The sequence below is a fragment of the Leptospira bouyouniensis genome, from assembly GCF_004769525.1.
Lineage (GTDB): Bacteria > Spirochaetota > Leptospiria > Leptospirales > Leptospiraceae > Leptospira_A > Leptospira_A bouyouniensis.
This window is the reverse complement of record NZ_RQFT01000012.1, coordinates 115,344-173,014: the sequence shown is the minus strand read 5'-3', so window position 1 is coordinate 173,014 and position 57,671 is coordinate 115,344. Positions and strand designations below refer to the sequence as shown.

Annotated in this window: 51 protein-coding genes (2 of these 51 cut by a window edge); 20 read left to right on the top strand and 31 right to left on the bottom strand. The window is 37.4% G+C overall.

Features of this window, described 5'->3' with window-relative positions:
* The 6 genes in view from EHQ43_RS15040 to EHQ43_RS15015 are tightly spaced (at most 45 nt apart) and all read left to right on the top strand, a layout consistent with a single transcriptional unit that may run on beyond the window.
* Window positions 1-272: the final stretch of a citrate synthase gene (locus EHQ43_RS15040; protein WP_135741408.1), read on the top strand. The gene continues 1,018 nt to the left of window position 1, outside the view; 272 of the gene's 1,290 nt are visible here — the last part of the coding sequence; its start codon lies off the left edge, out of view; its stop codon occupies window positions 270-272.
* A gap of 45 nt (window positions 273-317) precedes the next feature.
* Window positions 318-2,243: a SpoIIE family protein phosphatase gene (locus tag EHQ43_RS15035; protein ID WP_135771615.1), complete on the top strand. Its 1,926-nt coding sequence runs from the start codon at window positions 318-320 to the stop codon at window positions 2,241-2,243.
* Complete coding sequence (locus EHQ43_RS15030) at window positions 2,240-3,076, top strand: class I SAM-dependent methyltransferase (protein WP_135741406.1); 837 nt, start codon at window positions 2,240-2,242, stop codon at window positions 3,074-3,076. Before EHQ43_RS15035 ends, EHQ43_RS15030 begins: the two co-directional genes overlap by 4 nt.
* Window positions 3,077-3,094: 18 nt before the next feature.
* Window positions 3,095-3,928 carry a TrmH family RNA methyltransferase gene (locus tag EHQ43_RS15025; RefSeq protein ID WP_135754719.1) on the top strand — a complete coding sequence of 278 codons (834 nt, stop codon included), beginning with the start codon at window positions 3,095-3,097 and terminating at the stop codon, window positions 3,926-3,928.
* Window positions 3,925-4,992, top strand: a complete 1,068-nt coding sequence (locus EHQ43_RS15020) for a glycosyl transferase (protein ID WP_135771614.1) — start codon at window positions 3,925-3,927, stop codon at window positions 4,990-4,992. Before EHQ43_RS15025 ends, EHQ43_RS15020 begins: the two co-directional genes overlap by 4 nt.
* The gene (locus tag EHQ43_RS15015) at window positions 4,993-6,675 is read left to right on the top strand and encodes a DUF342 domain-containing protein (protein ID WP_135741403.1); all 1,683 of its coding nucleotides are present in this window, start codon (window positions 4,993-4,995) and stop codon (window positions 6,673-6,675) included.
* On the opposite strand, the gene EHQ43_RS15010 is transcribed toward EHQ43_RS15015, so the two are convergent.
* The 12 genes from EHQ43_RS15010 to pyrB form a co-directional block, all read right to left on the bottom strand.
* On the bottom strand, window positions 6,664-7,428 hold the full coding sequence (locus tag EHQ43_RS15010; protein WP_135741402.1) for an LA_1326/LA_4305 family lipoprotein: 765 nt from the start codon (window positions 7,426-7,428) through the stop codon (window positions 6,664-6,666). The genes EHQ43_RS15015 and EHQ43_RS15010 overlap by 12 nt on opposite strands.
* 7 nt (window positions 7,429-7,435) lie before the next feature.
* Complete coding sequence (locus tag EHQ43_RS15005; RefSeq protein ID WP_135741401.1) at window positions 7,436-7,795, bottom strand: STAS domain-containing protein; 360 nt, start codon at window positions 7,793-7,795, stop codon at window positions 7,436-7,438.
* Window positions 7,796-7,849: 54 nt separating this feature from the next.
* Entirely contained in the window at window positions 7,850-8,038 is a 189-nt protein-coding gene (locus EHQ43_RS15000) for a hypothetical protein (protein ID WP_135741400.1), read from the bottom strand.
* Window positions 8,035-8,829, bottom strand: coding sequence for a pentapeptide repeat-containing protein (locus tag EHQ43_RS14995; protein ID WP_135741399.1), 795 nt, complete (start codon window positions 8,827-8,829; stop codon window positions 8,035-8,037). The genes EHQ43_RS15000 and EHQ43_RS14995 overlap by 4 nt, the downstream gene beginning before the upstream one ends.
* A gap of 49 nt (window positions 8,830-8,878) precedes the next feature.
* Entirely contained in the window at window positions 8,879-9,079 is a 201-nt protein-coding gene (gene rpmE, locus EHQ43_RS14990; RefSeq protein ID WP_012388038.1) for a 50S ribosomal protein L31, read from the bottom strand.
* A gap of 10 nt (window positions 9,080-9,089) precedes the next feature.
* Entirely contained in the window at window positions 9,090-10,493 is a 1,404-nt protein-coding gene (rho, locus tag EHQ43_RS14985; protein WP_135741398.1) for a transcription termination factor Rho, read from the bottom strand.
* Between the two features lie 142 nt (window positions 10,494-10,635).
* A complete protein-coding gene (locus tag EHQ43_RS14980; RefSeq protein ID WP_135771613.1) occupies window positions 10,636-11,841 on the bottom strand; it encodes a helix-turn-helix domain-containing protein in 1,206 nt (401 codons plus the stop codon).
* 47 nt (window positions 11,842-11,888) lie between these two features.
* Window positions 11,889-12,527 carry a hypothetical protein gene (locus tag EHQ43_RS14975; RefSeq protein ID WP_135754716.1) on the bottom strand — a complete coding sequence of 213 codons (639 nt, stop codon included), beginning with the start codon at window positions 12,525-12,527 and terminating at the stop codon, window positions 11,889-11,891.
* Window positions 12,528-12,538: 11 nt separating this feature from the next.
* On the bottom strand, window positions 12,539-13,531 hold the full coding sequence (locus tag EHQ43_RS14970; RefSeq protein ID WP_135741395.1) for an adhesin OmpL37 family surface protein: 993 nt from the start codon (window positions 13,529-13,531) through the stop codon (window positions 12,539-12,541).
* A 52-nt stretch (window positions 13,532-13,583) separates the two neighbouring features.
* Entirely contained in the window at window positions 13,584-14,810 is a 1,227-nt protein-coding gene (locus tag EHQ43_RS14965) for an LL-diaminopimelate aminotransferase (RefSeq protein WP_135771612.1), read from the bottom strand.
* Window positions 14,794-15,162 carry a DUF2203 domain-containing protein gene (locus EHQ43_RS14960; RefSeq protein ID WP_135741393.1) on the bottom strand — a complete coding sequence of 123 codons (369 nt, stop codon included), beginning with the start codon at window positions 15,160-15,162 and terminating at the stop codon, window positions 14,794-14,796. The genes EHQ43_RS14965 and EHQ43_RS14960 overlap by 17 nt, the downstream gene beginning before the upstream one ends.
* Complete coding sequence (pyrB, locus tag EHQ43_RS14955; RefSeq protein WP_135741392.1) at window positions 15,155-16,087, bottom strand: aspartate carbamoyltransferase; 933 nt, start codon at window positions 16,085-16,087, stop codon at window positions 15,155-15,157. The genes EHQ43_RS14960 and pyrB overlap by 8 nt, the downstream gene beginning before the upstream one ends.
* Before the next feature lie 66 nt (window positions 16,088-16,153).
* On the opposite strand from pyrB, the gene EHQ43_RS14950 reads away from it, so the two are divergent.
* Complete coding sequence (locus EHQ43_RS14950; protein ID WP_039927955.1) at window positions 16,154-16,567, top strand: acyl-CoA thioesterase; 414 nt, start codon at window positions 16,154-16,156, stop codon at window positions 16,565-16,567.
* On the opposite strand, the gene EHQ43_RS14945 is transcribed toward EHQ43_RS14950, so the two are convergent.
* The 5 genes from EHQ43_RS14945 to EHQ43_RS14925 all read right to left on the bottom strand — a co-directional run bounded on the left by EHQ43_RS14945 (window position 16,551) and on the right by EHQ43_RS14925 (window position 20,599).
* Window positions 16,551-17,147: a UbiX family flavin prenyltransferase gene (locus EHQ43_RS14945; RefSeq protein ID WP_135771611.1), complete on the bottom strand. Its 597-nt coding sequence runs from the start codon at window positions 17,145-17,147 to the stop codon at window positions 16,551-16,553. The genes EHQ43_RS14950 and EHQ43_RS14945 overlap by 17 nt on opposite strands.
* Window positions 17,144-18,055: a UbiA-like polyprenyltransferase gene (locus EHQ43_RS14940; protein ID WP_135771610.1), complete on the bottom strand. Its 912-nt coding sequence runs from the start codon at window positions 18,053-18,055 to the stop codon at window positions 17,144-17,146. Before EHQ43_RS14940 ends, EHQ43_RS14945 begins: the two co-directional genes overlap by 4 nt.
* Before the next feature lie 802 nt (window positions 18,056-18,857).
* Window positions 18,858-19,499, bottom strand: coding sequence for an endonuclease III domain-containing protein (locus EHQ43_RS14935; protein WP_135771609.1), 642 nt, complete (start codon window positions 19,497-19,499; stop codon window positions 18,858-18,860).
* Window positions 19,500-19,525: 26 nt separating this feature from the next.
* Window positions 19,526-19,816 carry a 50S ribosomal protein L28 gene (gene rpmB / locus EHQ43_RS14930; RefSeq protein ID WP_015676073.1) on the bottom strand — a complete coding sequence of 97 codons (291 nt, stop codon included), beginning with the start codon at window positions 19,814-19,816 and terminating at the stop codon, window positions 19,526-19,528.
* 18 nt (window positions 19,817-19,834) lie between these two features.
* A complete protein-coding gene (locus EHQ43_RS14925) occupies window positions 19,835-20,599 on the bottom strand; it encodes an LOG family protein (protein ID WP_135771608.1) in 765 nt (254 codons plus the stop codon).
* Window positions 20,600-20,633: 34 nt separating this feature from the next.
* Between EHQ43_RS14925 and EHQ43_RS14920 the strand changes: the two genes are divergently transcribed.
* Window positions 20,634-21,482, top strand: coding sequence for a hypothetical protein (locus EHQ43_RS14920; RefSeq protein ID WP_135771607.1), 849 nt, complete (start codon window positions 20,634-20,636; stop codon window positions 21,480-21,482).
* Here EHQ43_RS14920 and EHQ43_RS14915 read toward each other — a convergent pair.
* Window positions 21,433-21,642 carry a hypothetical protein gene (locus EHQ43_RS14915; RefSeq protein WP_135741386.1) on the bottom strand — a complete coding sequence of 70 codons (210 nt, stop codon included), beginning with the start codon at window positions 21,640-21,642 and terminating at the stop codon, window positions 21,433-21,435. The genes EHQ43_RS14920 and EHQ43_RS14915 overlap by 50 nt on opposite strands.
* Before the next feature lie 60 nt (window positions 21,643-21,702).
* Complete coding sequence (locus EHQ43_RS14910) at window positions 21,703-22,599, bottom strand: aldose 1-epimerase (RefSeq protein WP_135754713.1); 897 nt, start codon at window positions 22,597-22,599, stop codon at window positions 21,703-21,705.
* Window positions 22,600-22,654: 55 nt separating this feature from the next.
* Here EHQ43_RS14910 and sppA point away from each other — a divergent pair, with 55 nt between their 5' ends.
* From sppA to EHQ43_RS14895, 3 genes are read left to right on the top strand one after another with little or no spacing between them, the layout of a single operon-like run.
* Window positions 22,655-23,653: a signal peptide peptidase SppA gene (gene sppA / locus EHQ43_RS14905; protein WP_135741384.1), complete on the top strand. Its 999-nt coding sequence runs from the start codon at window positions 22,655-22,657 to the stop codon at window positions 23,651-23,653.
* Window positions 23,654-23,674: 21 nt separating this feature from the next.
* Window positions 23,675-25,102, top strand: a complete 1,428-nt coding sequence (locus EHQ43_RS14900; RefSeq protein ID WP_135771606.1) for an MBOAT family O-acyltransferase — start codon at window positions 23,675-23,677, stop codon at window positions 25,100-25,102.
* On the top strand, window positions 25,068-25,787 hold the full coding sequence (locus EHQ43_RS14895; RefSeq protein ID WP_244242834.1) for a hypothetical protein: 720 nt from the start codon (window positions 25,068-25,070) through the stop codon (window positions 25,785-25,787). Before EHQ43_RS14900 ends, EHQ43_RS14895 begins: the two co-directional genes overlap by 35 nt.
* A 71-nt stretch (window positions 25,788-25,858) precedes the next feature.
* On the opposite strand, the gene EHQ43_RS14890 is transcribed toward EHQ43_RS14895, so the two are convergent.
* The 3 genes from EHQ43_RS14890 to EHQ43_RS14880 form a co-directional block, all read right to left on the bottom strand.
* Window positions 25,859-26,299 (bottom strand): tetratricopeptide repeat protein, encoded by a 441-nt coding sequence (locus EHQ43_RS14890; protein ID WP_135741382.1) that lies wholly within the window; start codon window positions 26,297-26,299, stop codon window positions 25,859-25,861.
* 311 nt (window positions 26,300-26,610) lie between these two features.
* A complete protein-coding gene (locus tag EHQ43_RS14885; protein ID WP_135754712.1) occupies window positions 26,611-29,028 on the bottom strand; it encodes a penicillin-binding protein 1A in 2,418 nt (805 codons plus the stop codon).
* 5 nt (window positions 29,029-29,033) lie between these two features.
* Entirely contained in the window at window positions 29,034-29,987 is a 954-nt protein-coding gene (locus EHQ43_RS14880; RefSeq protein ID WP_208731123.1) for an MBL fold metallo-hydrolase, read from the bottom strand.
* Window positions 29,988-30,045: 58 nt separating this feature from the next.
* On the opposite strand from EHQ43_RS14880, the gene EHQ43_RS14875 reads away from it, so the two are divergent.
* The 3 genes from EHQ43_RS14875 to glyA are packed head-to-tail and all read left to right on the top strand — an operon-like array spanning window position 30,046 to window position 32,983.
* The gene (locus EHQ43_RS14875) at window positions 30,046-30,870 is read left to right on the top strand and encodes a rhomboid family intramembrane serine protease (protein WP_135771604.1); all 825 of its coding nucleotides are present in this window, start codon (window positions 30,046-30,048) and stop codon (window positions 30,868-30,870) included.
* A complete protein-coding gene (locus tag EHQ43_RS14870; RefSeq protein WP_135771603.1) occupies window positions 30,867-31,736 on the top strand; it encodes a lipoate--protein ligase family protein in 870 nt (289 codons plus the stop codon). The genes EHQ43_RS14875 and EHQ43_RS14870 overlap by 4 nt, the downstream gene beginning before the upstream one ends.
* A complete protein-coding gene (gene glyA, locus EHQ43_RS14865; RefSeq protein WP_135771602.1) occupies window positions 31,733-32,983 on the top strand; it encodes a serine hydroxymethyltransferase in 1,251 nt (416 codons plus the stop codon). Before EHQ43_RS14870 ends, glyA begins: the two co-directional genes overlap by 4 nt.
* A 4-nt stretch (window positions 32,984-32,987) precedes the next feature.
* Here glyA and EHQ43_RS14860 read toward each other — a convergent pair whose 3' ends face one another.
* Window positions 32,988-33,782 carry an NRDE family protein gene (locus EHQ43_RS14860; RefSeq protein ID WP_135771601.1) on the bottom strand — a complete coding sequence of 265 codons (795 nt, stop codon included), beginning with the start codon at window positions 33,780-33,782 and terminating at the stop codon, window positions 32,988-32,990.
* 104 nt (window positions 33,783-33,886) lie between these two features.
* Between EHQ43_RS14860 and EHQ43_RS14855 the strand changes: the two genes are divergently transcribed.
* The 3 genes from EHQ43_RS14855 to EHQ43_RS14845 are packed head-to-tail and all read left to right on the top strand — an operon-like array spanning window position 33,887 to window position 36,652.
* Window positions 33,887-34,498 carry a DUF4254 domain-containing protein gene (locus EHQ43_RS14855; RefSeq protein ID WP_135741375.1) on the top strand — a complete coding sequence of 204 codons (612 nt, stop codon included), beginning with the start codon at window positions 33,887-33,889 and terminating at the stop codon, window positions 34,496-34,498.
* Complete coding sequence (locus tag EHQ43_RS14850; RefSeq protein WP_135754707.1) at window positions 34,495-35,553, top strand: glycosyltransferase family 9 protein; 1,059 nt, start codon at window positions 34,495-34,497, stop codon at window positions 35,551-35,553. Before EHQ43_RS14855 ends, EHQ43_RS14850 begins: the two co-directional genes overlap by 4 nt.
* 43 nt (window positions 35,554-35,596) lie before the next feature.
* Window positions 35,597-36,652, top strand: a complete 1,056-nt coding sequence (locus EHQ43_RS14845; protein ID WP_135771600.1) for a hypothetical protein — start codon at window positions 35,597-35,599, stop codon at window positions 36,650-36,652.
* Between the two features lie 21 nt (window positions 36,653-36,673).
* On the opposite strand, the gene EHQ43_RS14840 is transcribed toward EHQ43_RS14845, so the two are convergent.
* Both EHQ43_RS14840 and EHQ43_RS14835 read right to left on the bottom strand, forming a co-directional pair.
* Window positions 36,674-37,267 (bottom strand): hypothetical protein, encoded by a 594-nt coding sequence (locus EHQ43_RS14840; RefSeq protein ID WP_135741372.1) that lies wholly within the window; start codon window positions 37,265-37,267, stop codon window positions 36,674-36,676.
* On the bottom strand, window positions 37,264-38,553 hold the full coding sequence (locus EHQ43_RS14835; RefSeq protein WP_135771599.1) for a glycosyltransferase: 1,290 nt from the start codon (window positions 38,551-38,553) through the stop codon (window positions 37,264-37,266). Before EHQ43_RS14835 ends, EHQ43_RS14840 begins: the two co-directional genes overlap by 4 nt.
* A gap of 49 nt (window positions 38,554-38,602) precedes the next feature.
* Between EHQ43_RS14835 and EHQ43_RS14830 the strand changes: the two genes are divergently transcribed.
* The 3 genes from EHQ43_RS14830 to EHQ43_RS14820 are packed head-to-tail and all read left to right on the top strand — an operon-like array spanning window position 38,603 to window position 43,765.
* Window positions 38,603-39,913 (top strand): O-antigen ligase family protein, encoded by a 1,311-nt coding sequence (locus tag EHQ43_RS14830; RefSeq protein WP_135771598.1) that lies wholly within the window; start codon window positions 38,603-38,605, stop codon window positions 39,911-39,913.
* 22 nt (window positions 39,914-39,935) lie between these two features.
* The gene (locus EHQ43_RS14825; RefSeq protein WP_135741369.1) at window positions 39,936-41,912 is read left to right on the top strand and encodes a glycoside hydrolase family 5 protein; all 1,977 of its coding nucleotides are present in this window, start codon (window positions 39,936-39,938) and stop codon (window positions 41,910-41,912) included.
* Entirely contained in the window at window positions 41,909-43,765 is a 1,857-nt protein-coding gene (locus tag EHQ43_RS14820; RefSeq protein ID WP_135771597.1) for an adenylate/guanylate cyclase domain-containing protein, read from the top strand. Before EHQ43_RS14825 ends, EHQ43_RS14820 begins: the two co-directional genes overlap by 4 nt.
* Before the next feature lie 23 nt (window positions 43,766-43,788).
* Here EHQ43_RS14820 and EHQ43_RS14815 read toward each other — a convergent pair whose 3' ends face one another.
* The 6 genes in view from EHQ43_RS14815 to EHQ43_RS14790 are tightly spaced (at most 33 nt apart) and all read right to left on the bottom strand, a layout consistent with a single transcriptional unit that may run on beyond the window.
* Window positions 43,789-44,430 carry a hypothetical protein gene (locus EHQ43_RS14815; RefSeq protein WP_135771596.1) on the bottom strand — a complete coding sequence of 214 codons (642 nt, stop codon included), beginning with the start codon at window positions 44,428-44,430 and terminating at the stop codon, window positions 43,789-43,791.
* A complete protein-coding gene (locus tag EHQ43_RS14810) occupies window positions 44,420-50,308 on the bottom strand; it encodes a TIGR04388 family protein (protein ID WP_135771595.1) in 5,889 nt (1,962 codons plus the stop codon). The genes EHQ43_RS14815 and EHQ43_RS14810 overlap by 11 nt, the downstream gene beginning before the upstream one ends.
* Before the next feature lie 33 nt (window positions 50,309-50,341).
* On the bottom strand, window positions 50,342-53,011 hold the full coding sequence (locus EHQ43_RS14805) for an efflux RND transporter permease subunit (protein ID WP_135771594.1): 2,670 nt from the start codon (window positions 53,009-53,011) through the stop codon (window positions 50,342-50,344).
* Complete coding sequence (locus EHQ43_RS14800) at window positions 53,008-55,980, bottom strand: efflux RND transporter permease subunit (RefSeq protein ID WP_135771593.1); 2,973 nt, start codon at window positions 55,978-55,980, stop codon at window positions 53,008-53,010. Before EHQ43_RS14800 ends, EHQ43_RS14805 begins: the two co-directional genes overlap by 4 nt.
* Complete coding sequence (locus EHQ43_RS14795; RefSeq protein ID WP_135771592.1) at window positions 55,977-57,374, bottom strand: efflux RND transporter periplasmic adaptor subunit; 1,398 nt, start codon at window positions 57,372-57,374, stop codon at window positions 55,977-55,979. Before EHQ43_RS14795 ends, EHQ43_RS14800 begins: the two co-directional genes overlap by 4 nt.
* A protein-coding gene (locus tag EHQ43_RS14790; protein ID WP_135771591.1) for a hypothetical protein crosses the window boundary here: on the bottom strand, window positions 57,371-57,671 show its 3' end. It continues 314 nt past the right edge of the window; only the last 301 of its 615 coding nucleotides appear in the window; its start codon lies beyond the right edge, outside the window; it ends in the stop codon at window positions 57,371-57,373. Before EHQ43_RS14790 ends, EHQ43_RS14795 begins: the two co-directional genes overlap by 4 nt.

The window sequence follows — 57,671 nt, the reverse complement described above, 5'->3', positions numbered from 1 at the left end:
CAAAAGAATTGGAAGAAGCGGCTCTCAATGATCCATACTTTGTTGAAAGAAAACTATATCCAAACGTAGACTTCTATTCTGGAATCATCTACCGAGCTCTTGGTATCCCTACAAACATGTTCACCGTAATGTTTGCTATGGGAAGATTACCAGGTTGGATTGCACAATGGAAAGAAATGATTGAAGACCCGAACCTTAAAATTGGTCGCCCGCGACAAATTTACACTGGTCCAAAAGAAATTTCTTACGAAGCAGCAAAAAAACAAGCGTAAGACGATAACAAAGGACAAGGGAGTCTCCCTTGTCCCAGCCAACCTTTGAAACCAAACCTTTACAAATTCACCCTCTTCTTCATTCTCATAAGTTTCTTAGCATTACCTATTTCTGCAGAACCCAATGAAGATATGGGAGAACGACTTGTTGCGACTAAAAAATTTACCTATTGGATCGACCGAAAATCAAATACAACTGTAGATTCTGTTATTTCCGTTGGAAAATTCCAGCCGATCGATGATGAGTTTGTCAATTTTGGTTTTTTAAAAGGTACCTTATGGTTACGACTTGATCCAACCGATTTTCCAAACCCAACCAAATTCCCCCTGCTTTTAGTCCAAGCACATAATATAGATTTGGTGGACTTATACCACAAAGATGGCAATGATAGTTTTATTGTATCGAAATCAGGCCACATCCAACCGATGTTCCAAAGAGAATTTCCTCATAGGAATTTTGTTTTTCGAATGGGCCACCAAAAAGAAACCATACTGATCGCTATCAAGTCTGATATCTCCTTACAATTTTCGATTGTTTTCACAAACCAAAGGAATCTTCAAAGAGAAGATTATGTAACCCAATGGGTGTATGGTTTATTTTTTGGAAGTTTAGGAATTATCATTCTTTATAACCTTGCGATTGCTTTTTTTGTTCGAGATAAAAGTTATTTTTACTATATCGGATATGTTTTATTTTTTGGACTAGGTCAGTTATCCCTACTTGGTTTCTTTGGATATTTTTTTGTTCCTAATTCGTATTATTGGAAACGTGTAGGGATTCCTGTTTTTTTTAGTCTTTGTCTTTTTTTCTTCGTATTATTCACTGCTAATTTTTTAAAGATCAAAGTCAGACTTCCAAGAACAACGAGATTCTACCATCTACTTGGCGCTTTTTCTTTATTCAATGTATGTATTGCCTTGTTTGGTGGGATCGCAGAGTCGTCCATTGGAGTGAGTTGGCTTTCTGTGATTATATGTTTAACATTATTTGGAATTTTGATTTGGGGATTAAAAAAGAGAATCAGATCTTTTTATTATATCTCCATCGCTTTCTTCCTTCTGCTGTTTACCTGTATGATTTATGGACTTCTCAAATTTGGAATTTTACCTAGTAATCCCTTTTTTGAAGAGATGTTATTCCCTATTGCATCGTTAGCAGATATCACCTTATTTGCGTTTGCTTTAGCAGATCGAATCCAACTTCTCAGGCAAGAAAAAGATCTTGCCCTTGCCCAAGTCACTAGCCTAAGAAGAGAGCGAAAAATTTCTCGTGACATTCTTATGCAATCACTTCCAAAAACAAATCCAGATGTAAAAAACCTACAGATCCAAATTTATATCCAACCAATGAAAGATGTTGGTGGGGATTTTTACGAATACCATTCTCCGAATCCTTATGAGTTAGGTATTGTATTATGTGATGTCTCTGGTCATGGAATTCCAGCTTCACTGATATCAGCTATGGGAAAAGTCGCTTTCACCACCCAAAAGGATTCCATCTCTTCCCCCAAACAAGTGTTAGAAGGTATGAACCGAGTTTTGTATGGAAACTGTTCCCCTCAATATGTGACTGCATCTTATTTATATTTAAATAGTTCTACCAATGTCTGGAGGTTTGGACGAGCAGGCCACCCAAGTGCTTTTTTACAAAGGGCAAGTGGTGAAATCATAAAAGTCCATCCCAAAGGAAAAATTATCGGTGTGTTCCCTGAAATCCAAATTGATGAGACCACCTACCCTGTTTTGCCCAAAGATCGAATTTTACTTTTGAGTGATGGAGTATTGGAATGTTTTGATCCAAAAGGGAATATGTTCGGTGATACAGGTCTTATCGAATTTTTAAAGACCAACCGGGAGTTACCCAATCATTTGTTTAAGGGTAAACTCATCCAAACATTAGAGTCCTTTTCAAATCGAGAAATAAAAGACTGGGAGGACGACCTAACCTTTATTTTTCTGGAATTGGTATGACAAAAAGTTACGAATTATTGGATTCTGGAGACCTATCGAAATTGGAAATTGTAGGTGGTTACAAACTACAACGTTCTTCCCCAACTTCCGCTTATGGCAAAGAAACTCCTGGGATCTGGAATGACTTACATGCTATGTACATCAAAAATGATTCAGGCTCTGGCCATTGGAATTTCCAAAAAAAAGTTCCAGAAAGTTTTACCATCGAATTTTCAAACCTTACTTTTAAAATCAAACTCACACCCTTTGGCCACATTGGTCTTTTTCCTGAACAAGAAACAAACTGGAACCGAATCCGAGAGATCGGAAAGAAAAAAGCAGGTTTAGAAGTTCTGAATTTATTCGCATACTCAGGTGGGTCTACACTTGCATGCCTCGATGCTGGGATGAGTGTTTGCCATGTGGATGCGTCCAAAGGAATGGTAGACTGGGCAAGAGAAAATGCCAAACTTTCCGGACTCGATACAAAACCTGTTCGATGGATTGTGGATGATGTGATGAAATTCATCCGCCGAGAAATCAAACGTGGGAAAAAATACCAAGGACTCATCCTTGACCCACCGAGTTTCGGGCGTGGATCAAAAGGTGAAGTTTGGAAAATTGAAGAAAACTTATCTGAACTGATGGATGCCTTGATGGAGTTATCTGATAACAAACCTGAGTTTGTCATCCTCAGTTGTCACAGCCAAGGGTTTAGTCCTCTCACCTTAGAAAGGATCCTTTCCTCTCGCATCAAAACGAAAGGGATTTATGAAACGACAGAACTCTTCATTCCCGAAACATCTGGAAAAAAATACCCTGCTGGTTTCTGCACTTTTTTTAAAAGATCATAACAGAGGCCGTTTTCTCACATGAAACCACAAAGGAATTACATCACAAGTTTCTCCAATCCTAAAGTGAAATGGGTGGCAGGTCTCAAAGAAAAACGAAACAGAGATGAAGAAAAAAAATTTTTCATCGAAGGATACCGTGAAATCAAAAAAGCACTCACGGGGAACCAAAGCTCGCCAATTCCTTGTTTGCCGATTAGTATCACCAGTTTGTTTATATCTCCTGAATGTTTTTTAGGTGAGAATGAAGAATCCTTGATCGAATCCATTCGGTGTCCTGTTTTTGAACTTCCTCGTAAGATATTTGAAAAAATTTCATACCGAGATCGACCAGATGGCCTCATCGCAGTAGCAGATACACCGAGTGCGGAGGTTCCCTGGAAAAAAATCCAATCGATTGATACAAATCCTATTCTCATCATTGAAGGCGTAGAAAAACCAGGTAATCTTGGAACCATCCTTCGAACTGCAGAGGGAGCTGGGGTGGGGCTTGTGATTGTCACTGATCCAAGGATCGATTTATTCAATCCAAACGTTGTTAGAGCAAGTACTGGGACGATATTTACACTTCCCGTTTACATAGGAGACCTCACTGAAGTTTTAATAGAACTTCAGAAACAAGGATACAAAGGATATGCAGTCACACCGGAAGGTAAAACATTATATACATCAGTGAATTTAAAGGAGAAATCTGTATTTTTGTTTGGAAGTGAACAGTATGGACTAAGCCCACTTGCTAAGGAACTTGCAGATACAACATTATACTTACCGATGCTAGGTGAAGCTGATTCACTCAATTTAGCAATGTCTTGTGGCATTGTACTTTATGAATCCATCCGCCAAAGATCTAAATGAAAATTTATTATTACATTTCAGGTCATGGATTTGGTCATATCAGTCGATCAGGAAATATTATCAAACGATTGCTAAGTGAAGATTTTATTGAAGAAATTCATTTGGTAAGCACACGGATCAGTTTTATCGACTTCCAACATCCTAAGTTGAAATTAAAACCTCTCAAACTTGATGTTGGAATCTCACAAAAAGATTCTTTGTCCATTGACCTTGATTCGACAAAAAACGAACTATTTCAATTCGAAAAAACAAAATCATCTCTCTTAAAAGAAGAAACAAAATACTGCAAGGAACATCAGATTTCACTCATCCTCACTGATAGCTCATCATTCCCCATCACACTTGCATTGGAAGTTGGAATTCCCAGTATCTTTCTTGGAAATTTCACTTGGGATTTTATTTATCGCAATTATGCCAAAGTCGATCCTTATTTTGGAAATTTAAGTGATCAACTTGAGGTGGAATATGGTTTTGCAACGGAAGCCCTTCTGTTACCTTTTTCCTGTCCAATGCCACCATTTATTGAACAAACAAACATTGGTCTTGTGGGTAGAAAACCAAACCAATCAAAAGAAATGGCAAGAAAAAACTTTGAATTTAAGGATGATATCATATATATCCTTCTTTCGTTTGGAGCTTATGGATTAGAAGGTCACAAATTAGAAACCGAGAATTTACCAAAAAATATCCAACTTGTCGCCTACGGAGTGCCTGGGATCCAAAACGATGGGATTCTTGTCCCTGAGGTTTCACATTATCCGGATTTGGTGGCGGCATCAGATTTTGTTTGTACAAAACCTGGTTATGGAATTTTAGCAGAGTGTTATTATGCTAAGACACCTATTTTATACACAGACCGAGGTGACTTTATCGAATACTTGTATTTAGTGAACGCACTTGATTTGTATTTTCGCTCAGCATATCTCAATTTAGAAAAAATTATTTCTTGTGAATTTGATGCAGTGCTGGCAACCATGAGAACAGTTGATGGAATGACTCCAAAATTGGAACTAAAACCAGATGGCGAGGAAGATGTTGTCCGTCATCTGTTAGAATATACATAAATGCCAGGACCTGACTCATATACCGATCGAATTTTACAAGATTTGGAAGCATCTGAAAACGGATATTTCCAAATTGAAAATTCCCATGGAAAAGCTATTTTAAAAATCACAAAACCAGGATCCAAAGGAAAAAAAGTAGAATACAAGGATGTCCTTGCACGCGTTCAACTTTTTGGTGTGGAAGGATACCAAACCGAACAATTAAAAAAAATCGTTTTACTCGCAGACGGAAAACCAGTTGAAATCGGAACATGGTCCAAAGGAGATCCCGTACCTTCCTATGCAGACATCAGTGTTTCGGAAGATGGAATGGAAGCCAAAATGGTACTCCACCCTCCAAAACATGGCGGACCACTTCTCACCGAGCACCAGTTACGTGAGCAGATAGCCGCCGTTGGTGTTTCTGTGGGAATCATCGATACTGTTATCCAAAACCAAATCAAAAATCCTGAATTTTTTGTTCCATATGTAATCGCAAAAGGAATGCCACCGATACCTGGGAAAGATGGCGAGATCAAAATCTACTTCCGATCCGACAACAAACCACAGTTAGAGGAAGATGAACATGGTCGAATCAACTATAAAAATATTGGTGTCATCCAATCTGTCAAACCAGGTGATCTCATTGCGGAAAAAATCCCTCCTAAAAAAGGTGAGTATGGAAAAACTGTTACTGGTAACATCCTTCCCTACCAAGAAGAAAAAACTGTCGAATGGATTCTTGGCCCGAACGTAGAATTAAAAGAGGACAAACTGTTCGCAAAAATTGCCGGTAGACCAGTTCTCTCTGCAGCATGGGAAATCAAAGTGGATGAAGTAATCCAATTAGAAGCCGTTGATTATTCTACAGGGAATATTGATTTTCCAGGAACCATCATTGTAGAAGAAAAAATAGGAGATGGTTTTTCCCTAACAACAAATGGCAGTATCATCATTCGAAACTCTGTCGGAAAAGCTTTCCTTAAAGCCAAAGGTGACATTGTTCTATCGGGTGGCTTTATGGGTCGCGGAGAAGGTTATATCGAATCCGAAGGGAATATCTATGCAAAATTTGTCGAACAAGGAAAACTCACAGCCCAAGGTTCCATCTTTGTTGAAGAAGCCGTGATGCATTCCGAAATCTCAGCAAAAGATTTTATCCGAGTGATTGGTGGCAGGGGAGAAGTGATTGGTGGCACCATCATCGCTGGAAACTCACTTACCTGTGCAAAATTGGGAGCAGTTGTCGAAACCAAAACCAAAGTAGCTATCGGTACCCCACCTGAACTTCTGGATGAACTCAACCGCATGAAAAAAGAAATTTCTGAAAAAGAAATCACTCTTCACAAAGTCCAACTTACACTCACCAAACTTGTCGAAAAAAGCCAAAAAAAAGAACTGAACCAAGAAGAAAAAGACACAATCACCAAACTAAAAGATGCGAACGACAAATTCACAAAGGTACTTGAAACTCAAATTAAACAATTTGAAACAGCACTTGGTTCGTATGAGCCAAACCCAGAAGCCTTTGTGGATGTGGAAAGAGAGGTGTTTCCTGGTGTGGATTTAAGTTTTGGAGCAGGGAAAAACTACCGGATGGGGATTAGTTCCCTAGTTGGAAAAACTCATTTTTATTTAGGGACAGATGGTTCTATCCAAACGGATCGTAATGTGATTCGAAAAGAGGACGACTTACTCCTCTAACAAAACTCCATCTTCTTCATCTCTTGAGATTTTTTTTTCAGGTTTGAGATCGGCATCGACTGAATTCGTTACTTCCTTCGAACTTTTTTTGCGTTTCTCAAATTTCAATTTTGCCAAATCTGTTTTATCAAATACGAGCCAGTGGCGGTTACGAAACCCACCAACCTTTTTAAAGCTAAAACCTTGACCTTGTAAAACGTAAGTTGACTGCGGGAAATGATCAAATGGAATATCAGGAATATTCGACCAATCAAAATAATTTCCTTGTTCATCATAAGAGATTTCTTTTTGTAATTCACCAAAAAGAATTTCAATGGATGTGTCTGTAGACCAAATATAAAAGGCTGTCCGTGAATAATGTGACACCACTGATTTCACAGGATTGTATTTTGAAATAACAAGAAGGATCTGGTCTGGTTTTAATTTTTGTAATCCATCTACAAGATCCAAAGCGAATTCCTTCACTTCCTTTTCTTCAAAAATGTATTGGTTTACATCACCATAAGAACTTTCTTCACGAAACCGAATGTTTCCAAGTAAATCTAAAATTTTATCTTCTGTGAGTTCAACTGGGTGAGCAAAAGTTTTGGCAACTGAGGATTCAGTTTTCACATTGATTTTATCACGGTTTACAGTATAAATCGCAAACTCATTGCTACGAAAGAGTAAGGATCGGGATTTTACACCTGAAGCACAAGAGTTAAACAAAACCAAAGGAAAAATCAAAACGGAGAGAAGTCGAAAGAGTTTCATATATGTTTTAAGCCTCTAGAGTTTTTTGGAACTCTGGAAATTTAGATAAATATTCATCCAAGGTCAAAATGGAGAGAATGTGATTGAGTCCGGAAAGTCGAAAAACAGAATTTAAATTTTTATTGAGATTGGTAACAAATATTTCTACACCACGATTGTGAAGGGCAGAAGATGCTTTGATCACTGCGCCAATTCCACTGGAATCCAAAAATTTTACTGAATGAAAGTCCATGGTCAACTTACCAAAATTGGAACTTTCAATTGCTTTCTCAAATTCTTGGTAAAACTCACGTGAGTTTTCCATCAGGACATCCCTTTGGATGGAGAGTAACAGGTGGTTTTCCTGACGGTGGCTTTGAATCAACATACTTGGATTAACAATACGTTACGATTCTCTTCTTTTGTGTCAAGAAAATCGGACTTAGGAAACTGGAGTCAAATCGGTAAGATTCATCTCTAAATCGTGAGGGTATCCTTCTTTGTCATTGTAGATGACAATTGCTTTATTTTCTTGAATTTCTTTGATTTCGACAGTGGATCCAGTAAAAATAAAAATTCCTTTGTGAAGGAAGGTTTGTTTGGATAATTTTGCCTTATCTCCCGGTTTCATTCCCCATCCTCTTTTTTAAGGTACAGATCTTTGCCAGCTTTTTTCATCACATCAAAAATATACATTTGGCTGTGGTCGACACGGGTCCCGATATCATAAATCGCATCAGTAAAATCAGCACCTTCGATTTTTGCAGACGCAAGTTTGGCAAAACGTAAGTCAGCACCACGGAAATTGGCATTTCGAAGGTCTGCTCCATTAAAAAAGGAGGCTTTTAAATTGGCTCCGGAAAAGTTCGCACCAACAAAACTAGAATTTTGAAGGAAAGCATTGTGAAGGTCCGCACCTGAAAAATCCACGCCGTCCAACTTTTCTTTTTCCAACATAACACTTGATAACTTAGCATCTCGTAAATGCCCTTGGTTATGTAGGAGTTCCATGGTTTGTGCTTTGGTAATTCGATTTTCTTTGGGAACCCCTTGTCCTGACTCAAAGTCTTCCACTGCTTTTTTGAGTGCAGCGACAGCAGACTCAGGATAGTTTTTCCTTCTTTCAGGAAATTCGAAAAGAGTTTCAAGTGTTTCAGGTGTTAGATTTTTAAGATCAGAAATAGACTTTCCTTTGGCATATTCAGTTGCCATAGCAAGTGCTACGATCCCAAACCCACAACCAGTTGTGGTATAACTTGCGTCTTCCACAACTTGTTCATCGTTTAACTTTAAATAGATGCGGTATCCGTCCCCGCAACCAGTGTTGCGGTAGTAGGAGACGACGGTTGCGTCTTCCATCTCACGGTAATTCATCCTTTGGTCGTTGATTTCTTTGTAGCGAGCAAAGTCCATTACTGCCATGAGTGTTCTCCTGTTGTAACTTAGACGGTCCTAAAGAGGCAAATGCCTCTTATTTCATTTTGTATTTTTTCTTGAACTTGTCTACGCGGCCAGTTGTATCCACGAGTTTGGATTTTCCCGTGAAGAATGGGTGGCAGTTGGAACAAATTTCCACACTGATGTCCCCGGAAGTGGAACGAGTTTCTATCACAGTACCACAAGCACATTTAATTTTGGCAGCAACGTATTTTGGATGGATGTCAGTTTTCATGGTGGCCCTTTTAGTTCGTATTCATGCTGGCGAGGAATTGGTCGTTTGTCTTCGCGCCACGCATTTTTTCAATCAATAGTTCCATACTTTCGGTGATACTCATAGGAGAAAGTACTTTTCGGAGGATAAAAACACGAGTGAGTGTATCCTGTGGTAAAAGGAGTTCTTCCTTCCTCGTTCCTGAGCGGTTGATGTCAATGGCAGGGAAAATTCGTTTGTCCGCGAGTTTTCGGTCTAAATGGATTTCCATATTTCCCGTTCCCTTAAATTCCTCAAAAATCACTTCATCCATCCTAGACCCTGTGTCAATGAGGGCTGTGGCGATGATGGTGAGCGACCCACCCTCTTCGATATTCCTCGCAGCACCAAAAAAACGTTTTGGTTTGTGAAGGGCATTGGAATCCACACCACCAGATAGAATTTTACCGGATGTTGGAACCACTTGGTTATAAGCACGGGCAAGCCTTGTGATCGAGTCGAGGAGGATGACCACATCCTTTCCATGTTCCACAAGTCGTTTTGCTTTTTCGATGACCATCTCTGCTACTTGGACGTGGCGCTGTGCCGGTTCATCAAAAGTAGAACTGACAACTTCACCCTTGACATGGCGTGCCATATCTGTCACTTCTTCTGGACGTTCATCAATGAGAAGGACGATGAGAAAAATTTCTGGGTGGTTACGAGTGATGGCATTGGCAATGGATTGCATGAGAACTGTTTTTCCAGTCCTTGGAGGGGCTACGATGAGAGCACGTTGTCCCTTTCCAATTGGGCACATAAGATCAATCACACGTGTGTCCAAATGACTAGGATCAAACTCCATATTGATTCTTTCGTTTGGATAAAGAGGTGTTAGGTTATCAAATAAATTTCGTTTTTGTGCAACTTCTACTGGGAAACCATTGATGGATTCTACACGTAACATCGCAAAAAATCGTTCTGCCTCTTTTGGTGGCCGAATCAGACCTGTTACAGTGTCACCCGTACGAAGGCCAAACAATTTGATTTGAGAAGGTGATACATAAATATCATCTGGACCTGGCACATAATTATAGTCAGGTGAACGTAAGAAACCATACCCATCAGGAAGTCTTTCCATTACCCCTGCTGCATGCACTTGTCCGTCTTTTTCGGTTTGTGCTTGGAGAAGAGCAAACATCAAGTTTTGTTTTTTCAAACCATGAGTGTTTTCCACCCCCAAACCTTTTGCAAGGTCTGCTAGTTCGTTGATGTTCTTTTTCTTAAGTTCAACTAAGTCAAGAGGAGGAGGGATTGGGCCTTCATAACGGCTCTTTTTTTTCTTAAACTGTTTTGGTGGTTCGGAACCATCTTCTTGGTCCATGATGCCGTTTGTATATTCAGTTGGTTCTTCGGGAGGATTAACTTGGATTTCTTCTTGTTTGCGTGATGCCATAGATTGTTCTACATTGATTTGTTAGAGTATTTGATAAAATTCGGGAAACCATTTGTGCAAGTTAAGTATGCAAGTGAAACAGCGAAGTGCGGAGGTGTTTTCTCAAACGGTAATGAAAAACTTCTTTGCCTGAGTGTTTTCGTCAACGTCTTTTTTTTGCCTTTTTGGTCGCTTTCTGAGTGTTTTTACTTCCTTTACTCTGTTTCTCTTGTTTTTTCTGTGCAATTTTGACTTGTTTCTCTGGTTTTGCTTTTTTTGCACCCATTGAATTAGTTTTTTTCTTCAGTGAACTCTGTTTTTTCTTTGAAAGGATTTGGTTTCCTTTGGGAGATTTTTCAGAATCAGATTGTTTTTCCGACCGTTTCCTTGGGATCACAAGTCTTTCTTTTTGGTTATTTTGGAACCGTTCTGATAAATTTAAGAATCGAATTCTGTTTTGTAAGGTTGTCCTTGGGATTCCCAATTCTGTAGCTGAATGTGAAATATTTTGAGAATTCCTTTGTAAGGATTTATGGATATAGTGTGCTTCCATTTCCGTTAGTATTGTTTCTAAAGGCAATTTTGATTGGAAGGCTAAATCTAAATCAGGGAATTGTGATTTGGTTTTCCCACTCGAAAATCCATTTGTAGTAGATGAAAAATGATATAAAAATCCAACTACCTTCTTGTCTTTTTTCAAGGTAATGATACGAACTTGTGATTGTAAATCAGGTAACATCGTTGTAAGAACATTGGTTTCGGCCTCTTTACCAAGACTCAAATCATGTTCTTTTAAGTAAGTAGCCAACACTTCCCTGTTTAGATTGTGTAAATATTTTTCCGCGGTTTCAATTGAATCATCAAACAGTGATTTTGTGAGAACATCCTTCTCGAAACTTTCATTGTAAAAAATAGTACCACCAGTCACATCCGTTGCAAACAGTCCATCAGGGAAATGGGATAATATAAGTTCCATAAACCATTGGACTGAATCGAGATTTTCTTTTTTTTTCTCTAGTTTGGATTCGATCCCTTCGAGTTTTGGATCTCTAATTTGTTTGGATTCAAATTTGGTAAAGGAAGCAAGGAATCTTGGTTTGTCCCAATTGTCTTTTTTTTCACCATCAAGCCCGATGACTGGGATTAGAGGTGATTCTTTAAAATATAATACCAAAGACTCACTGAGTTCTGTATCTAAAATAGAGAGAGGGATTTGTTCTAAATCTTCTCTATCTTTGCCAAGGTCTGACAATTCGCGGTGGACTCTGTCTTTGGATAATAAACCGACAAGATCTCCTTTCTCGTTGATCACGGGAATGTGAGTTGCTCTGGTGAGCAAAAAATGACGATAAAGTGATTCAAACTTCACTAAGCAGTCATTTTTTGAAATTTGGTGTGAATGAAAATGAAAATTTTTTAGTTTTCTTGGATAGAAGATTGCTTTTGTTTGTGGAGTCCCATCCAAATGGGTTGCACCCATGCTGCATCTGCACTCTGGTAGGCTTCTGGAATTTCTGCTTTTTGTGAACGTAAAGACAACAAACTATATACCAGCGAACGTTTGTATGTATGGAGAGAAAGTTGGTAATTTCCAGACAAAAAATATTCTTTCGCGTGGTCTTTTTCACTTTTTGCCATCACTAAGTAACGTTGGATTTTTTCCTTAGTATCCCATTCCAAACGAACAGCTCCGGATTTTTCATCCGTTTCCATTTGTATCCATAAACCCATGGCTTTTTGGTAGAGTCCGCTTGTTTGTTCTTCCATGGGTGTACATAGTTTTCTTTGGGTGACAAGGATTTCCCCTTCGGCAATCGATAATACTTTTTCGATTTCGGGTCGTTTGCCTACTCGGTATGTTTCTTCCACTTGGTCACGAAGAGCCTCAATCGAAGTTTTTCCAACTTCTGGCTCAAGTTTTAGTTGTTCTTTGATATCGAGAACAAGTGTTATCTTTCCATCCAATTGTTTTTTACGTTCCCGGTAGGACATGGTGCTTTTGGCAACAATACCGATCGAGAAAATGAGAATGATAACACTTGCAATCCACTTCATCTTATTACTTCTTATTTCTTCTTTTCTTCTGGGTAGATAGCTTTGCCGTTTTCATCAAATTTCGGAGTTGGAGGAACAGACTCACGTCTTGCACCTTCTGTCTCTTTGATTTGTGCATTGGCTTCAAGTAATAAATCTAATTTTTTAGAAGTGATGAATCCATAATTGTCATCATGTTGTTCCAATAAATCGAGTGGTTTCGCATCTGGGTTTCCTGGAGGGACAACCGTTCTTTCCATACGTTTGTTTTCAATGAAGTTGATGAGTGTATCTCTCACTTTTTCGTAATTACGTTGTTTTTCTTCGTTACGTGCTTCTTTTAAATCTTCATTGGATCTGTATTGGTATTCTGGTTTGTCTTCATCTGGAGTTTTGCTATAGATCATCGCAAGGATAGCAAAACGTTTTGCACGGCGAAGAGTCAGAATCCCTTCTTTGTAGAGTGTGAGTTTGTAACGGTATTGGTGAGGGCTGGAATTGAGACCTGTTGTATAAAGATCTTCCGATGAACGAAGGTCACGAAAACCTAAACGTAACAAAGCTTTGGCGTTGCTATCATTGGATCGGATGATTGTAGGTGCTGCAGCTTCGAGGAGTGCTCTTGCATCTTCAATGTATTTTTGTAATACGATTTCAAAGATGTTTTTGAGTTCACCTTGTGCTTGTCTGAGTTGTCGAAACCCATACACATAGTTACTTTGTAAGTACCACATATTCCCACTAAAGTCAGATTGGTTGGCAGCTTTTAAGAGTTTGAAATAATCAAAATCCAAATTCTTTTTGGAAGGGTCTTGGGGAGGAGTTTCGGCTCCCGGCTGTGCAGTGGTTTGAGCATCTTCTTGCGAAGGCGCCAAATTACTGAGTGCCACATTGATAAAATTTAAGTTTTCTTTGTTTTCAAAGATCAAAATCCCCAGATTCGTTTGTTCTGGAGACACTGCATTGATGTGGGAGATATGCCCAACAACGATTGCAAAAAAGAGGATGAATTTCCATTTTCCCATAGCTCTACCTTGTTTTATATATCGGAGCTATGGAAAAAACCAGGACTAAATTTTACATTTTTTGGATTCGATCGATGGCAGAAATGACATCTTCTCGTTTTCCAAAGGCAGAAAGTCGGAAATACCCTTCTCCCGCAGGTCCAAATCCAGAACCAGGGGTTCCTACCACTTGTGCCTTTCCCAAAAGTTCGTCAAAAAATTCCCAAGATTTGAGACCTCTTGGGGTTTTTAACCAAATATAAGGAGCGTTTGTCCCACCAAATACTTTGTAACCAGCTTTGTTTAGTCCTTCGCGGATGAGTTTTGCATTTTCCATATAATAGGAAATTTGTTCTCGAATCTCAACTTGGCCTTGCGCAGAGAAAACTGCTTCAGCCCCTTTTTGTGTTACATAAGAAACACCATTAAACTTAGTTGTGTGACGGCGGTTCCAAAGAGAATTAAAACTCACTTCTTCTCCTGACTTTGTTTTCCCTTTGAGGTCTTTTGGGATCACAAGGTAAGCACAGCGTGTTCCCGTAAAACCTGCCGTTTTGGAAAAGGAACGAAATTCCATGGCAACTTCTTTGGCACCTGGAATCTCATAAATAGACTTTGGAATTTCAGGGTCTTGGATAAAGGATTCATATGCGGAATCGTAAAGAATGATACTTCCCATTTTTTTGGCATAGTTCACCCATTCGGAGAGACGTGCTTTTGTTGCCACCATCCCTGTTGGGTTATTCGGATAACATAAGTAAATGATGTCTGGTTTTTCTTTTGGAAAATCCGGCTCAAAATTATTTTCTTCTGTCGCAGGCATATAAATGATATTCGCATAACGTCCATCAGGCCCGACTTCCCCCGTACGACCTGCCATTACATTCGTATCTACATACACTGGGTAAACAGGATCTACAACGGCAATTTTACTATCGAGCGAAAAGATCTCTTGGATGTTCCCGCAGTCACATTTGGATCCGTCTGATACAAATACTTCGTCTTCTGCAATTTGGACACCACGCGCAGTGTAATCTTGAGCAATGATTTTTTGGATGAGAAACGAATACCCTTGTTCTGGTCCATAACCATGAAAACCACCGGCACTTCCCATTTCTTTTGCCGCATCGACCATTGCATTGACAATCGTTGGAGCTAAAGGAAGGGTTACGTCCCCAATCCCAAGGCGAATGATTTTTGCATTTTGGTTTGCATCGGAATATGCCTTTACCCTTCTTCCAATTTCAGGGAATAAGTAACCCGCTTTTAATTTTAAATAGTTTTCATTTATCTGAGTCATTTTCTTCTTTTTTTTCCTCTATGAGTTTTCTCGATCTAAATCCTTCATGATAACCGTGTTCGTATAACACATCTTCTTCGCCCCATGTCCAACAGTAAAAACCATTTCCATGATCAAAATCAACAAGCCACAAACCTTTCACATCTATTTTGAGATTTAGAATTTCATTTGTCCAATGTTTGATCACTTCCCCTATCTCTTCTTCTTTGGATTCAAGGATGTTTTCTGGTAACATTTTGTTTCTGACATCATCTGCAAGAACGCTTGCCCTTAGGTAATATTCTTTTGTGATGTCACGTACGAGTGGCAGAACTTCTTTTGCTTCTTCCAACGTCCAAATTTTTTTAGTCAAAATTCACTCCAAGACTTAAGCAAAGTAATGCCATTCTCACTACCACACCATATTTCGCCTGACGGAAGTAAGCTGCGTTCGGTAAGTCATCCACATCAGTGGAAAGTTCATTCACACGAGGCAGCGGGTGAAGAATAGTGGTATCTTTTTTGGAAGCAAGGACAAGTTCCTTATTCACTTTATAAATATCTTTTAGTTTTTCATATTCCCTATGGTCAGGGAATCTTTCTTCTTGGATCCTTGTGACGTAAGCAACATCGGCATCCCAAATCGCTTTGATGTCTGTGGTTTCTTCCCATGTCATGGGAAATCCTTCTAAGTTTTTTTTGTATTTATCGGGGAGTTTGAGTTCTTCAGGGCTAATGAGATACAAATGTACTGGGTAATGTCTGAGAAGGTTAATAAGAGAATGGATGGTTCTTCCATACTTAAGGTCCCCGATAAAGGCAATGTTGAGTCCATCGATCTTTCCTTTTTCAGAAACAATCGTATACAAATCGAGTAGAGCTTGTGTGGGGTGTTGCCCTGCCCCATCTCCCGCATTGATCACTGGGATATTCACAGCACCCGCAGCAATCCGTGATGATCCTTCCACTGGGTGGCGGATCACGGCGATATCACAGTACGCTTCGATCATCTTCATGGTATCGTATAAAGTTTCGCCTTTAGAGATAGATGAAAATTGAAACCCCACAGTCGAGATGAGTCTCCCCCCAAGCCTTTCCATGGCCGCTTCAAAACTCATCCGAGTACGAGTGCTTGCTTCAAAAAACAAGGAAGCAAGTAGTTTCCCATGGAGGATTCCGAAGGCTTTTCCGGATTCATGCAGGGCATTCATACGGTTTGTTTTTTCAATGAGATAATTGAGGTCGTCTTTGGAAAATTGTAAGGTGTCTAAGATGTTTTTGTGGGAGTATGCGTACATAGATCGGAAATCTTTTCTCTAGGGTTTTTGGTATCGAATAAATCGAAAACATATTTTTTGGTATTTATGGTCGAGACAATTCAGAACAAACTCCTGGATATGGAACTTGTCACCCAACACTTGGTCCAACCAGACGATTTAAATTACCATAACAATCTATTTGGAGGGAAAATGCTCTCCTGGATTGATGAAGGAATGGCAATGTATGTGATGAACAAAATCCGATACACAAACATTGTGACCATGAGCATGGACAATGTCGTGTTCCGTTCCCCAGCCCGGGCAGGCGATATTATCCAAATTTATGGTAAGATTGTAAAATATGGAAAATCATCCGTTACGTCTCGGACTCTTGCGATCACAAACAACCCACAAACAGGAAAAATGTCAGCTGTGATCGAAAGTGATATCACCTATGTTTGTTTGGGAGAAAACGGCAAGCCGACTGCTTATTTCCGTAACTTCACCCCTCCCACTTAGGGAAGAGGGTTTGTGAATGGCCGAGTAAATTCAAAATCCTTCCCGCAATGAAATCTCCCAGATCATCAAGTGTTTTTGGCATTTGGTAAAAACCTGGGGAAGCAGGTAGGATGATGGCACCCGCTTCATCTAACGCTAAAAGGTTCCTTAAGTGGATGCGATTGTAAGGAGTTTCTCTTGGAACAACAATAAGACGTCTTCGTTCTTTTAGGGTGACATCTGCAGCACGTTCAATCAGATTTTCGGTGAGACCTGCTGACATCGAAGCGACTGTTTTCATACTACAGGGGATGACAACCATCGCATCCCAAACATTGGAACCACTGGCAATATCAGATCCAATATCAAAAAAATTTCGAACATGAAATTTGTGTTTGGATTTTATCTTCCACTTTTCTTCTACAAAGGACAATATGTCTTCGGTAGTTTTGACACTCGTTTCATATTCTTCTGAAAAAATTCGGAGGGATGCGGGGCTTGCTGTGATATACGTTTCCCCTTCTATGTCACAGAGTGCCCTTAGAAATCTTGCGGCATAAATGCTACCACTAGCGCCCGCAAGTCCTACAACAAGTTTCATCGAAAACTAATCCCTGAGGATATCTTTAATAAAAATTCATTCCATTTGTCAAAGAGAATGGCTAAAAATAAAACCACACTGATCCAAGAGTTGATTTGATAAAAGATTAGAGGTAAGTCCTTTCGTTTGTACTGGTAAGAAATTTTATGTTCATACAAAACCAAAATTCCAATCACAGTTAGGATGAGAAAGTACATAAATCCAAGTTCGGCACTAATCCCAGCAAAGATAAAAAATACAAAAGACAAACTGTGTAACACCACTGCAATGATACGTGATTTGGTTTCTCCTAGCTTTGCAGGAATGCTGTGGAGATTTTCTTTGGTATCAAAGTCCATGTCCTGGATGGCATATAACACATCAAAGGCGGCTATGTGAAATAAAAGTCCAAGGGAAAATAAAATTGGAACAAGGCTTATGGTTTCCGTGATGGCAATCCAAGCACCCAAGGGAGCAAGCGAGATAGCAAATCCCAAAACCAAATGGCAAAACAATGTGAATCGTTTGGTCAGCGAATACAAAAAGAGGATAAAGAGTGCTGGGAACGAAAGTAAAAATGCCAGTTTGTTCACAAAAAAACTAGCAAAGATAAAGATAAAAGACGAAAGACCAATAAATAGCAAGGCAGAGAGTTTCGAAATTTTCCCAGCAGGGATTTCCCGATTTTGGGTGCGTGGGTTTTTTTCATCGATTTCAGAATCCACATATCGATTAAATCCCATGGCGGCGCTGCGAGCACTCACCATACAAACAAGGACAAGTGCCCCAATCCTGAGTAAATCACCTGTGTCAAGGCTCGATTCTAGGTATGCTAAGACAAAACTAATCCCAGCGAAGGGCAAAGCAAAAAGTGTGTGGGAAAATTTAACCATTTTAGCGTAGAGAAATAGATTTTTGAAGAAGTTCATGGCATCCTTTCTGCCCTTAGTTTAGACAGGCGGTAGGTTTTTTGGTTCATTCTGTTTCGAATTCTTCCGTTCTTAGAACCAAGGTCACAAATAATGAATATCCGTCTTTCCTTTCTTGGAAGATTCTCCCTGTCCATTTTGACAATTGGATTATTTCTTTCGAATTCAGTTTTATCTTCTCATGAAAGTTTTGAGGACAGGCCACTCCGACTTTTTTTCCACTGTGGAAAAGACCTTTTCACAAAGATGGATGAGGAAGGCCGAGGGGGCCTAAGCTCCCTTCTAGGGTATGTGGAACGAGAAAAGATGGATTTGGATTTAAAACGGGGGAAAGGGTACATGTTGTACCCTTTTGGTGCCAAAGACAAACCTCTAGAATTTCCCTTTGATGGATTCAATCTCACAAAAACCATTGAGATGGAACATGGCCCCGTCAAACTGGGTATAGGTTCAATTGATGGGCTTGTGAATGCAAAAAACATTGATGACTACGATGGTTGGATCGTGTATGTGAGTCCCGAAGAGGAAATTAAAATCCCAATGATCACTGGTAGGAACGAACCCAATCTACCGATCTTTTTACTTGTCGAGAAAAAACCACAAGGTCGATTGCGTTACCTAGCAAATGTCCACCAAATTGAATGCCCCAAAGACTATGGCAGACTTGGCACTTTAAATTTGTATTATCGCAAACGAAACCTCATTCGTTTGGATTATAAAGTAGAATCCATCAATCTCGTAGATCGTAATCGTTCTTGGAAACAAAGAAAAGAATCGGAAACAGAAGAAGGTTTGGAAAAACCTATTCCGAATAAGAAGGACATAGGGAAGCAAGGGGGCAATCCGAACAAAATGTACGACGAGCCTGGCAATACTTACGACCGAGAAATATTAGGTAAAGAGATAGGTTTCGGCAAATCTCCTTAGGTGTGATTTTCATCATCTCTCGTTCAATTTGTACGGGATCAGTTTTTTTGGTAAACCCTAGGCGACCTGTGAGTCGTTTCACGTGGGTATCTACCACGAATCCTTCCACCACGCCATAAATTTCAGCGAGTACAACATTGGCAGTTTTTCTTCCAAACCCAGGGAGTTTGATCGCATCCTCCATTGTCTTTGGAAGTTCCCCACCAAATTCAGAAAGAATCATTTTCGCAAATCCTTGGATACTTTTGGCTTTGTTTTTATAAAACCCAGTGGAGAATATTTTTTTTTCAATTGCGGAAAGGGGTGCTTTGGCAAAGGACTCTAAGGTTGGGAAGGTACGAAAGAGTTCGGGTGTGACTTGGTTCACACGTTCATCAGTGCATTGGGCACTGAGAATGACGGCGATTGCCAATTCGTAAGGTTTGGTATAGGTAAGAGGGGTTTCTACGACACCGAACTCCGCCTCAAGTAGGCGGTAGACTTCGTTGATATTTGGTGTTTTTTTGGATCGTTTCAATCCACAAACAAACTTAAATCTTGGGTTTAAGCTGTCGGTGCAGTTTGTGCTTTCGGTGTGATTCCTACGTATTTTTTAGGAGTGATGGCAGAAATGTCACCGCCGTGGTCTTTGATTGCCACTTTCAAACCTTTTTTACGAAGGGTTCTTAAAGCACGTGTAGAAATCTTAACGCGAACCCAGCGATTCTCATCTTCCAAAAAGATTTTCTTTGTGATCACATTCACCTTCCAGATACGGCGATTCTTTTTATGAGAATGGGATACGTTGTTCCCTGCCGTTGTTCCTTTTCCGGTTACTACACATGTTCTAGCCATAATTATTACCTTGTTTCGCTATGTTTTTGTACCCTCAGAATGGGTCAATTCGAAACGAATCTTTTCCTGAAAGAATCGAAGTGCTTCGATGGGAGTGTCCGCATAACCAAATAGATGTAAGTCCTCTTCGGAAATGAGCTTCATCTCGGCCAATTTTTTGAAATTGATGACCTCTGACCAAAATTTTTTTCCGTAGAGCAAAATGGGAATCCGGCTTTTTTTCCCCGTTTGGACCAAGGTTAATGTTTCAAATAATTCATCAAAAGTCCCAAACCCACCAGGAAAGGCAATCATACCTCGACAAGTTTTCATAAACCAAAGTTTTCGCATAAAAAAATAATGGAATTCGAAGGTCAGTTCTTTGTTCACATAGGGATTGGGGTGTTGTTCATGAGGGAGGACAATGTTTAAGGCAACCGATTTCGAACCTGCTTCTTTTGCCCCACGGTTCCCTGCTTCCATGATCCCAGGCCCGCCACCAGTACAAATATGAAGGTTACGATCGGGGATTTCTTTTTTTAATACCTCTGCCCATTCGCTGATCAACCTTGAGAACTCCCGTGCTTCTTCGTAATAATGGCTTAAAGAGGAAAGCTGTGGATTTGGGTTTGTCCTTTGTGTTTCGGGAGAAGGAATCCTTGCAGATCCAAAAACAACAATCGTATCCGTAATCCCATGTTCCTTAAATTCTGCTTTAGGATGGAGGTATTCCGAAAGGATACGAATGGGACCCGCCTCATTCCCCCATAAAAAACTTTGATTCTCAAAGGCTAAATCTTTCATCTTGTTATCATAGATCGACCGATTGGTATTAAAAATGTGGAAATTCCCAAAAACTTACAAATTCAACATTTCCTTAGAACATCTCCCTATCCAGGAAACAAAATTACGACAAATGGTGTTAGAATGGGAAGAAATTGGATTCCGCATGTTCTTACCTTTCCATGTTTTTAACTGGAAGACGAGACCAGAACCAATATTACATAGCCACATTGATTTTGATTTTTTTTACCAATTGTCTAATTTCGAATCTGTTTTGTTTCTTTGTTTTCCCAAACAGTTTGAAAAAAAGAAAAAAGACCATGTAACAAATATTTTGCGAGATAAATTTCCCAGCATAAAGGAGACTCACAATCATCCAACTTTTTTAGAATCTATCAGAAAGTGGTGGAAGGACCCGGTGCAATTGTATTTCGGAAATTTGGGAATGGTTCATACACGATTGGACATGGAAGGAATAAAAAATCCAACGGGTTTTCTCCACTTACAAATCCATGAAGGAGAAAGTCATATCGTGTTTCGTGTCGGTTATTTGAAAGCCATCCAATACCGTTTTCATTTAAAAAAATTCAAATCACCTTTCCCAAAAATTGCAGAATGTTACATCAAAACAAGAGATGTTCATAGTGATGGAAGTCTTGGAAATGTTTATGATCGATTTTTAGGTTACCTTTTGGAATCGCAGACCGACGAATACTTGTTACCTTATTTTGGATTAAGACCTTCGGTTCCAGATTTCATTCGAGAACTCATTCCCGAAGAAATTTGGAACCTACCTACTTTTTTTGAAATGCCAGATTGGGTCTTAACCAATTTGAAAGCGGAAGAACTACAATTTAGGACTGTCTTCCAGGTTTCCACTTCTTCGCAGCTTCATCTAAAATAACAAAACGTGAATTTTTACCAATGACAACTTCATTGATCTTTTGGTCTTGTAAGGCTCGGTAAACAGAAGTTCTACTAGTATTTTTTTTCTCAGCGAAATATTTGATCTCCAAAAGATTTTTACTAATTTGTTTACAAGTATTCACTAGGGCATCTGACATTGGGGGACTATCCTCTTTTTTTTTGTTAGACAGTTTGTTCGATAAAGAGAGGGATTTTTTTTAGAATTGATCCAAACGAATCGAAAATTCGATTTTTTTTTCAGAATGTGGGGCGAGAAGATTAGGATTTGCACCAGGGAAATGTAAAAAATTCCCAGTACTTGTCATCGGTTCGATGGCAATTGACCTCCGGTCTAACGGAGTGTACACTTGATAAAAATTCCCCCCGGTGATGAGGAGTTTTTCTTTTTTGTTCATGGAAAACAATCCAATATATGGTTTCTCAGTTTCTTTCGAAACATACAGATCATCCAAATTTTTTCCTGCGAGTGGAATTTCACCGTAAAGTAAAAGTTCTTCACCTAATACTCGTTCCGGCAAAAGATAATCACCTAATTTAATTTGGTAAAATCCTGAACCGATTAGAAATAAATCATCGATACTTTCCTCTTCGTTCCAGCGAAAATAAGGATGGATCCCTAAAGCAAATGGGAATTCTCCATCAGATGTATTGTTCAGTTCGTAGATGATCTTGAGTTCCGAAGGAAAGAGTTGGTAGGTTTCTTTGACCTTGATTTTGGAAAGTAAGGTTCCCTCCCAAGTTTCAGGAATTTCTATCGAAAAACTCACAAACGACTCCAACTCCCCTTCTGATTCCGTAAGGACAGTCCTTGGTAAATTGTGGAATAATCCGTGGAGTGGGATTCCGTTCCCATCCGTTAGCCAGTGAACACTCGGGTAAAATGGATCTCTTGCCCAAGGATTTGGCTCCAAACGGTTCACCCAAGGGAACATTAAAAACGAACCAGAAGCGAAAAAGGGATCGGGGGCTTTGTGCCCTGCCACAACGGAAATACTGGCTCCGTCCACAGGGGACTTGAGAGATAGATGCAACCACTGACCGCCCCCTTTGGGTTCGGTCTCAAATCGTGAGAATTTAGTTTTCAGTTGGTACAAGATTTATCTCCCAAAAATGATTGAAGTCAGAGTTTGCCATCTTAGAAAGGTTTGTATGCCTTTAAGAAAGTTTGGTCTTTTTAGTTCCGTCGTTCTTCTTTCGATTCTTTTCACAGAATCATGTGTCATTGGGAATAGTATGAATCTTTTCCCGCCAACTGCTAAGTCTGAATTCGAAGAGAAACTCATTGCAGGAAAGGATCAAGAAAAAATCGTAATTATCGCCATTGAAGGGATGATTTCTGATGAAGGAAAAGAGTCCTTTTTTGGTCCCGCATCCGATTCAATGGTTGTCCGTGTGAAAGAATCACTCAAACGTGCGGAAAGAGACCCGGATGTCAAGGGTGTGATCTTAAAAATCAATTCACCTGGTGGAACAGTCACCGCTAGTGATATCATCTACCAAGAGATCAAAAAATTCAAAGAAAGAAAAGGGATCCCAGTTTTTGCAGGATTCATGGACATTGCGGCAAGTGGTGCATATTATATCGCCATGGCAACGGATTCCATTGGTGCTCATCCAACAACTGTTACAGGGTCTGTTGGTGTCATCATGTCTGGGATCAACGTTAAAGAAGGTTTAGATAAAATTGGAATCAAAGACCAGTCATTTACTTCAGGTCCAAACAAAGCAATTGGTTCTCCAACAACAGAGATGACTTCCGAACAAAGAAAAATATTACAATCCATCATCGATAGTTTGTATTCTCGATTTTTTGAAGTCGTGAAAAAAGGAAGACCGAAAGTCTCAGAAGGTAGACTCAAAGAAATTTGTGACGGAAGGATCTTCACAGCAGAACAAGCACAGAAAGAAGGGATGATCGACTTTATTGGTTATTTCGATAACTTTGTAATCGAACTGATGAAACACCCTAAGTATGAAGGAAACCCACAAGGTTCACCAAGAATTGTAACTTACCAACGAGGAAAAGTACCTGTTGAAAATATCTACCAAGCAACTGATACAAAAGGGAATCCGATTTCATTGGGAATTGCAGATAAAATCCTTGGAACTGGCACGAGTGCAAAGTTTCTCTATCTTTGGGATATCTAGTTTTTAAGGTATATCTAATTCATGTTATTTAATTCGATTCCGTATTTAATATTATTTGCTCTCACGTATTTAATCTATTGGAACATTCCACAGAAGGGTAGAAAACCCCTTCTTGTGATTTCTTCTCTTATTTTTTATGCGTATTTTAGTTTCCCATTTTTATTCCACTTCCTCCTTGTCATCCTCATCAATTATGGATTTAGCGAATGGATGTTTCGAAAAAAAGACAAAGGGGAAAAACATGACAAGGTTCTTTATACAATTGTAATCTTAAATGTTATCAATTTAGCTTTTTTTAAATATTTTTACTTTATCACTGATTCTTTATTTTCCTTAACCGGGTATCCAAGTTTTAAAGAAATTGCAGGTTCGTGGAGTATCTTTTTACCACTTGCCATTAGTTTTTATACCTTTCAGATCATCGCAGTACAAGTGGATATCCACCGAGGGATCATTGAGAAACGTATGTCCACTGTGGACTACTTTTTATTCATTCTCTTTTTCCCTCAGCTGATTGCGGGTCCCATCATGAGGTCACAGGATTTCCTTCCGCAACTGGATCACCCGACAATAGATTCCGACCGAATGAAAAAAGGAATTTTTCTCATCATTGGTGGTTTATTTAAGAAGGTGATCATTGCCGAAAACATTGCTCCCATCATCTCTCCTTTGTATCTGGACCCTGCCAAGTATGATAGCTTTTCAATTTTCTTTAGTGTACTCGCATTTGCCGTCCAAGTGTATTGTGACTTTTCTGGTTACACCGATATGGCACGTGGATCAGCCAATTTACTTGGTTACGAAATTCCTGAGAACTTCCAAGGTCCTTTTTTCTCTCAGTCCTTTCGCGAACTTTGGAGCCGTTGGCATATCACACTCTCCTCTTGGTTACGTGATTACATCTACATCCCATTAGGTGGAAGTAAAGGTTCGATCTTTCGTTCCAATGTAAATTCCTTCATCACAATGTGTCTTGGAGGTCTTTGGCATGGTGCCAATTGGGCTTTTGTCCTTTGGGGGGCATACCTCGGTGCCCTTATATGGATCGAACGTTCTCTCTATTTACACCGAGGGAAAAAGAAATTTATCCCAGATACCTTTCCTTTGGCGGGGATCGTTCGGACCATTGTGATCTTTATTGTATTTTCATTTTCCGGTGTTTTTTTCCGTGCAGCGGCTCGCGGAGCAGAATCCTTAAATGTAGCATTTGAGATCTTCAAAGGGGTTTTGACCCTTCGGAACACAGGAGACACACTGAACCGAGTGGATGAGTTACCAACATTCATTGCTTTGGGGCTTATGTTCAATTGGTTCCAATACTCACCGTTTGTGTATGAAAAACTAAAACCGTTTCAAAATATTTTACTCCCCATCCTGTCTGTTGTGATTTTACTTTTGTTAGGAATCTTTGGAGATGGTGGGCAAGATTTTATTTACTTCCAGTTCTAGTCCAAATCTAGATAGAAAAGAAATTCACCCAAACGACCAAAAGAAGACATCACTTCTTCTTTTGGTTTTTATCTTTTGTGTTTCTTTGTCTTGTACACCAAAACTAGGTTGGATTCGCACACTCCCACCTGAGTTTCCAAGAGATACCAACCTACAACTCGGAACATTCGTAAGACCAACAGAAAAAAAATCGGCAATGGGATCCAAAAACTTTCAGTTGGTTTGGTCAGAAACAATCCAAATCCAAACAAATCAAAAGTTTAAAAAAGTTTGGAGAGAGTGGCGGGTTTATCATGATCATATCCGATTTCGCCAACTCATAGGCAAAGGCCAATATGAAAAATCAAACGATTGGGTTCTTTTTTCTACAAAGGAACTAAATACCAAAGAATGTCGTTTGGATCTTAGTCCCAAACAGAAAACCAAATACCTTACCAATCGGATCCCATGTGAGACATTTCCATTGGATGAGACAAAAGAATTCGATCACAACTTAGTGTATTATTATGACGGAGATTCTTTATACCCACTCCAATATGAATCAGGGTATGTAGAAGCGAATTTTGGAATTGCATGGGAATCAGACAAAGCCTATGAAAAAACAAAATTATTTGAAATATCAAAATTGAAGTATGGAAAAAAAGAATTCCAACCCCACGTGTATCATCACGTGAAGTTGGATTGATTCGAAGGAAGAATCAAAAAAGGGTAACCATCTCTAGAAAGAATCATAAAAACATAGTATTTAAAGTTTGTTTAACGAACCGCCACCACTGCACAAGCCTTTGCAAATTCTTTTGATTCCAATTCAGCTTTTTGTTCGAACTTGGAAATTCCATGTTCACGGAACGAATCACTCGCTTTTTTTGCATAGGTTGATGCTTCACAAAAGTGACCCGCTTTGGAATAAGCTTGGCTTGCTAAGTATTGAATGGATGCAAAACTTTTATGTGATTTCATACCAATCGCTTCACGAATTTTAATTGCACGGTCATAATGAGTGGAAGCGAGATCAAATTCACCCATCCCTTCTTCTGCGTTCGCCATTTTTACCAGTTCGTTGGAAATGACCGCTAAAGTTTCGTTATCGTATTGGCCAATGAGGGAAGCCAAATCATCATTCAAAAAAGAAGACTCACCTGCTTTCACAGAGAAGTTAATTGTCAGTAAGATGATGGTTAAGAGTAGTTTTTTCATATTCCCTCCGAACTGCCGTTCAGAAGAAAAGATGCAACTATCGTGCCAAAATGAGTTTTTGCCTAAAACGCGAAGGAATGGCAAATGATCACTTCCTTGGATGAAATGAGGCGCCAAAAATGCTTAAAATTTATACAGATTGTCTGTTTTGCAAGAAATTGCCTAAAAAAAGAAGAGACCATGAAAAGAGTATATCCCCGGCCCTCTCAAAAAATGGAGATAGATTCGCGGTAGATGGTTTTTGATTTTTTATCCCCATTTGGCATTACAGACAATTGGGGATTTATGAAATGATTCGAATTTTCTAGGTTTTACTTCAGTTCGTCGTCTGAAATTTCTAATTCTCTTTGTAAGAAATCATTTAAGTCCATGGAGCGGTAATGGTCCCTGTCTCCGTCACATTGTCTGCCACCAGGAACAGCCAATGTCCTTCCCGCAATGGTGATCGGTTTTAAGAATAAATTTCCCGTGAGAGGACAATTGGGACCTGGGGATAAACCATTAAACGCACAAGTTGCCCCTTTGACCACATCAGAAGGAATTTCGTCTGATTTTCCATTGGGGTAAAAACTTGGGTATGGACCTTCGTTATAAAAACGAGAATACATTTTCCCCCAAATTGGAGCTGCAACACCAGCAGCAGTCACTCCTTTACCGAGGGAAAGTGAAGATTTATCAAATCCCATCCATACGATGGAAGTATATTTCGGATCAAATCCAGCATACCAAACGTTGGTATATGATGAAGTGGATCCAGTTTTACCACCAGATTCACCTTTATAATTTCCTTTGTCCGCAGCTCGAAGTGCTTGGGTTGGAGTTCCACCCATTGCAACGCCAATTAACATTTGTTTGATAATATAGGCAGTGGCTTCTGGAATGATTTGAATTGTCCCGTTTTTTGCTTCTTCAGCTAAAGTTTCTTGAACTTCCTTTTCTTTGTTATAAACTACAGTGCCACTTTGGTTTAAAACATAACGAACGCTAAATGGAATTACATCTTTTCCTTTATTGGCCAGAATTGAATAACCAAGTGCCATCTCATAGGGAGTGAGTTCAGCCACACCTAAAGCAAGAGCAGGCCCCGTTGGGAACCGAGATTTGTTTGTTTTCGTGACTTTAGATGCAAAATCAATGACAGAGTCGGTTCCTGTTCGCATCAGGACTTGCACAGATACGATGTTAAGTGATAAAGATAACGCACGTGACAAAGGAACCATCCCACGAAAGTCACCAGAAATATCTTGAGGAGAGTAACCTTCCCCTTCTTCTGTGATGGTGGTAAGTGGGGCATCCATAATCCCAGTTCCTGAACCAACAGCACGGTTTTGGATGGCAGCTGCATACACAAATGGTTTGAATGCAGAACCTGTTTGGCGTCTTGCTTGCATCGCGCGGTTGAATTGGTTTTTAGGCGAAAATCTAGATCCACCTACCATCGTTTGGATATAACCTGTTTGGTGGTCAATGGTGATGACTGCACCTTCCACGTGTAAGTTGGATGAAAACACCAGAGATGACCTTTGGAATTCTTTGACAGCTGCACTTTCATTTTCTGAAGGGACAAAGTCAGTCAAAAGTTCCAAAGCTTGTGCCATTTCTTTTTCTAAATGCAAACGAAACACTTGTCTATCGTCAAGGCTTGTTACATAAGGAACACCAACTGGAAAAATTGAACCAAATAAATTATATAAAGAAACAAGTCCTCGATCAGCTCTACCCGCATAACGGAAGTTTGCCCCAAATGCAGACTTATCTTGTTCGATTAGACCTTTTCGAAGCTCCTCATCTGCGATTTCTTGTTTTCTCACATCAAGTGTAGTATAAACACGAAGACCACCAGTATAAAGTGCTTCTTCACCCAATTCCTTTTCTAAAATTTGGCGTACCCACTCTGTGAAATAAGGAGCTCTGTTGAGTTTTGCCCCCCATGTGGACCGAGATGGTGATTGGGTGATGACAACTGGCCAATACCGATCCCAAAAATCATCATGGATCTTTTGGACTTGGTCTTTTGGGATGAATCCATTTTTTGCCATTAGACCAAGCACGACCAAATGAGCTTGTTTTGCTTCTTTTGGATTTTTAAAAGGAGAGTATGTAACCGGAGCTTTGGGTAATCTTGCAAGCATTGCCGCTTCAGCAATGCTTAAATCCCTTACGTCTTTTTGGAAGTATACATTCGCTGCAGAGGATAAACCAGTGGTTCCATGACCCAAATAAATTAAGTTAAAATAAATTTCTAAGATTTCTTCTTTGGTATATTCCTGTTCGATTTGTAATGTGAGTAATGCTTCTAAGAATTTACGACCAAAGGTTTTTTTCCTTTGTTGTAAGATTGTTTTTGCCAACTGTTGGGTTAAGGTAGATCCACCTTGCACGATTCGTCCTGCAAAAATATTTTTTATCGCAGCACGTACAATTGCTAAAAAGTCAATCCCAAAGTGGTTAAAAAAGTTATCATCTTCTACCGATAAAAATGCATGGATCACATGTGGAGGGATATCACTGTATTTCAAAAGTTCTTGTTTGTGTCGGTATAATTCTGCTATGAGAACACCATTGGTATCATAAAGTTTTGTAGGAGTTGTTGGCTGGTATGATGAAAGTTTCTGTAGTTCTTTCCCTTTGTTAACTTCCGAAAGAATATATCCAAAAAAAAGTCCACCTAATAGTGCAATACTAAAGAAAGTAGTGATGGTAATTCGAAGTGTTTTTTCAATGTTCATAGTCATTATAGGTGGAATCTAAGTCCTTCTCTTGCTAAATGAATTTTCAGTTTCTTTTCGCCTAATTGCTCTTTGTGCAATTTGGCGCTTTCATAAATTTCATAAATTTTTTCATCAGAATAACTAGGCTCATGGTGTGTGAGCACAAGATTTTTGACACGCCAGGACGAAGCACAATTCACTGACATTGTATAGGCAGTATGACCCCAATCAAATTTTGAAAATGATTCGTCTAACGTATATTGTGTGTCGAGTATGAGTAAGTCTGCGTCGGCAAAAAAAGGCATACATTCATGGATGAGATCCATGTCTGCACCCGTAAATTCTGCATCAGTGGCAAAAACAAAAATTTTACCAGAACGATTGGTAAATTTGTAAGCGAAAGAACCACCAGGGTGTTTTAAGGGGTAACATTCAACTTTGAGACCAGATGGAAATTCGATTACATCACCAGGGAAGAACAATTTGAACTCTTTTGCTGATCCTGTTCCTTCTAAAGGCACGGGAAAAAATTCTGGTTCTTGTTGGGTTTGTAATCGTTTTTCTAAATCGGAATAAGGCGAATAAAAATGCAAATGGAAGTCAGGGAAATAAATTGGTTTAAAAAATGGTAAACCTTGGATGTGGTCCCAGTGAGTGTGGGTGATGAAAAAAGAAATGGTTTTTTTCAATTGGTTTGTGAAGTATTCGGATACTAATTCATCACCCAAATTGCGTAACCCTGTCCCCATATCCAAAACATAGGTTTCCCCGTCATCATCAGTGACAGATACACAGGTTGTGTCAGATCCTGTGACAAATTTCAAATGGTATGGGAGATTTTGCCAAAATTCATCCGCCGATCCTTCGGCCCCAGATTGTTTATAGAGGTCAAGAATCTCGATTATCTTTTTGCGGTAGTCTTGGTTTCGGAGGGGGCTCGCAATGGAACCGCGGACTCCGTAGAGTTGCACAATCACTTCCTCGATGCTAGGAAATCGACTTTCCTTGTCACTCAAGATTTGCGACCTTGAATTTATGGCCTCTCGCACCCCAGGATATGAACTTCGCTTTGGACCTCCCATGGTCCCAGTCGTCCGAACTCTCATTTTCATCAATGTCATTTTTTTTATCCTACAATTAGTGATAAAACTTACCTTCCACACTTCCCTTGTTGAGCTCTATCTGGGGCTCTCTCCGGAACTCGTCTTTCGTGGTTGGGTTTGGCAACTTGTGAGTTATGCCTTCTTACATGGCAGTTTTTTACACATCCTATTCAATATGCTAAGTCTTTGGATGTTTGGATCAGAACTTGCTGAAATCTGGGGTGAACGTGCTTTTCTTAAATTTTATATTTTCACAGCTCTACTCGGCGGGATCGGTACCATCACTGCGCAATTTTTTGGAATCCCACAAGGTGTCGTGGTGGGTGCCAGTGCTAGTATTTACGGGTTACTTGTAGCGTATGGAATGACCTGGCCAAACCGAGAACTCCTAGTTTTTCTTATCTTTCCTATGCGTGCAAAATACTTTGTGATGATTGTGATGCTTATGGTTCTCTTTGCACAAGGGGAACGAGTGGCACATTTTGCGCATTTGGGTGGTGCCATTGGTGGAGTGATCCTTATGAAACTATATACAGGATGGAAAGGAACCAAATCTTCCCTTCCTACATGGTCCCTATCTCGGTATTTACAAAAACGTAGATTTATGCGATATCAAGAGGAAATGGAAAAACGAGAGAATGCAAAATCAAAAGTGGACGAACTTTTAGAAAAAATTTCTAAAAATGGAATGGATTCTCTTTCCAGAAAAGAACGAAAGTTTTTAAACGAAGCCTCCCAAAAATACTTCAACGAGTGAATTCTAAAGTATTTTTCTTTCCTTCCACCCCTTCTCGATCGCCTTACTATAATTTGGCGGTTGAAGAGGCAATAGCGGTACATTTGGTAAAATTTAATATCACCGCCGGGATTCGGTTATGGAAAAATCCGGATTCTATTATCCTAGGACTTTCTGAAAACCCTTACCGCAATATCAAAGAAAATGTTTTAAATGCTTATGAAACCGAAGCAAAACAGTTTGGGTTTGGCAAAAAACCAAAGTCTAACTTTTGTTACATAGCAAGGCGTGCTTCAGGAGGTGGGACAGTTTTCCATTCTCTATCCGGAAATATTAATTACTCTCTGTATTTTAATTTAGAAACACGAAAAGAATTGTTCCCCGTGAAAGAGAGTTATGATCGAATTTTAGGCATTATCACAAAATCATTGTCGCACCAAAACATCCAATCCTATCCCAAAGGAAAATCAGATCTTGTTTTGGAAAAAGATGGAGAGTTTAAAAAGATTTCCGGTAACGCACAGTTTCGCAAACGGAGCTGTATTGTCCAACATGGAACCTTAATTTTAGAAGAGAGCCTTATCGGACGAGTGGCAGAAGTTTTGAACCACCCACCAGAAGAACCTGATTACCGAAAGGAAAGGACCCACAAAGATTTTCTCACCTCTCTCCCAACGTTTTTTTCCGAGGAAAAATGGGCAGTGGACCTTGTGCGAGAAGTCTTTCACTATTTAGAGGAACCCCTCCCAAGTGATTTTTCAAACATTTCCTTCTTTGGAAGGGACTTTTCTACTTTTCGGAAACAAGTGCTCAGAGAATCTGAATTTATTCGCAAGAAGAAATACCAAAATCCAGAATACACACTCCACAGAGAAATTCCGACATGAGTTATTTAGAAAAACAAGATCCTGAAGTTTACGCCGCACTAAAAAAAGAAGACCAAAGACAAGAACATTCCCTCGAAATGATTGCGAGTGAAAACTTTGTATCCCGTCCCGTTCTCGAAGCCTATCACTCAACACTTACCAATAAATATGCGGAAGGATATCCTGGAAAACGTTACTACAATGGTTGCGAAAATGCAGACAAAGTAGAAGAGCTCGCCATCGAAAGAGCCAAAAAAATGTTTGGTGCCGAATATGCAAACGTACAACCACATAGCGGTGCACAGGCGAATATGGCAGTTTTCCTTGCCACACTTGAACCAGGAGATAGTTTTCTTGGTATGAATTTAGCGCACGGCGGTCACCTAACTCATGGTAGTGCAGTAAACATCAGTGGGAAATATTTCAAACCAATCCCTTATGGTGTGGATGAAAAAACTGAAACCATCAATTATGATGAGGTGGCAAAACTTGCAAGGGAACATAAACCAAAACTCATTGTTGTAGGCGCATCTGCTTACCCACGTATCATTGATTTTAACAAATTTAGAGAAATTGCAAATGAGATTGGTGCCAAAATCATGGCAGACATTGCACATATCTCTGGTTTGGTGGTAGCTGGAGAACACCCAAGTCCCATTGGTGTTTGTGATTTTGTGACTACTACAACTCACAAAACTTTACGCGGACCAAGAGGTGGACTCATTCTTTCATCAGCTGAAAATGAAAAAGTTCTTAACTCACGTGTATTTCCTGGGATCCAAGGTGGACCACTGATGCATGTGATTGCTGCTAAAGCAGTAGCGTTCGGGGAAGCTCTCCAACCAGAATTCAAAACCTACATCAAACAAGTTGTAAAAAATGCAAAAACACTTGCAGAAGTTTTCCAAAAACGAGGTTTCCGTGTTGTATCAGGTGGAACTGACAACCACATCGTACTCCTCGATGTTTCCGTCAAAGGACTAACAGGAAAAGACGCAGCAGATGGACTCGATCATATCGGTGTCACTGTTAACAAAAATGCGATTCCTTTTGATAAAAACCCACCAGCAGTGGCTTCTGGGATTCGACTCGGAACACCAGCACTTACCACTCGTGGACTAAAAGAAAAAGAAATCGAAGCAGTTGGCAATTTAATCTGTGATTTCTTAGAACATTTTGGTGATGGAGCTTACGAATCAAAAGTGAAAGCAGCAGTGAAAGAAATCACTGATGCATTCCCAATGAAAAATTTCCGATTGGAAGACTAGTCCCTTACCATTCTAACATTTGTCTCCGTTCCGTATATCCGTCAGATAGCGGTTCGGAGAATGACCTTTCGATCATCTCTACAGAATTTTTTCCATAAAACACAATTGTCGACGCCCTTGTTCCATATTTTGGAGTTTTGATGCGCACTGACGAAAGATACCTTTCGCGTTCAATGCCAATCCCTGTGTCTGGCAACAAATTGATATCGTTTACAAGTTCAGCATCGTTTAAGGAAAGAAACATTTCAATTTCGAGATTTTGTTTGGTAATTTTCCCGTTTGTCCAATCCGAAAATTTTGAAATGATTTGGGATTTCAATTTTTCAGTTTTTGGCCAACGGGTATTCCAACTGGCATTACTCACAGCATGGAACCCCGATTCTACAGTTTGATTCCCAAATGGATCACCACCAATTGCGATTGCTTTGATTCCATCATACAAAAACAAATTAAATCCTTCGTACTCATCCTTGGATGATTGGACTTGTTTTGCATATTCGAGTGCCGAAATCGATCCCTCTGATTTTAAAAAATCCAAAACAAGTGATCCTCTAGATTTTGGATTTGGGTGTGGTGTTTGTTTCAAATTACGTACATTGGTTAGGAAGGCAAGTTTTCCGAGTGCGTTCACACCAAGCCAAGTCCCACCCGCTTTTAAATCCTTACCAGCAAGTATCTTCGGATCTTTTTCCCAAACGTGTAATGCTTCGGTGGGACGTTCGAAAAATTCATCTCGGTTGGATACCACCACAAGTGGAAAATCTGGGTGCATCCCAAAGGCGATCACTGCTAAACACATCTTTTTTCAAAAGAATGGGTATATAGACAAAAGAAAGCGAAAAACCTAGGAAATATTTGGATTGAACCCCAAAAACCATATGAAAACGTGAATTGCATTACGATATGAAAGCATTGGAAGCCACAAAAGCCGTCTCTATTTTCCAAGAATCTGTTCTGGATTGGCATAAAAATGAAGCCCCACATCCAAATCCCTATCCAGATGGTACGTTAGAATCAACTCTTTACCAAAAAAACCATGTTGATACCATCCAATGGCACATTGAAGATGAAATCCGTCGACCAGACATTGCTCTAGAAGAAGTGGTCGCTCTCAAACGAAAAATTGACAAACTCAACCAAGATAGAACTGATATGGTAGAAAAGCTCGATGACTTTGTGATCGAAATGTTTCGTTCCGTCACTCCTAAACCAGATGCAAGGCTTAATTCAGAATCTCCCGCATGGCTACTTGATCGGATGAGTATCTTAGAATTAAAAATTTATCATATGGAAGAACAGGTAAACCGGAAAGATGATTCTGCTACCAAAGAACACATAGAGAAATGCCAATCCAAATTAAATGTATTACTCGAACAAAGACAAGACTTGCTCAAATGTTTAGAGGAATTGTTTGATGATTATGCCAAGGGGATCAAACGAGTCAAAGTATACCGCCAAATGAAGATGTACAATGACCAAAATTTAAACCCTTCTCTTTATAAGAATCAAAAATGACAAACCTGCTAGTACTTCGGTTTTCTGCGATGGGAGATGTTGCCTTGATGACACCTGCCTTGATAGCAATCGCAGCGAAATATTCAAATATTCAATTAACAGTTGTTACTAGAGGAAATTTTGCCCCATTCTTTTATAATATCCCAAATTTAAATGTCCTTGGTATGAATTTGAAAAAATACAAAGGTCTTTTAGGACTTTGGAGGATGTACAGAGACATTGATAAACTAGGTCCATTTGGGAATGTCATCGACCTTCATGGATCTGTTCGTTCAAGACTCATTGCATTTTTTTTCCGATGTAAAGGTGTCCCATATGCCAAAATCATCAAAGGCAGAAGAGAAAAGTTAGCCCAAACTAGACGTTACAATAAAAAGCTCAATCAACTCCCACATACTGTTGAACGGTATCTTAATGTTTTCCGTAAATCAGGATACGATGCCCCTCTTAGAAAAGGTCCATGGCTCAATGTAGACGGCGAATCTAAGATGTATGCCAAAGATTATTTTAAATCCATTGGCATCGACAAAAAAGAAGGTCAATGGTTTGGATTTGCCCCTTTTGCTGGTCACGAATTAAAAGAGTGGAGTTTTGAGAAATGCAAACGCCTCGTCGAAGTTTTAGTATCAGAATTCCCTGACTGTAATGTATTTTTATTTGGTGGGAGAGATGAAACTAAAGAGTTAGAAATTTTAAAAAATAGTCTAACGCGTGTTCACATCGTCCAAGGTGGTTCTTTAGGAATTAGAGGTGAACTTGGAATTATGGATAGGTTAGATGTGATGATTGGTATGGACAGTTCCAACGTTCATATTGCAGCCCTTCTCAAAAAACCCGTGATAGGAATTTATGGTACCACTCACCCACTATCCGGTTTTGGACCTTTTGCCCAAGAAGATTCTGGAGTTTTGCAAGTGGATTTACCTTGTCGGCCATGTTCCATTTATGGCAATACAAAATGTTGGCGAGGTGATCACGCATGTATGGAACTCATCGATCCATTAGATGTGGTGAGACGTATCCGCCTCATTCAAAATGTAAACACACTTTGGTAAAGTTTTATTAGTTTACGTATGTGATTTTTCCGAGGAGAGAGATATGTTAAAACAATTTGGACAATTCGTATCCTCAAACCTCAAACCATCTTATTTCGTGAATCAATTACCGAATTTTAGAAAGTTTTTATTTCTTACCTTTTTTGTTATTTCACTAGCGAGTTTATATTCTCAGGAATTTAGTTCCGAATTCAAACCGGTAAACCTACCTTCACCTAACAAAAGTGAATTTGAAGAACAAATCAAATGCAAGGAAGGATTTTGCAGACAAATTCCTTATACCGAAGATGGAAAATATCTCGAAGAAGTTTGGTCGGAGCTTGGAAAAAACGGAGGAAAAGTTGTCATAAACTTTTTAGAATCTCCCATGTCTCTCAATGAATCGCGAATGGACGACATTACAGAATACCTTCGTGAAATCACAAAACGTGATGGCCATGTTAGCTTTGAACCATTTTATATCGCAACAAGAGCGATTGGAGTGGCAGACATTCCGGTTGTGAAAGATGTATTTGGACTTTCGTATAACATTTACAAACGAATTCGATCCTTCGTAAAATTCGGAAGAATGGAACATTATAATGCGAAAGTATTGTATCATCCTTCCAATGGAAAAATTTTAATGGTCTTCTTTTTTCATAAAAATTATGGAAACCTTTGTGAAACCGTTTACTCCACTTGTGATCGAATCGAGTACATGGATGATGAATTATTTGATAAACAACTTTCTTTGCGACTGAGCGAACCAAAACAACGTGAAATAGAAATTGTATTTGGGCAAACACCAGCCGTCCTCCCAACAACCAAACTTGAGCTAAGCAATTTATTGGATACAAATCGATCGGCAAGACTTTATAAATGGCTTATCATATCTAAAAAAACGGAGACAAAAACTGTCTCAAAAGAAAGGTTTTTAAGCATAGAAATTGCTATCAAAACTCTGGATTATACTTTGAGTGCCTATGAATTAGTTGAGACCATTCAAATGTATTTACCTGCAAGGTCCAAACAAGCAGAAGTCACCTATGAAGATACGGAAGAAGGAAAACAAATTCGTTCCGTTGTCTTTTACCCACTACCGAATATAGAATCACCTTGAAGACAATATCCATATCAATTCTCAAATATTATTTTGTCTGAATTTCACAACCAAAACAAAAACTAAACATGCAATACCAGCAGTTCCTGGGAAAAGAGTAGTTGTTAAGTTCCATTCCGCCAATGCAAAAATCGCCAATGTATTTCGAAATAAAAATATCATATAAAATCCAAGTGGTTCAGAATGGGGTAAAACATATCCTTTGCGAATCGTCGGAATAAATCCTAGCGAATCTGCGATTGATAGTATTATCACCGCCGCAAGTGGATTTGAAAAATAAAACCATAATGGTAAACTAGAAAGTGCTAATAAAAAAAAGAACCAATCTACTTTTGTAATTTTAATCTCACCTCTTTTCTGGTAAGCATAGAGCGCAACTAGGAAGGTCGTGATACCAGAGATTGCGATCGGTAAAGTTCCAATTCCACCATTACCCACAAGTTGTGCAAAAAATACGATACAAGTTGTCGCTCCCCAAATGACCCATGAAAAGACATGAGGTTGCACCTTCCCTCCTCGTATCCCCTTTAAGTACGGAATGTACGCATAAAACGTAAGTCCTATGGCGATGGCACTTAGAATCGAACGTACTTCAATCGCAATTTGATTCGTCATTGCATAAAGTCAAAAAACATATCAAAGATGGTTGTCTTTTTGACTTTACCTTTCATGGCTTCGATGACTTTCCCGTATACTTCTTCCATCGCATCCACACATTTTTCCATTTCGTGACCTGAAGCAATATGAATCGATTGTTTAGAAAACTTTGCATACAAGTCCGGGTTTCTTATGATTTCCAATGCACCTTGTGCTATCCCTTTTGCATCAAATGATTTTGCAATGTATCCGTTTTCACCATGCCGAATGAGTTCCGGAAGTGCAAATGCATCAACGCCTACAGCAGGCAAACCACATGCAATTGCTTCTAAAACAACTAACCCTTGTGTTTCCATCGTAGAAGCAGTTAAAAACACATCATACTGCGGGTATATATCGTGTAACACCGCATTGGGGATAAAACCTTTAAATTCCACTGATTTTTCGATGCTAAGATGTTCTGCTTGCCGTTGCAAAGATGGAATGGCTGGTCCTTCACCAATGATGGTCAGTGTAGCCTTTGGAAACTGCTCATGAATGAGTTTGAATGCATTGATCACAATGTCACAATTTTTTTCATAAGAAATTCGTCCTACATGCAAAAATTTAGGTGCTTCTCCACTTAAAAATTCCTTTGGTTTTCCTTGGAATCGTTTTAAGTCCATTCCATTGGATACTACTGTGATCGGACGAGTGATCCCATACTCGATTAATTGTTCTTTGATTAAATAACTTGGAGAGATAACAACATCACATCTGTTATAGATATCATTACAAATTTTTAGAATGATTTTTTTACGTAAATTGAAGTTATCAAATTTTACAATTTTATCCAATTCTTCAATGTTTAATTTTTTTTTGAATTTGTTTGCTTTAAAAAATAGTTTATCAAGTTTGAACAATCGGTAGAAGGAAACATACATTTCCTGTTCCGCCATAAGTGTATGATAGGTTCCAATGGTAGGAACACCAAATCGTTCTGCAGCATTTATGGCATAAAGACCAAGTAGGCCTGGTGTGTGGATGTGGATTAGGTCTGGCTTAAAATCTTCGATGATCCGTTTGATTTTACCTGGTGAAGGCAAAACCACTTTGATATCGGGGTAACTTGGCAAATACCCAGAACGAAATCGGATCACCTGGATATTATCTGTCATCCGATCAAAATCCCCATCCCCATATTTGGGAGCACAAATACAAAATTGGTGGCCTCGGAGGGCTAAAAGTTCTGAAAAATTCTTAATGGAAACAGCGACACCGTCGGTTTTTGGCAAAAAAGTATCGGAAAAATATAAAACTCGCAACTGTTACCTCTTTACAAATGAGAGAAAAAGATTAGTCTCATCCAAAGTTATGATTTACCGATTCTATCGAGCGTTTCTTGCCTTGTCCATCATTTCCTGCGCCCTCTCTGTTTCTCTCAGCCAACTATTTTTACTCTTATCTTTTGTATTTTTTCTATTCCTCGAAGAAAAACCGAAACTGACGGGCAATATTGTAAAAATTCTTTTTATTTTTTACTTGTGGCAATTTGTAACCGTTTTGTATCATTTTGCCGCTAGCGGGTTTGACATAAATTCCATCAAACAGGCGTTTCGTGATGAAATGAAGGACATCTTCCTCGTAACAGCTTTTGTATCTGTACAAGGGATCAAAAAAGAAGATAAAATCTACTTATACAAAACATTCTTTATCTTTTCACTCGTAATCGTCATCACAGGTCTTATTTCTATCTTTTCGATGACTAGGCTCTCAAGACTTATCTCTGATTTGTATAAAACATCCAGTTCATGGCCATACCAACACCATTATGGAAAAATCGGAAATCTCAATATCTACCTTCCAATCGGTCTAATGAACACTCACTTGACATTTGGTGGACTTTTAGCATTTGTATTTCCAGGTTTTGTTTTTCGCCTTTATGATGCTTGGTACAACAAGTCTCCAAAAACAAAAATTTTAATCCATGCTACATTACTTTTACTTGTATCTATCGTTTTTTTATTTAACAATGCAAGATCTTCAATACTTGGGGCATTAGTAAGTGTTTTCTTTGGAATCTATATTTTAATTTTTATTGATAAAGATATTTCAAAAAAAGTAATTAAGCGAACTAGCTTCATTCTGATCTCATTTTTGCTATTATTATTTGTTGGATACCAAACCACAGGTGCAGTCAAACGTGTTGTAGATCCATTGTTTGGTGGAGAAAAACACACTGACTCAGGTAGAACTTTTATATGGGATTCTACCTTCCCTCTCATCCATAACAATCCAATTTTTGGAATTGGATCAGGGAATTACCAAAAAGAAATCGAAATCTCTAGAAAAGAAAGAGAAAAGGAAAATAGAGAACTTGCTTTTTTTTATGAAGTAACCCAACGAGGACATGCTCATAACGATTATTTTCACCTAACTGCTGTCTTTGGATTCCCACAAAGTGTTCTGTATTTATTTTTATTTGGAACTATTTTATATACATTTTTGAGTGTGAATCTTCCAAAAAGAATTCGATTTATGACATATGGTCTAGTTGGATTTTTCATTTCAGGATTACTACAATGTTATTTCCAAGACGATGAAGTACTGATTGTATTTTATTTTCTACTCGGGTATTTGAATTATTATGCGGAAGAAAATTTGAATTTAGAACCTTCAAAATAAATAAGTAAAACAGGATAAAAGTATGACATTAAAAAAATTATCTCCTAAGGGTGAATGGTTTGTAGACCCAAGCGGTAGGAAAGTTATCCTTCGGGGTGTCAACTTAGGTGGAGATACAAAGGTTCCTTATCCCAATGGAGGCACCCAATTCCCAACAGATTTTTCTGATCACAGAGAAGTGAGTTTTATTGGTCGCCCTTTCCCTTTAGAAGAAGCAGATACCCATTTCACTCGTTTGAAGTTATGGGGTTTTAATGTTTTACGGTTATTGACAACTTGGGAAGCAGTGGAACACAAAGGTCCAAATGAATACGACGAAGCTTATTTGGAATATTTCACTGAGATAGTCAAAAAAGCTGGAGATTACGGTTTCTATGTATTTGTTGACTTTCACCAAGATGTTTGGTCAAGGATGACGGGAGGAGATGGTGCTCCTGGTTGGATATTTGAAAAACTAGGCATCGATTATAAAAAACTATCAGAAGCAGATGCAGCTATTGTTATGCAACGTGCTTACGATTATTCTAATCCAGGAATACGGCAAGAAAACAATTATCCAACCATGTGTTGGTCACAAAACTATCGTTATGCTGGGAATGGGATTTTATGGACATTGTTTTTTGGTGGTCGTGACTTCGCTCCCAATTTTTTAATTGATGGAAAGAATGTTCAGGACTATTTACAAGACCATTACCTTGGTTGTATGAAACAAATTGCGGAACGAGTCAAACAATTTGATTTTGTTTTAGGATTCGATTCATTGAATGAACCAGGTAAAGGATTCATCGGTCGGGCTATGAATGATAGAGGTCTGATCAACAAAGATGAAGACCCTTCTAAACCTGGTCTTGCTTGGTCACCGATTGATGCTTTGTATTCATCTCATGGACATTCTGTTGATTTGCCATATCTAACATTAAAAGTTTGGAAAGGTGGTTTTGTTCCTACAAAAACGGTAACTGTCAACAAAAACCAAATTTCAATCTGGTTACCAGATTCTCCTGGAGATCCATTCCAATTAGAAGGTGCTTATACAATCACAAAAGATGGAACTCCTTTCATCGAAAAAAATGATTTTTTCCAAAAGGTGAATGGGAAGGAAATTGATTTTGATCGGGATTATCTCATACCTTTTATGAGAACTGTTGGAAACACCATTCAATCAATTCGCAATGATTGGATGGTGTTTATCGAGAGGGAAGCATCAGATGCTTTTACTCATCCTCATTTGAATGGTGAAGTTCCAAAACTTTCAGTCAATGCTGCACATTGGTACGACATCCTTACTTTACTCTTCAAAACATTTTTATATCCTATTGCAATTGATACACTCACCAAACGACCTGTATTTGGCAAATCAGGAATTGAAGCAATGTATACTCGTCAACTAACGAGAATTAAGAATACTTCTGATTCTGTTCCAGGTAAAATTCCAAGTCTCATTGGAGAATTCGGGATTCCTTTTGACTTACAAGATGGTAAAGCCTACAAGGAATGGAAAAAAGGAAACCATTCTCCAAATATTTGGAAACGTCATGTGATGGCACTCGATGCCATGTACAATGCAATGGATAAATTATTTTTATCCAATACACTTTGGAATTACACTGCTACCAATCAAAATGATCTGATGGTAGGTGATGGTTGGAACCAAGAAGACTTAAGTATATTTTCATTAGACCAAATCATTCCTGGCTCAGACCCAGATGTCTACGGTGGTGGTGGGCGTGCGATTGAAGGATTCTGCCGTCCATATGCTGCGATGGTACAAGGAACACCTACAAAAATGGATTACGATCTGGATACCCGTAATTTTACATTTGAATGGATTTCCGATCTCTCTATAAAGGAACCAAGTGTCATAAAAATCCCCAGATTCGTATATCCGAATGGCGTACAAATTGTACTCTCAAATGCTGAAAAAATTTCGGAAACAAAGGAAGAAATTTCAGTCAAAGGGAATGGAGGGAAATCCTCGATCATTGTTAGGCCATTATGATAGACTTAAATACAATCCTTCAAAAATTCCCCTGGGAAGAACCTTGGAAATCCAAAGGGAAACCAATCGAATGCTTTTGGGAATTTGATCTAACAGTAACACGAGAAGATATTTGGCCCTATCTCATTGATACATCTTCCTTCAACCAGAGGATAGGACTACCCAAGTTCCAATACGTAGAAAGAGATGGAAAACTTTTGGGCAAAACAAAACAAGCTGGGTTCATTCTAGAATGGGAAGAAGTTCCATGGGAATGGGAATACTTGAAAGAACTAGGGAACGCAAGGATTTACAAAAAAGGATTCGCAGAGTACATTCGTCTCAAAATCATCTCAGAACCATTAGGTGAATCTCGTTGTAAAATATATGTATATTTAGGTGCCATACCAAGAAATTTTTTGACAAGAAAAATTTTAAACATAGCCCTTCCGAAACTTAAAGAATCCTTCCAAAAAGGATATGATCAAATCACAGAAGAAATCAAACGTGGGAGACCAAAATTTAAATCAAACCAATTCTTAGAAAAAACATTTATTCCAGATGCACAGTGGATCCATCCTAAAAAACTAGAAAACCAAATTCCTTTTTTGCTACAAAAAGGCATTTCAAAAGAAACCATATCAAAAGTTTTTGATTGGATCAAATCATCAACTGATAATGATTTAGATCGTATCCGAATCAAACGAGTTAGTCGAATTTTAGATATTGACCCAGATGAAATACTGTATCTCTTTTTACACGGGTGTAGGCTTGGGATATTTACTCTTAGTTGGGATATCGTTTGCCCACATTGCCGAGGGGTTAGAACATCTCTTACCAAATTAGGGGATATGCCATCAAATGACCAATGTGATGTTTGCGAGATAGATTTTGATACAACGGGTGTCAATTCTATTGAAGTAACTTTCCATATCCATCCAAGCGTACGTATTGTCGAAAAACAACTATACTGTGCGGCAGAGCCAGCAACAAAACAACATATCTTACTCACGAAAAAAATAGGAGGCAAAAAATCTTTTTCTTCTAATTTACTAATTGGCTCGGGTGTTTATCGTTTAAGAAAAAAAGGTGAAAAAAAATATAAACTTGTCGAGACCAAACAAACACATAACCAAACAGACATTTTATGGTTACCTGAAACAAATGACGAAGAAATCAAAGTAAGTCCAAAACCAAACTTAGTTTTTGAAAACGAATCAGATGATCCAGTTACCATTATTCTTGAAGAAAGGAGTGAAGACCAAGACAGCCTTAGACCAACTGAAATTTTTGATTACCAAGAATTTCGTGATTTGTTCTCAGAAGAAGCCATTGCAACAAATTTACAATTAGACATTGGCATCAAAACAATTTTATTCACTGATATTGTTGGTTCGACAAAGTTCTATGAAACAGAAGGTGACCACGGCGCCTTTTTACAAGTCAGGGAACATTTTATCAAAACAAACCAAATCATACAAAACTTTCGAGGTGTGGTCGTGAAAACCATAGGTGATGCGGTGATGGCAAGTTTTTCCTCCCCTCTCCAAGCACTAAAAGCAGCAAAGGAGATGCAAGAATGGTTTCATCCTGAAAACAAACACACACCTGTCCGCATTAGGATTTCCATCCATACTGGAAACTGTTTGGCGGTGAATTTAAACAGTAATATTGATTATTTTGGGAATACCGTAAACTATACTGCTAAGTTACAATCGGTAACCAACTCAGGAGAAATTTCCTTTAGTGAAACAATATTCAGAGACAAGGATATTAGAGATTACCTAAGGAAAACAGAGATCAAACTCAAAAAAGTAGAGTTCCCTCTGCCTTGGGCGGACCGCACTGACTTTGTCTACATTTGGAAGGTGTAAACAAAGTTAGGTTTCTTTAGGATTTAATTTGAAGGAATCGGAGGGACTTTGGTGGAAGTGAAGCCGTTAAAAATTTGGTTAGGTACTGGTTTTTCCTGGATAAACGTAATTAATTTATAATTTTTGTCGTTTTCGATTTCATCGCGTGGTATAAATTCTCTATTTCCGAAGTCTAGCTTTAAACGAATTTCACTTTCATTCATAGATTTCGTAATCGTACAATGCAAATAGACTATTGGGATTTTGAAACTACTACATAGATTATCTTTACAAGTTTGCTCATAAAACCATTGTTTTTTCTGTAAAAACAATTTACCCTTACCTATTTGAATGCGCTGATTCGGTTCTTTATCAGGTCCTCCTTCAAAAATTTCAAACATTCCATTCGAATCAATATTATAAAATGTAGTTTGCTGGTCTTCTCCTATCCATAATTTATTAAACATTATATTTTCAAGTTTTGAATCAAGTAAATCCATCAAAATCTTATGACAACTCAATTCTTCTCGCTTGGAAATACATTTACTATTGAGTTCAGGTTCCAAAAAACATTCTTTTTCGTCAGAAACAAAGAAAGGATCTTCGTATTTTTCATTTGCAATTGGTTTTTCTTTACAAAAACTGATACAAGCTAATACAATCAATAACGATACTTTAAACTTCATCATTTCCTATGTTACTTTGAGACTTTAATTCATAATATTCAGAGCGAAGTAAATAATCTGAGTAAATATTAGGAATTTTTAATTTTGATATTTTTAAATCAATTTCTTTCTGTGACATTTTTTGTTCTATGTATTTTTGAGTTAAATTCTTGATAATACCATCATTTGTTTCAGATCTAATCCATCGATTTTGTATCCCTGTTCCACCAGCTGATTCCGAAATCAGATATTCATTTACACCTAATTCTGGATTGAATTTTTTACCAATCACGATATAAATGTGATCGGATTTCATTGTTTTCTTTTCTACTCCATCCACAGATTCCATTTTTCTTGTGATCCCAATCATACCGACTTTTAGTTCGGGAATCTCTCCTTTCCCTTTATGTGCTATCAAATCCTTTTCCGTTGTTAGCCTTTCTGATACCAATGTCGAAAATCCACCTGCTTGCCGGAAGTATTCGACACCGTTTTTATGAATATTCCCTGCCTTGAATTCTGCACTCATCCTCTCAATTTCTTCAGGTGTTAAATAAACATCTGTGTTAAGGTTGGCAAAACTTCCCTTATCGGTAAGGCCTGCGGCATACAAAACTGCTCCAATGTAACGGATACAATCTGTCTCTAACGTCTGCCTAAATCCATCAGCATCTACCGTATTTACAGCAGAAACATCTTCTTTGCCATCAATTAATTTAAATTGCCCATATTTTATTTTGCTTTTTAGGTTTTCGCCTAATAGTTTTGCCACGTTAGCGGTATGTATGGCGACTAGTTCATCTGTAGAAAGATCAACATTTTTGGTTGCAGCACATACTTCATCACCTAATCTTTGAAAGTAGGCTTGTTTTGTTTCTTTTTTGGGATCATAGTCGACGTTTATTTTTGAAAGAGCATCACTGGAAGATATGAATACAGGGGTTTCCGATCCGATTGGTCGAATAGATCGAGATTCCCTCAGGCGTTTATATTCATTTAAGGATTTCTCTACTGCCTTCGACATGGGTACATCTTTTCCATTCCTTTTCTTTTTAATTTCTGCTTCGATTTCCGTAGTATCCACACCTGCTTGTTTTAATTCATAAAGTTTTTTTTCTGTATCAAGCCTTGAATCTTTTTTATATTCTTCAAGAATATTAGTTTTTAATTTTGTGATTCGATCTGTTTCTTTCGAAGGTTTTTCTTGAGTAGTTTCGTTGTTCTTTGATTTTTTATTTGGTAAAATTGTATCTGCAAATCGTCTCGCTGTTTCGCCAAAATGAAACAATCGATTTTTAATTGAGTCTGTAAAACGAAGTAACAATGACTTATCTGAAGAGGATTGAAATGAAAATGGATTCAGTACAGTTCCCACACCTCGGAAACTACTATTACCACCAGTCATACGACTCCTTACCAAATTCATCATTCCAAATCCACCTAACAAAACACCTCCGACCATACCTAATTGTCCAATTAAATCAGAAAGTGGACTCTCGCCTTCGTTTTCGATTGTAACTCCATTTTGATCTTCTAAATCACTTCCATCTTGAGCTAAATTTATGTTTTGATTGACAAAATTGAATTCATCTATTTGGAATCCTTCTTTTGAATTTGTTCCTAAGCTCACTCCATGTAATTCTGATGATGTAGAAATACCATTACTGTCAATATGATTGGTCAGTCCAAGTTTGGTTTTTGGTTCCGTATAACCAATGCTACCACTCAGACCTGAACCTTTCAAATCATACATCATGGAAAAATTCCAATCATTTCTTGGACCTTCACCTGTTGGATTATAATTGAAACCTACTTTCCAAGAATCGTTGGTTGTCAACTCAGTCGCAAATTGTATCCCCTTCGCAATTGCTTGTGAAAATTGTAATGAGGTATTCCCTTTTTTTGAAAACGAAAGACTTACATTATTAATAGAATTTCCAATACCAAAAGAACCACCCAATCCATTCTGTTCCGTGTAACTTACACCAATCCCTGGTTTCATCCCTTCGAGCATACCTGATTGAATTTTTCCAATCTTTTCAGTTAGCCCAACCAGAGAACCATTGACAAAACCTGCAGCGGCACCCTTTGGACCTTCATGACTTCCAGCAACTGTTTGTAAAAAACTAGACGCGACAACTTGTCCCACTTTCGCTGTCGCAGGGATCATACCCCGAGTGAGTACGTTTGTCACTTTACCAACTTTAGAAAGTGCAGAACTTGCCCCACTCCAAACACCACTTGCACCCAATGTAATTGCGATTGAACCAGCATTCACGGCGGTTTGCCTAATTGCAGTATTTTGGGCTTTTTTATCGGACTTTCTTTTTTGGTATTGGTTATAAACTCCATCTAATGATTGTTTTATGAAAGATTCATCCAATCCAGAAGTTTTTGCAATTTCCTTTGAAAGGAGAGATTTTCCTATTTCCTTAACGACAGATTTTTGGTCTTTCAAATCCAAAAATGAACTTTGATGTTTGGTCCAATTGGCCTGTAATCCCATAGTTTGTAAGGTATAACCAAAGTTTGCTTTTGCATCCGAGTTATGATTTGAATTCCTTGCATTTACCAGCGAATGTGCGTTTGTCATTGTTTCATAAATTTGATCTTCGGGGATACCTAATGCTATCACCGCTGTTTTCACTATTCCACCAATGGCACCAGTAATTTGTGATCCTAAATCAGATACCAAATTTTTAGACATGGATTGATCTGCTTTTTTTGCATTCCTTTGTCCAACGGTATCTCCAACTAACTGAGATACCATTTCCATCGGAAGACCTGTCCCTAAGGCTATTGACTGCGATATACCATTCTGAATCAATTGTTCCTCATGATTCTTTATTTCAAGCAAACGATGATTTGCACCTGATATTTGTTGATTAATTAAATTGAATCGCTTATCTCCAACTAACTCTTTGGTGACAGCCATAACACCTGATAAGGCCAAATTAACGGGAACACTTGCTAAACCATCAGTTACTTGGTCTATCGTTTGCATTGTATACGACAATGATTTGCCAACCATAGTTTCTAGAGTTTGGATTGGATTTTTGATTGAGACAAACTTATCTCTTGATTTGATCTTATTTGCTGTGAGACGACCTCTCATAAATTCAACAGCCATTGAAAACGTTTGTACGTCCTGTTCGTTTCCGCCAGTTGCCCTAATCCAAGTTTTAGCAATCTCGTTGTTGATTGCAGATTCTGCTTTTGCTGATAACGATGCTTTCACACCACTCAATCCACCTGTCAAATAAGCAATAACCATCTCTTGCACAAAAGAATCTACATTGTCTTGGGTTTCTTTTTTTGCTAAAAAGTTTTGATAATTTTTTTGATTTAAAGTTTCAATCCCATTCAAAGTAGAAGCCAATTGTTTTTGATCGGATTTCATGGAATTAATAACAAAATCATTAGCAATTTGATTTTTTCGGTTTTGCAAAGTATCCCAATCATCTGCTGACCATTCCGTAAAAAAATCCTTGTGATCACCACTTTGTAGTTTTCCTATTGTACTTAAAATTACTTGTTTGCTGATCGTTGATTTTGATGCACTATACTCACCCGAAGTATCTTTTGCACCTAACATCCCATTATAGATATCTTTGCTGATGGTGATTGTACCGTTCGTATTTTGACTCGTAATCTCATATTCCTTTTTCAACAAACCTTTACATTTCTCAGAATTGGGATTTTCATAACATTTGCCAAAATTTTTCTGTTCTTCGCTTGTTAGGTTTGAATGCTCAATCGCACCAATGAGAATCGATTCTTCTTTTGAAAGTTTTCTTTCTCCAATAAACTCTGTATTTAATCCATAGGAATATTGATTGATGAGTTTTTTTTGCTCTAATTTTTGAAAATCTTCAAGTTCATGATTGATTTGTATCACAGAAGCATATTGATTTACACCTAAGATTGTTCGTTGCAAGTTATCAATCAAAGAGGAATCCCCAACTTTGATATCAAACATATTTTCCTCTAAGTTTGAAAGATTTTGAAATCTGTCTCGTTGCGAATGATCTCCAATTGAGGTCAAATTGGATACAAATTTGAACTGTGTTGGATTAGGTTTTGGATGAGTAAGATCGCCTGTTTGATACAATTCACTCCATGATTTCCATCCATTTATATTTTCTTCTTCAAGTTTCTGTATCCAATTTTCTTTCGATCTTTCTAAATTGATTCGATTGGTTTGAAAATCCAATTTAGCTTGTTCAATTAAATCTTCTTTAGAATTCGACCAACTGCGAAATGAATCAGCATATTCCTTTACTTTATTTTCCCAAATACTAATCGCAGGTAACATCTTTGTTTCGAAATATTGGTTTTGATTATTTAATTGAGAGAAATTTGAATTCCAATATAAAGAAGATTGGTTGGATGTTTCATCATACAATTCATACAATACAGAATACCCGATCGCACCCATCTGATAAGAATAGGTTCCTGGAGTAAAAATCGACAAATTCACTTCTGCTTTCCAATATCCATACTGTTGCAAACCATCTAACAATAAATTGCCTTGGACATGATGGGCCCTATCAAAAGGAACATACAAACCTGCGATACTTAAATTATTGATAAAATGATAAGCATCTGTATATAAGTTGGCACCGAGAATCGATTCTACCCTTCGATTCTCACCTAGTTTGGCATTTAGGAGATCAGTCAAACGACTATAATTGGAATGGTGGATCGAGTGGAATATGGATTGGAGTTCAGGATCTGATATACCAGAAAAACTTCCCACTTCACCTGGATTATAGCCCCAATTTTCAAATTTGACACTAGATGATAATTGATGGTAATTTTGATTTCTGAGTAACCAATCCGCTGCGGCTAAATTAAAATTTGATTTCGTATTGTTTAAATTTAAATCAAATCCGGTTTGGTAAGTTAAAATTCTGTCATGATAATAATTATATTCCGAAAAGGCTTTGTTTGACTCTTGTTTTAAAAAATCATTTATTTTGAATGCAATTTGAGTTAACATCAAATCTGGATTATCTTTGCTAGAAACAAGTTCCTCAGAGATATCATGAATTAATTTTGAAAATATTTTCCCAGCTTCGTTTAAATTACCGTCATGATTTCTGTATTGGCAACCACTCATCACTTCACAGGAAGTATCCAAACCTGTTTTCATCTGATCGATCATATTAGAAAGTGCAAAATGAACTGTATCTTTATAATCGTTAATTGCCTGTAAATTTATAAAAAATTGGTTTTCAGTTTCTTGAAGAGAATTCAAATAAAGTAAATAATCTTGCTCCAAACGTTCCAAAGAATTAGCAAAGGAGTCGAGGCCTTCTTGTCTGGATTTATCCCAATTGTATTGCCATTCTTCCGCATCTCTTAAAATTTTTTCCCTATTTTCATGCAGACTAATCTCTTCCTTGGTATACGATTCATAAATTGACTCTTTCCCTAATCTCTCGAAGTAAAGAATATCAATTTTTCCAGATTCCAATTTTTCCAAAAAAGAAGCGCGATTGACAAAATAATCATCTAACAGATCTCTTTCCCATTCAGTATAAAAAACTGTAACTTCAGAAAACAAAGATCTTCTTCTTTCATCAAGATAACCATCGTTGGAAATAAAAAAATCTTCCCCCTGTTCTTGTATCAAGATTTCTTCGATTCTACGATTAGCTTCCTCCTGCCAAGCAACTATCGAATTTGATAATACATCTTCCACTCGGTAATCCCATTCTGATAAGGAATGAGAAAAATATACATTTCCATACATTTCCGCATAATCAGAAGTTTGGTATTCCGGAATTACCCAAGTATCAAGGATCGACTGTGAAGATAGTGCTTTAGAAAATAGGCAAAGAATCAAAACTTTAAAAATAAAAATGGCTCTTAACCAAGTGGGAAAATTTACCATAAAGAACCTCAGTTCTAATAGGTAAAAAAGTCTTTAACTGGTTTTTATTTTTAAGAAACGATCATTTAATTTTAGATAGATGAAACCAAATAAAAATACCAAAAACATCGACTCAAATAGATACACTCCTCCATTCCAAGGATGAATATATGTCAAAGTCAGAAACCCAAGGAAAAATACATTGGTGTATAAAATTCGGATGAAACCTTTAGGAAACTTAAGTCTAAGAAACAAAAAACTAAAAATTACAATGGTAAATTGTAAATAGTCTCGCGCAAACATTACACTTTGTAACTTCCAAACCATTAAAATTGTTATCAAAAAAGAAATAAACTCTTTGGTATGTTTTTGGCGATAGACTAAAATTGAAATAAATAGAACGAGAAATAGTAGTCTAAATTGCAGATCTCCGGTATTGGTTATACTACGTTCAACAAAAAGAGTTGTATCATCTTTTAAAATGAACTTTAACCCATTCTCTATTTTTTCCCAATCGACATCATTTCCTTTAACAAATACTTCCATACTTGGCTCTGTTTCTTTATGGTAGATCCTTGCAAAATTTTGAATTACGTTCGATTCTCTGATAGCACTCCCGAATATAAAATTTCCATTCCCATCGGAAACAGGTTGTTTGGAATACTCTTCCTTTGAAAAAATTTGTTTCACTTTCAATTTTACGTCAATAAGGGCTTCATTCAAATACATTTTCCCGACAACACTCGGATTCAGAATGAAACTAGATTCTTTTATTGTCGGATCTATATCCAAACCCATCTGAACACGACTCGTTGGATTGGTATGGAATTCAATTCCTTCACTCGAAGGTTGAAAACCCAATACAACTTCTTCGATTTCCTTTTGGCTCTTTAACCATGGTAAAATCTTTTTCATTGAAGATTCCATTTTCTCAGAATTTTGATTTGTAAATCGTAAAACATTCATTTGTTTTTCATTCTTACCATTTACAAAATGGAAATATCCGATTTCAGTAGGAAGTGAGTTAAACTGGTTTATGTTCGTAAATTCCGATAACTTTATATAAAAATCGGAACGGAAATTTTTTTGAGTCACTACAAGTAAATTAGTTAATTTGTGATCCAATATTGTTTCTTCCACCTGTTTAGTGATCCGATTCATTTCTGATTCCGATGCATAAGTTGGAAATTCCAATCGAGCCAATTGGATTGATCCAATATTTGTAAAGATAGGGAATGGAGCCATTACGTCTTTGAAAGATATAATCATTGAAATCATCATCAATATTCCAGATAAAATCACTGAATATCTTGAATTAGATTTTGATTCCGCAAATAAGATGCGATGAATGAGTGGTAATTTTAAGTTCTGATTTAAATTAATCTTTCGATTGGTTTGATTTATCAATATGAAGGGCAATTTGTAAAATAAAGGGTATATCAATACTCCATTTATAAATATAAATAAAATAACCATGATAGAAAGAGGAATCCAATGGTAGTACAAACAAATACATAAAAACAGAATCAGAGAATAAATTTGTTTTTTAACAATCAAACATCGTTCACATGGGATAAAGGGAGAACAGATTTTCAAAAAAAACAATAATGCAATTCCAGAATTTCCAATGGGAAACTGAGCCAATGAAAGAAAAAAGAAAAGCACAATTACATGAAGCAAAAAACATAGAACCATACATGTTGCTTCTAACCAAAATTTTCTGATGGCACCAATGTAGATTAAAATAAAAAAATCAATTAGTAGATAAAAAAACAAAAATTCTTTAATATGACAAACCAAATCTTCATGGCTTGTAAATACGATCTCCCAATCATCATGTTCTTCTAATAGATTCTTCAAATACATCTGAAGCAACAATTGTTTAAACACTGTGTTTGTCTGGATAAGTATTGATTCAAAACTTTCCCCGTTCACCCGAGTATTTCGGTTTATGTGAACTTTTTTCAAACTCACATCTGCCATTCGTTTTAATGGGACAAATCCAATTTTTCTAAATGGCAAGATAACCTTTTCCCACTCCAAATACTTTTCTGGATAATCCCGGAAATAGAATTTCTCTTCATTAATATCAAAACTGATCACATCAAAGTAACTACGTATGGAATGGTAAATTTCTGATAATGAAGGACGTGAAACCTCCAACAAAAAATCTTCTCTCATTTCTAACTGAATTTCACTCTCAAATTTTGGTTGGTAAACTAATTTATCAGCATAATTACTTTTTATAATCTTCTGTTTTAATTCTTCTAGAGATGTTAGTTTTATTTCCGATTTTCTTTTGAGTAAAATTACGAATGCATCATTTTGATTTTCATAAACAAATCTTGGGAAGTGAACTTCATTTGGAAATTGATTTTGATTCAATAGATAAACATTACGAATTAAACGAAGTAATTCTTGCTTTTCAATTGTTGGATTCTTTTTTAAAAATAATTTTACATTTCCAAAATCAGATACCGATTTTAATTCTGAATAGCCAGTAACCGATTTGAGAATCATTTCCCAGGGTTTTGTAATTTTATCTTCAACCTGAAATGCAGTTTTGCTTGGCCAATTTTGTGTGATGGTCAAAATGATTTCATCATTTTTTTCGTGATAATCACCTATATTGATTTCTCTAAGCAAAAGAGCTGAAAATAAAAAAACAAAACCAAACAGAGAGACTATATAATAAAAATATTTTTTTAAGAAAGTATGTTTCATACATTCAAATTAAGATATTTTTGAAATACCAACGGGTAAATTTTGAATATAAAAAACAAAGAAACCAAAATTCCGATACAGATAGTCACAGCGATCGCTCTTACAAATTCGGAACCAGGGAATACAATCAAAACAACAGGAAGTAAACCGAAGAATGTAGTCCCAACATTCAAGATAATTGGTTTCGTTAACCACTCTAACACTTTCTGTATTTTTTCTTTTCGATTTTTTATATTTTTTGAATATTCCCACCTTTCACCAAACAATGAAATACTATCTAAAGATAATCCTATCAATACGATAAGTCCCATGTAATGACCAAAATGAATTTCTGGTACCAAAATCACCAAACAAAACAAGACCGCTATAGAATATAAAAGACTAATAGAAAGGTAAATGAAAGGTCGTAAAAATGACTCGAAAATTCCTACCAACACTAAGTAGATGAAGAGAAATGAAAATACAAGTAAAACAAATAGGATACAGTAAAATGAAATTGTCTCATTCTTTTCTGAACGAATCTTATATTGGAAGCCCTCCTCTTCTAAGCCTTTTAGATTTTTTTCTATCGAAAGATCACCTAACCATTCTATATAAAACTTTCCAGCTTCTCTTTTGTATTCGGAATAACTTTTTTTTTCTTTCATTCTAAATAAGGCATCAGGGAAAATCGATTCTTTTGAATGAGATTTAAAGGTTGGAAGCTGGTTTGAGTTTTTCTCGGATTTGAAATTGTTGGAACCAAGTAATTCAAAATAAATGGGTATAGGATTCTCGATCCCTAACATTCCAATATATTTTGGTGTATTTTTTAATAGAACTTTTTGTTTCAAATCATCAAGGTCAGGTAATAGTTCCGGATTCAAAAAAAGATTAGATTTCCATTCCTTTATTTGGATCACGTTCGGAATGGAAGCAAACTTTCCCTTTGAATTTAAATTCAAATTTGATACTAACATTGTTTCCATCCATTCCACCAACTTCTCCCAGCGCTCGTTAAAAACCATAACAGAATCAGTTGGTAGAAATGGAAGTGAGAGTGCCAATTCTGATTGGAGATTTATCCGCTTTAGATTCCAACGTTTCGCATTGATTGGAAAAAAAACTTCTGTATCATTTGTTGATCCAGAATCCGACTCATACCATTTCAAAAGAAAGGGAATTGCGAATTGTTTAGCGTCAATTTCATCTTTTTCAAAAGAAGGTAAAATAAGCAATTGTTGATTGGGATAATCCTGCTCGAATTTTTTTTGTATTTCTTGGATTATAAAACGTTCCTCTTTCATGGAAATTTTTTCCATAGGTGACACTTGGATCAACTGCCCAATTGGATTTGGTTTTGGAAAGATTTGAAATTTGTTAAAACCCCATTTAAAATTCGAAATCAATACAAACCCAAATATCACGAATATAATCAATATTTGTAATCGATTCGAACTTATCTTTACGATCCTTTTGAAAATAGGAGCTTCTAAAAAATGGAATGATCTTCCATTGGATCCAGAAAAAGAAAGAAAAAATAAGGGTACAATTGTAACTGAGGTAAACAAAGAAGATAATATTAACAATATGACACTCAAACCTATGTCATAAAAAAAATCCCTCCATTCATGTGCATAAAACAACAATGGAAATAAAACAACGATTGTCGTTAAACAAGAAGAAAATAAAGAAATGAAAACATTAGAAATCCCATTGGTAACTGCGATTACCTTATCCTTATTTTGTGTATTCGTCGATTGGATAGAATAGTATATTAAGTTATTTGCATCAAATAACATTCCAATTCCCACTGAAATGCCACTCAAACTCAATAGATTGACTGAGAGAGAAAAAGAAACCAACAAATGAAAGAAAAATATCAGAGAAAATAATACTGAAACCAATAAACAAATTACAGGGAACCATTGGCGATACATTAAGTATGAAAATAATGAAGCAAAAAAAAGGCTGAGGGTCAAAAAAAATAAAAACTGTGAAATTTGTGATTTTAATTCAATTGATGAATCTGAATAAACTTTCGGCTGGAGTGTATCATCATACTCTTCCAGAATTTGTTGGATTTGATTCGAAATCTCCAAAGGATTTTTGGAGCAGTCTACATATACCGCAAAATAAACCGATCTTTGACCATTGATTTCAACGATCTCATCAGAAAGTAAAGATACGATGGAAGCAGAGGCAATATTTTCTAATTGAATCCATTTACCATCTCCAAAATGGAATGGAAATTTTTGAATCTCATCTAACGATTTAATTTCAGAATCAAATTTGATTTCAGATTCCTGATCTACTTCCGATATCTTTCCAAGTGAACCACTTTTGATTGCCGATGTGAATTGGTATTCCAGGTCACTTAACTTAATTGGGTACAAACTCAGTTTTGACTCATTCAAAGAAACAATCACCGTTGGATTGTGATCCCCCATTTTTTTTACTTCCACAACACCAGGAATCCTTTCGATTTTATATTTCATTTGATTGATGTGATAAAAAAATTGAGTTTTACTTAGAAACGTATTCTTTTTGATCGTAAATTCAAAAAATGGATTCTGGTATTCTTTTCCACTCGAAACCTTGGGAAGTCCGACACCTAATGGAAGTTCATTTTTTAACTCAAACAAAAGTTGATACAATTCTTCTTTAAACTCCCAACTTGTTGAACCCAAATTTAATTCAATTTCAATACGAGAAAATCCATGGCTAGAATAGGTCTTGATTTGATTTACAGACTTAAGTGAAGATATCCGATTCGACATCGGTAAACTTAAAGTAAGATCTACAACTTCTGCCGAGTGATTAGAAAACGAAGTTGTTACATAATATTTAAGTGGAGAAAGATTTGGCAATAATTGGATCTTTAATTGATCCATTCGAAAAAATATCGATACCGTGATGAAAATAAGTCCAACCCAACACAAATGTTTGTGTTTACGAAAAGAATAGACCAATTGATCGATTGGTTTCATTTGGTATTCACTTGAAATAACTCATCTGCGTTAATCCCTGTGAAAACCTCCATTTCGAAATCATTATATGGCTTACACTGAATAAATCGTTTTTCTATTGAATCTCCGTGTTTAATCAAAAGATAATAACCGGAAAGATCATCACCATAAACTGATTTTGTGGGAACAATCACAATTTCCTTTGTAATATCAGAATCTATTTTTGCAGTCCCAAACATCCCAGTCAAAAGTGAACCATTATTTTGAAAGAGTTTCGCTTTGACACCAATTCCATGTGTTCTTGGCTCCAAGTATCCACTTACATTCTGTATTTTTCCTGATGCAACTTGTGAACCTTTCAAACTAGGATAAAAATCCACTTTTTTTCCTGGCAAAATTAAATTTAGATCTGATTCTCCAACTTGAAAGGAAATGGAAAGATCTCCATTTTCAATCAAACTAATGAACGGAAGATGATTTGTTAATTCCCCTTCTTTTAAATAAATTTTTAAAATCTTTCCAGCTTTTGGTGCAATTAGTTTTGATTCGGCCACCAATTGTTTGTTATATTTAATTTGGTTTTCAAGAATTTTTGTGTTTGTGAGACTTAGCTCATATTCTGTTCTTTCGATAAGAGTGTTTTTTTCCTTCCAAACTTTTAGTTTGTCAGATGCACCAATATCATCAACATCAAGATTTAATTTAAGTAATGATAATAAATTATTACGATCTCGTTTGATATTTTTATAAATACTAAATTTATTTTCTTCGTCAAGCCTCCATTTCTCTAATTCTGACAATGAAACAAAGCCTTGTTTCCATAAAATTTCTTTTTTCTCTCTTAAATCTTTACTTAGTTCCCATTCCGATTCGTTGACTTGCAACAATTCTGTTTTTTTATCAATTTCTCTTATTTTAACCTCAATGAGTTGTTCTGCTTGTTTCCATTTCTCAAAGCTAATCAATTGGTTTGCCTTCGATACTTCAAGTGAAATGTTTAATTTATCGCCCTCTAATTTAAGTAATTCATCATCTAATTCAGCAAGCAATTGCCCTTTTTTTACTGTTTGCCCTTCTAAAACATGTATTTTTTGGATTCTGCCAGAATGTTTGCTTTGTAATTGTAATTCCTTTGTTGCTTCTACGATGGCGGGAAATTCAAATGAAACACTCACCTCTCTAACCAAAGGTTTTTTAAAAATTGGGGAAATTTTCTCGAACTCACTTGCATAAACTTTCGATTCCGCAAACAACCAAAAATCATGGTATAACAAATTTGTTAAATATAAAAAGCGGATACGAATCTGTTCATTTGAAAATTGAGTAAAAGAGAACGAAATAAATCCATATAAAATTAGAAGTGAAAGAAATCCTTTTAGTTTGGCTCTCAATTGATACAAAAATTTCTGTTTCATCGTTTTATGAGTAAAAGAAGGATAAAAGTCCAAAGGATTGGTATCATATAACCAATACATTTCGAAAAAATAAAAACCGAACCTGACTCTAATAGAACCTGATTTCTAAATAACTTACCATTTTGATTTACAAAGATAAGGTACGTCCCAATCCAAAAACATAAAACTAAAACTGTGTACACTTCGGTATCGCTAAAGATTCCCAATAATACATTTCCAATGTATAATATACATATGATGAAAAAAAATAGGTTAAATTGAGTTATGTAAAATGAAGTGATTTTAGATTGAATTTGT

What these genes read in the sequence shown, in the direction of transcription:
- EHQ43_RS15030 (WP_135741406.1), top strand. Translation starts at nt 2,240, where the DNA reads ATGACAAAAAGTTACGAATTATTGGATTCTGGAGACCTATCGAAATTG.
- EHQ43_RS15025 (WP_135754719.1), top strand. Translation starts at nt 3,095, where the DNA reads ATGAAACCACAAAGGAATTACATCACAAGTTTCTCCAATCCTAAAGTG.
- EHQ43_RS15020 (WP_135771614.1), top strand. Translation starts at nt 3,925, where the DNA reads ATGAAAATTTATTATTACATTTCAGGTCATGGATTTGGTCATATCAGT.
- EHQ43_RS15015 (WP_135741403.1), top strand. Translation starts at nt 4,993, where the DNA reads ATGCCAGGACCTGACTCATATACCGATCGAATTTTACAAGATTTGGAA.
- EHQ43_RS15010 (WP_135741402.1), bottom strand. Translation starts at nt 7,428, where the DNA reads ATGAAACTCTTTCGACTTCTCTCCGTTTTGATTTTTCCTTTGGTTTTG.
- EHQ43_RS15005 (WP_135741401.1), bottom strand. Translation starts at nt 7,795, where the DNA reads ATGTTGATTCAAAGCCACCGTCAGGAAAACCACCTGTTACTCTCCATC.
- EHQ43_RS15000 (WP_135741400.1), bottom strand. Translation starts at nt 8,038, where the DNA reads ATGAAACCGGGAGATAAGGCAAAATTATCCAAACAAACCTTCCTTCAC.
- EHQ43_RS14995 (WP_135741399.1), bottom strand. Translation starts at nt 8,829, where the DNA reads ATGGCAGTAATGGACTTTGCTCGCTACAAAGAAATCAACGACCAAAGG.
- rpmE (WP_012388038.1), bottom strand. Translation starts at nt 9,079, where the DNA reads ATGAAAACTGACATCCATCCAAAATACGTTGCTGCCAAAATTAAATGT.
- rho (WP_135741398.1), bottom strand. Translation starts at nt 10,493, where the DNA reads ATGGCATCACGCAAACAAGAAGAAATCCAAGTTAATCCTCCCGAAGAA.
- EHQ43_RS14975 (WP_135754716.1), bottom strand. Translation starts at nt 12,527, where the DNA reads ATGAAGTGGATTGCAAGTGTTATCATTCTCATTTTCTCGATCGGTATT.
- EHQ43_RS14970 (WP_135741395.1), bottom strand. Translation starts at nt 13,531, where the DNA reads ATGGGAAAATGGAAATTCATCCTCTTTTTTGCAATCGTTGTTGGGCAT.
- EHQ43_RS14965 (WP_135771612.1), bottom strand. Translation starts at nt 14,810, where the DNA reads ATGACTCAGATAAATGAAAACTATTTAAAATTAAAAGCGGGTTACTTA.
- pyrB (WP_135741392.1), bottom strand. Translation starts at nt 16,087, where the DNA reads ATGTACGCATACTCCCACAAAAACATCTTAGACACCTTACAATTTTCC.
- EHQ43_RS14950 (WP_039927955.1), top strand. Translation starts at nt 16,154, where the DNA reads ATGGTCGAGACAATTCAGAACAAACTCCTGGATATGGAACTTGTCACC.
- EHQ43_RS14945 (WP_135771611.1), bottom strand. Translation starts at nt 17,147, where the DNA reads ATGAAACTTGTTGTAGGACTTGCGGGCGCTAGTGGTAGCATTTATGCC.
- EHQ43_RS14940 (WP_135771610.1), bottom strand. Translation starts at nt 18,055, where the DNA reads ATGAACTTCTTCAAAAATCTATTTCTCTACGCTAAAATGGTTAAATTT.
- rpmB (WP_015676073.1), bottom strand. Translation starts at nt 19,816, where the DNA reads ATGGCTAGAACATGTGTAGTAACCGGAAAAGGAACAACGGCAGGGAAC.
- EHQ43_RS14925 (WP_135771608.1), bottom strand. Translation starts at nt 20,599, where the DNA reads ATGAAAGATTTAGCCTTTGAGAATCAAAGTTTTTTATGGGGGAATGAG.
- EHQ43_RS14920 (WP_135771607.1), top strand. Translation starts at nt 20,634, where the DNA reads ATGTGGAAATTCCCAAAAACTTACAAATTCAACATTTCCTTAGAACAT.
- EHQ43_RS14915 (WP_135741386.1), bottom strand. Translation starts at nt 21,642, where the DNA reads ATGTCAGATGCCCTAGTGAATACTTGTAAACAAATTAGTAAAAATCTT.
- sppA (WP_135741384.1), top strand. Translation starts at nt 22,655, where the DNA reads ATGCCTTTAAGAAAGTTTGGTCTTTTTAGTTCCGTCGTTCTTCTTTCG.
- EHQ43_RS14900 (WP_135771606.1), top strand. Translation starts at nt 23,675, where the DNA reads ATGTTATTTAATTCGATTCCGTATTTAATATTATTTGCTCTCACGTAT.
- EHQ43_RS14895 (WP_244242834.1), top strand. Translation starts at nt 25,068, where the DNA reads ATGGTGGGCAAGATTTTATTTACTTCCAGTTCTAGTCCAAATCTAGAT.
- EHQ43_RS14890 (WP_135741382.1), bottom strand. Translation starts at nt 26,299, where the DNA reads ATGAAAAAACTACTCTTAACCATCATCTTACTGACAATTAACTTCTCT.
- EHQ43_RS14885 (WP_135754712.1), bottom strand. Translation starts at nt 29,028, where the DNA reads ATGAACATTGAAAAAACACTTCGAATTACCATCACTACTTTCTTTAGT.
- EHQ43_RS14875 (WP_135771604.1), top strand. Translation starts at nt 30,046, where the DNA reads ATGGCCTCTCGCACCCCAGGATATGAACTTCGCTTTGGACCTCCCATG.
- glyA (WP_135771602.1), top strand. Translation starts at nt 31,733, where the DNA reads ATGAGTTATTTAGAAAAACAAGATCCTGAAGTTTACGCCGCACTAAAA.
- EHQ43_RS14860 (WP_135771601.1), bottom strand. Translation starts at nt 33,782, where the DNA reads ATGTGTTTAGCAGTGATCGCCTTTGGGATGCACCCAGATTTTCCACTT.
- EHQ43_RS14855 (WP_135741375.1), top strand. Translation starts at nt 33,887, where the DNA reads ATGAAAGCATTGGAAGCCACAAAAGCCGTCTCTATTTTCCAAGAATCT.
- EHQ43_RS14850 (WP_135754707.1), top strand. Translation starts at nt 34,495, where the DNA reads ATGACAAACCTGCTAGTACTTCGGTTTTCTGCGATGGGAGATGTTGCC.
- EHQ43_RS14845 (WP_135771600.1), top strand. Translation starts at nt 35,597, where the DNA reads ATGTTAAAACAATTTGGACAATTCGTATCCTCAAACCTCAAACCATCT.
- EHQ43_RS14840 (WP_135741372.1), bottom strand. Translation starts at nt 37,267, where the DNA reads ATGACGAATCAAATTGCGATTGAAGTACGTTCGATTCTAAGTGCCATC.
- EHQ43_RS14830 (WP_135771598.1), top strand. Translation starts at nt 38,603, where the DNA reads ATGATTTACCGATTCTATCGAGCGTTTCTTGCCTTGTCCATCATTTCC.
- EHQ43_RS14825 (WP_135741369.1), top strand. Translation starts at nt 39,936, where the DNA reads ATGACATTAAAAAAATTATCTCCTAAGGGTGAATGGTTTGTAGACCCA.
- EHQ43_RS14820 (WP_135771597.1), top strand. Translation starts at nt 41,909, where the DNA reads ATGATAGACTTAAATACAATCCTTCAAAAATTCCCCTGGGAAGAACCT.
- EHQ43_RS14815 (WP_135771596.1), bottom strand. Translation starts at nt 44,430, where the DNA reads ATGAAGTTTAAAGTATCGTTATTGATTGTATTAGCTTGTATCAGTTTT.
- EHQ43_RS14810 (WP_135771595.1), bottom strand. Translation starts at nt 50,308, where the DNA reads ATGGTAAATTTTCCCACTTGGTTAAGAGCCATTTTTATTTTTAAAGTT.
- EHQ43_RS14805 (WP_135771594.1), bottom strand. Translation starts at nt 53,011, where the DNA reads ATGAAACATACTTTCTTAAAAAAATATTTTTATTATATAGTCTCTCTG.
- EHQ43_RS14800 (WP_135771593.1), bottom strand. Translation starts at nt 55,980, where the DNA reads ATGAAACCAATCGATCAATTGGTCTATTCTTTTCGTAAACACAAACAT.
- EHQ43_RS14795 (WP_135771592.1), bottom strand. Translation starts at nt 57,374, where the DNA reads ATGAAACAGAAATTTTTGTATCAATTGAGAGCCAAACTAAAAGGATTT.